Annotated in this window: 45 protein-coding genes and 3 pseudogenes (2 of these 48 running past the window's edge); 22 read left to right on the forward strand and 26 right to left on the reverse strand. The window is 65.7% G+C overall.

The genetic code is table 11. The features are described from left to right. The 3 genes from F464_RS0115125 to F464_RS0115135 all read left to right on the forward strand — a co-directional run. On the forward strand, positions 1-795 hold the 3' portion of the coding sequence (locus tag F464_RS0115125) for an efflux RND transporter permease subunit (RefSeq protein WP_018990676.1). The gene continues 1,752 nt to the left of window position 1, outside the view; 795 of the gene's 2,547 nt are visible here — the last part of the coding sequence; its start codon lies off the left edge, out of view; the stop codon is at positions 793-795. A 218-nt stretch (positions 796-1,013) separates the two neighbouring features. After that, positions 1,014-1,751: a molybdopterin-dependent oxidoreductase gene (locus F464_RS28700; protein ID WP_018990677.1), complete on the forward strand. Its 738-nt coding sequence runs from the start codon at positions 1,014-1,016 to the stop codon at positions 1,749-1,751. Positions 1,752-1,919: 168 nt separating this feature from the next. Continuing rightward, positions 1,920-2,690 (forward strand): SDR family NAD(P)-dependent oxidoreductase, encoded by a 771-nt coding sequence (locus tag F464_RS0115135; protein WP_018990678.1) that lies wholly within the window; start codon positions 1,920-1,922, stop codon positions 2,688-2,690. Between the two features lie 69 nt (positions 2,691-2,759). Here F464_RS0115135 and F464_RS0115140 read toward each other — a convergent pair whose 3' ends face one another. Next, positions 2,760-5,516, reverse strand: coding sequence for a LuxR C-terminal-related transcriptional regulator (locus F464_RS0115140; protein WP_018990679.1), 2,757 nt, complete (start codon positions 5,514-5,516; stop codon positions 2,760-2,762). Positions 5,517-5,852: 336 nt separating this feature from the next. On the opposite strand from F464_RS0115140, the gene F464_RS0115145 reads away from it, so the two are divergent. The 3 genes from F464_RS0115145 (at position 5,853) to F464_RS0115155 (ending at position 8,675) form a co-directional block, all read left to right on the forward strand. Next, positions 5,853-6,257, forward strand: coding sequence for a nuclear transport factor 2 family protein (locus F464_RS0115145; RefSeq protein WP_026296026.1), 405 nt, complete (start codon positions 5,853-5,855; stop codon positions 6,255-6,257). A gap of 63 nt (positions 6,258-6,320) precedes the next feature. Then, entirely contained in the window at positions 6,321-7,607 is a 1,287-nt protein-coding gene (locus tag F464_RS0115150; protein WP_026296027.1) for an NADH:flavin oxidoreductase/NADH oxidase family protein, read from the forward strand. Positions 7,608-7,667: 60 nt separating this feature from the next. Then, positions 7,668-8,675, forward strand: coding sequence for a zinc-dependent alcohol dehydrogenase family protein (locus tag F464_RS0115155; RefSeq protein ID WP_018990682.1), 1,008 nt, complete (start codon positions 7,668-7,670; stop codon positions 8,673-8,675). A 434-nt stretch (positions 8,676-9,109) separates the two neighbouring features. Here the strand turns inward: F464_RS0115155 and F464_RS0115165 are convergent, their stop codons facing one another. The 17 genes from F464_RS0115165 to F464_RS30990 form a co-directional block, all read right to left on the reverse strand. Continuing rightward, entirely contained in the window at positions 9,110-11,065 is a 1,956-nt protein-coding gene (locus tag F464_RS0115165; protein ID WP_018990684.1) for an NAD(P)/FAD-dependent oxidoreductase, read from the reverse strand. Between the two features lie 41 nt (positions 11,066-11,106). Continuing rightward, positions 11,107-12,342, reverse strand: a complete 1,236-nt coding sequence (locus F464_RS28705) for an oxidoreductase (RefSeq protein ID WP_018990685.1) — start codon at positions 12,340-12,342, stop codon at positions 11,107-11,109. 101 nt (positions 12,343-12,443) lie between these two features. Then, complete coding sequence (locus F464_RS0115175; RefSeq protein ID WP_018990686.1) at positions 12,444-13,238, reverse strand: enoyl-CoA hydratase-related protein; 795 nt, start codon at positions 13,236-13,238, stop codon at positions 12,444-12,446. 36 nt (positions 13,239-13,274) lie between these two features. Then, positions 13,275-14,078, reverse strand: coding sequence for a glucose 1-dehydrogenase (locus F464_RS0115180; protein ID WP_018990687.1), 804 nt, complete (start codon positions 14,076-14,078; stop codon positions 13,275-13,277). A 40-nt stretch (positions 14,079-14,118) separates the two neighbouring features. Beyond that, positions 14,119-14,979, reverse strand: coding sequence for a MaoC/PaaZ C-terminal domain-containing protein (locus F464_RS0115185; RefSeq protein WP_018990688.1), 861 nt, complete (start codon positions 14,977-14,979; stop codon positions 14,119-14,121). Between the two features lie 38 nt (positions 14,980-15,017). Then, entirely contained in the window at positions 15,018-15,926 is a 909-nt protein-coding gene (locus F464_RS0115190) for an SDR family NAD(P)-dependent oxidoreductase (protein WP_040395216.1), read from the reverse strand. Positions 15,927-15,968: 42 nt separating this feature from the next. After that, complete coding sequence (locus tag F464_RS0115195; RefSeq protein ID WP_018990690.1) at positions 15,969-17,660, reverse strand: AMP-binding protein; 1,692 nt, start codon at positions 17,658-17,660, stop codon at positions 15,969-15,971. Positions 17,661-17,717: 57 nt separating this feature from the next. Beyond that, positions 17,718-18,512, reverse strand: a complete 795-nt coding sequence (locus tag F464_RS0115200) for a glucose 1-dehydrogenase (protein WP_018990691.1) — start codon at positions 18,510-18,512, stop codon at positions 17,718-17,720. A gap of 65 nt (positions 18,513-18,577) precedes the next feature. Continuing rightward, positions 18,578-19,399, reverse strand: a complete 822-nt coding sequence (locus tag F464_RS0115205) for a hypothetical protein (RefSeq protein ID WP_026296029.1) — start codon at positions 19,397-19,399, stop codon at positions 18,578-18,580. Positions 19,400-19,401: 2 nt separating this feature from the next. Next, positions 19,402-21,681, reverse strand: a complete 2,280-nt coding sequence (locus F464_RS0115210) for a hydantoinase B/oxoprolinase family protein (RefSeq protein ID WP_018990693.1) — start codon at positions 21,679-21,681, stop codon at positions 19,402-19,404. Positions 21,682-21,703: 22 nt separating this feature from the next. Next, entirely contained in the window at positions 21,704-23,842 is a 2,139-nt protein-coding gene (locus tag F464_RS0115215) for a hydantoinase/oxoprolinase family protein (protein ID WP_018990694.1), read from the reverse strand. Between the two features lie 18 nt (positions 23,843-23,860). Then, complete coding sequence (locus F464_RS28710; protein ID WP_018990695.1) at positions 23,861-24,280, reverse strand: acetone carboxylase subunit gamma; 420 nt, start codon at positions 24,278-24,280, stop codon at positions 23,861-23,863. Between the two features lie 11 nt (positions 24,281-24,291). Then, positions 24,292-26,223, reverse strand: coding sequence for a hydantoinase/oxoprolinase family protein (locus F464_RS0115225; RefSeq protein WP_018990696.1), 1,932 nt, complete (start codon positions 26,221-26,223; stop codon positions 24,292-24,294). A gap of 211 nt (positions 26,224-26,434) precedes the next feature. Continuing rightward, a complete protein-coding gene (locus F464_RS0115230; protein WP_018990697.1) occupies positions 26,435-27,490 on the reverse strand; it encodes a zinc-dependent alcohol dehydrogenase in 1,056 nt (351 codons plus the stop codon). Between the two features lie 76 nt (positions 27,491-27,566). Continuing rightward, a complete protein-coding gene (locus F464_RS0115235) occupies positions 27,567-28,493 on the reverse strand; it encodes a DUF7064 domain-containing protein (protein WP_018990698.1) in 927 nt (308 codons plus the stop codon). Between the two features lie 48 nt (positions 28,494-28,541). Continuing rightward, entirely contained in the window at positions 28,542-29,015 is a 474-nt protein-coding gene (locus F464_RS30985) for a nuclear transport factor 2 family protein (RefSeq protein ID WP_018990699.1), read from the reverse strand. 53 nt (positions 29,016-29,068) lie between these two features. Then, the gene (locus F464_RS30990) at positions 29,069-30,133 is read right to left on the reverse strand and encodes a hypothetical protein (RefSeq protein WP_018990700.1); all 1,065 of its coding nucleotides are present in this window, start codon (positions 30,131-30,133) and stop codon (positions 29,069-29,071) included. Positions 30,134-30,483: 350 nt separating this feature from the next. On the opposite strand from F464_RS30990, the gene F464_RS28720 reads away from it, so the two are divergent. The 5 genes from F464_RS28720 to F464_RS0115270 all read left to right on the forward strand — a co-directional run bounded on the left by F464_RS28720 (position 30,484) and on the right by F464_RS0115270 (position 35,392). After that, positions 30,484-31,308 carry an SDR family NAD(P)-dependent oxidoreductase gene (locus F464_RS28720; protein WP_051092302.1) on the forward strand — a complete coding sequence of 275 codons (825 nt, stop codon included), beginning with the start codon at positions 30,484-30,486 and terminating at the stop codon, positions 31,306-31,308. A 225-nt stretch (positions 31,309-31,533) separates the two neighbouring features. Then, entirely contained in the window at positions 31,534-32,352 is an 819-nt protein-coding gene (locus F464_RS0115255; RefSeq protein WP_018990702.1) for an SDR family NAD(P)-dependent oxidoreductase, read from the forward strand. Positions 32,353-32,389: 37 nt separating this feature from the next. After that, positions 32,390-33,592 carry a phosphotransferase family protein gene (locus F464_RS0115260; protein WP_018990703.1) on the forward strand — a complete coding sequence of 401 codons (1,203 nt, stop codon included), beginning with the start codon at positions 32,390-32,392 and terminating at the stop codon, positions 33,590-33,592. 45 nt (positions 33,593-33,637) lie between these two features. Continuing rightward, on the forward strand, positions 33,638-34,579 hold the full coding sequence (locus F464_RS0115265) for a DUF7064 domain-containing protein (protein ID WP_018990704.1): 942 nt from the start codon (positions 33,638-33,640) through the stop codon (positions 34,577-34,579). Positions 34,580-34,600: 21 nt separating this feature from the next. Beyond that, positions 34,601-35,392: an SDR family NAD(P)-dependent oxidoreductase gene (locus F464_RS0115270; protein WP_040395220.1), complete on the forward strand. Its 792-nt coding sequence runs from the start codon at positions 34,601-34,603 to the stop codon at positions 35,390-35,392. Positions 35,393-35,609: 217 nt separating this feature from the next. Here F464_RS0115270 and F464_RS0115275 read toward each other — a convergent pair. Both F464_RS0115275 and F464_RS28725 read right to left on the reverse strand, forming a co-directional pair. After that, positions 35,610-35,843 (reverse strand): annotated as a pseudogene (locus tag F464_RS0115275) (electron transfer flavoprotein subunit alpha/FixB family protein); the annotation flags it as partial. Further along, positions 35,777-36,652 (reverse strand): thiolase family protein, encoded by an 876-nt coding sequence (locus F464_RS28725; RefSeq protein ID WP_332309974.1) that lies wholly within the window; start codon positions 36,650-36,652, stop codon positions 35,777-35,779. The pseudogene F464_RS0115275 and the gene F464_RS28725, both read right to left, overlap by 67 nt. A gap of 274 nt (positions 36,653-36,926) precedes the next feature. Here F464_RS28725 and F464_RS0115285 point away from each other — a divergent pair, with 274 nt between their 5' ends. Both F464_RS0115285 and F464_RS0115290 read left to right on the forward strand, forming a co-directional pair. Further along, a complete protein-coding gene (locus F464_RS0115285; RefSeq protein WP_018990708.1) occupies positions 36,927-38,159 on the forward strand; it encodes an acetyl-CoA hydrolase/transferase family protein in 1,233 nt (410 codons plus the stop codon). A gap of 257 nt (positions 38,160-38,416) precedes the next feature. Continuing rightward, on the forward strand, positions 38,417-39,985 hold the full coding sequence (locus tag F464_RS0115290) for a long-chain-fatty-acid--CoA ligase (RefSeq protein ID WP_026296032.1): 1,569 nt from the start codon (positions 38,417-38,419) through the stop codon (positions 39,983-39,985). Positions 39,986-40,048: 63 nt separating this feature from the next. Here F464_RS0115290 and F464_RS31630 read toward each other — a convergent pair. After that, positions 40,049-41,113: pseudogene (locus tag F464_RS31630) on the reverse strand (aldehyde dehydrogenase family protein). Positions 41,114-41,377: 264 nt separating this feature from the next. On the opposite strand from F464_RS31630, the gene F464_RS0115300 reads away from it, so the two are divergent. Beyond that, positions 41,378-42,457 (forward strand): 2Fe-2S iron-sulfur cluster-binding protein, encoded by a 1,080-nt coding sequence (locus tag F464_RS0115300; RefSeq protein WP_018990712.1) that lies wholly within the window; start codon positions 41,378-41,380, stop codon positions 42,455-42,457. A 30-nt stretch (positions 42,458-42,487) separates the two neighbouring features. After that, a complete protein-coding gene (locus F464_RS0115305) occupies positions 42,488-43,615 on the forward strand; it encodes an NAD(P)-dependent alcohol dehydrogenase (protein WP_018990713.1) in 1,128 nt (375 codons plus the stop codon). Between the two features lie 105 nt (positions 43,616-43,720). Here the strand turns inward: F464_RS0115305 and F464_RS0115310 are convergent, their stop codons facing one another. The 5 genes from F464_RS0115310 to F464_RS0115330 form a co-directional block, all read right to left on the reverse strand. Continuing rightward, entirely contained in the window at positions 43,721-43,906 is a 186-nt protein-coding gene (locus F464_RS0115310; RefSeq protein WP_157353797.1) for a cytochrome C oxidase subunit IV family protein, read from the reverse strand. A gap of 109 nt (positions 43,907-44,015) precedes the next feature. After that, positions 44,016-44,228 carry a cytochrome c oxidase subunit 3 family protein gene (locus tag F464_RS0115315; RefSeq protein ID WP_018990715.1) on the reverse strand — a complete coding sequence of 71 codons (213 nt, stop codon included), beginning with the start codon at positions 44,226-44,228 and terminating at the stop codon, positions 44,016-44,018. A 74-nt stretch (positions 44,229-44,302) separates the two neighbouring features. Further along, the gene (locus F464_RS0115320) at positions 44,303-44,509 is read right to left on the reverse strand and encodes a hypothetical protein (protein WP_018990716.1); all 207 of its coding nucleotides are present in this window, start codon (positions 44,507-44,509) and stop codon (positions 44,303-44,305) included. Positions 44,510-44,642: 133 nt separating this feature from the next. Then, on the reverse strand, positions 44,643-46,427 hold the full coding sequence (locus tag F464_RS0115325) for a putative bifunctional diguanylate cyclase/phosphodiesterase (RefSeq protein ID WP_232428943.1): 1,785 nt from the start codon (positions 46,425-46,427) through the stop codon (positions 44,643-44,645). A gap of 179 nt (positions 46,428-46,606) precedes the next feature. Continuing rightward, complete coding sequence (locus tag F464_RS0115330; protein ID WP_157353799.1) at positions 46,607-49,318, reverse strand: LuxR C-terminal-related transcriptional regulator; 2,712 nt, start codon at positions 49,316-49,318, stop codon at positions 46,607-46,609. A 315-nt stretch (positions 49,319-49,633) separates the two neighbouring features. Between F464_RS0115330 and F464_RS28735 the strand changes: the two genes are divergently transcribed. The 7 genes and pseudogenes from F464_RS28735 to F464_RS28760 form a co-directional block, all read left to right on the forward strand. Further along, the gene (locus tag F464_RS28735; protein ID WP_018990719.1) at positions 49,634-50,257 is read left to right on the forward strand and encodes a DOMON domain-containing protein; all 624 of its coding nucleotides are present in this window, start codon (positions 49,634-49,636) and stop codon (positions 50,255-50,257) included. Between the two features lie 11 nt (positions 50,258-50,268). Next, positions 50,269-51,375 (forward strand): 4Fe-4S dicluster domain-containing protein, encoded by a 1,107-nt coding sequence (locus F464_RS28740; RefSeq protein ID WP_157353801.1) that lies wholly within the window; start codon positions 50,269-50,271, stop codon positions 51,373-51,375. Beyond that, positions 51,372-54,275: a molybdopterin-dependent oxidoreductase gene (locus F464_RS29965; RefSeq protein WP_018990721.1), complete on the forward strand. Its 2,904-nt coding sequence runs from the start codon at positions 51,372-51,374 to the stop codon at positions 54,273-54,275. The genes F464_RS28740 and F464_RS29965 overlap by 4 nt, the downstream gene beginning before the upstream one ends. Beyond that, entirely contained in the window at positions 54,272-54,811 is a 540-nt protein-coding gene (locus F464_RS29970; RefSeq protein ID WP_018990722.1) for a molecular chaperone TorD family protein, read from the forward strand. The genes F464_RS29965 and F464_RS29970 overlap by 4 nt, the downstream gene beginning before the upstream one ends. Continuing rightward, positions 54,808-56,169 (forward strand): protoporphyrinogen/coproporphyrinogen oxidase, encoded by a 1,362-nt coding sequence (locus tag F464_RS0115350; protein ID WP_018990723.1) that lies wholly within the window; start codon positions 54,808-54,810, stop codon positions 56,167-56,169. The genes F464_RS29970 and F464_RS0115350 overlap by 4 nt, the downstream gene beginning before the upstream one ends. A 200-nt stretch (positions 56,170-56,369) precedes the next feature. Further along, positions 56,370-56,681: pseudogene (locus F464_RS28755) on the forward strand (AAA family ATPase); the annotation flags it as partial. Between the two features lie 209 nt (positions 56,682-56,890). Next, positions 56,891-57,671: the 5' portion of a nitric oxide reductase activation protein NorD gene (locus F464_RS28760; RefSeq protein ID WP_018990725.1), read on the forward strand. Its footprint extends 533 nt past the window's final position; 781 of the gene's 1,314 nt are visible here — the first part of the coding sequence; the start codon lies at positions 56,891-56,893; its stop codon lies beyond the right edge, outside the window.

The following is a 57,671-nucleotide window of genomic DNA, read 5'->3' on the forward strand; positions in this document are numbered from 1 at the left end:
AATTCTGCCTGCACCGCGATGCCGATCTCGATCTACACGACAGATCACCAGGCGACCACCATCTCCCACGTGGTGGACCAGATCAAGGCCTTCAAGGCGGAGAACGACAGCGACACGCTGCAGTTCCGCCTCGCATCCGGTAACGTCGGCGTCATGGCGGCGACCAATGAAGTCGTCGAGACTTCGGACAAGTGGGTTAATTTCACCCTGTTCGCGTCCGTGGCCTTGCTGTGCCTCGCGACGTTCCGCTCGATGCGGGTGACGCTGTGCATTATTCTGCCGCTCGCTCTGGTGACGCTGTTGTGCAACGCGATCATGGCGATGCTGGGGATCGGCGTGAAAGTGAATACGCTGCCCGTCATCGCGCTCGGCGTCGGCGTCGGCGTCGATTACGGCATCTACCTGTTCGAACGGATCAAGCACGAGATGCATGAACGCAATCTGACGCTGCAGGAGGCGTTTATCGAGGCGCTGAAGCAGCGAGGAACGGCTTCCCTCTTCACCGCAGTGACGATGACGGTGTCAGTGGCGACCTGGGCCTTCTCGACGCTCAAGTTCCAGGCGGACATGGGGATCCTGCTGGCGTTCATGTTCCTGGTGAATGTATTCGGCGCGCTGCTGCTGATGCCGGCGCTCGCCGCGTACATCGTCGGCGATCGGCTGCGGCCGGGCACCGAGCGGACCAGGGCACCCGAGGGCGAGCACGGTCATGCGACGCCGTTCGAACTGCGGCGCGAACATGAGGCGCAGGCTCGCACGATCGCCGAGGCGGCTACGGTCGCAACGGCGAAGTGACAGCCCGCCGGCCCCCTGTCATGGGGGCCGGCTGCGGTTTGCGGCGACACTCATGCGGCGTTGGGAAGAGACATCGAAGATCGCCGTCGCCGATCTGGATTCTCTCGCCGGCCTACATCGGCCACTTCGCCATCAGTGCGCGCTGCCATTGAGCCCGCATCGTGTCCAGGCCCGAAGGCGCATCCCGTTCGAATGCTCAACAATCCTGAGGTAGCCGAATGCACTCCAGCCAGTTGAAACCCCTGCCCCCTGGCCAATTCGAGGTCACGAGCTTCGACCGCTTCGGGCTCGGGCGCTTCGCGAACCGCTTCCCTGAAAGGGCCGACGTCGTCGAGTTGAGGCTCGCCGGGGACGTCGCACGGCCGGTGACAGTGGCACAGGAACTCGCCGCGTTGCCGCGCGTCGAGCAGGTCTCCGATTTCCACTGCGTCACGTCGTGGTCATGTCGCTCGGTGAGGTGGAGCGGGGTGCGCTTCGCCGACTTCTACGAGCAGGTCGTCGTGCCGATGGCGGCTCCGCTCGACGGCGCCGAATTCGTCGTGTTCCGTGGCCAGGACGGGTATTGCAGCAGCCTGCCGCTCACCGATCTGCTCGCGTCGGACGTGCTGCTCGCCGACAAGGTCGAGGGCCGCGGCCTCGGGATCGAGCACGGCGCGCCGCTGCGGCTCGTCGCGCCGGCGCACTACGGCTACAAGAACGTCAAGCACATCGGGGGGATCGAATTCTGGCGCGATCGCGGTGCCTACCGCTTCCCGCGCCCCTATCCGAGTCTTATGGATCATCCGCGGGCCAGGGTCGCCTTTGAGGAGCGCGCGGTCGGCATCCCGGGATGGCTAATACGCTTCATCTATCGCGCCATGATCGCGTCGGCCAAGCGGAAGAGCCGCAAGGGCCTGCAGGCCTACCGCGCGAAAAATAGGGCCCGTTGCGAAGTCGGTAGTTTGGACGGCACGTAGTGACATTCCTCCGGTACAGCCAACTAAAAGTACGGGCTTTCCCTGCTGCATCTGTCGCCTAAGTTTCCGGGGAGGTACATGCGAAGCGTGCGGCCGCGAGCCGGGCGACGCACAGGAAATCCGACAACTTTCGCAAGAACCTCGATTGTTTGCATAGGAGAGTTCGTGATGGGCATTGAGGAAACTATGTGCAATTTGAAAGGCAAGGTTGCCATCGTTACCGGTGGCGCCAAGGGGATGGGCGCGGCCCATAGTCGGCTTATCGCCCAGCGCGGGGCTGCGGTCATCATCGCCGATGTGGATCCGGTGGGCGAAAAACTCGCCGACGAGTTGAACTCGGCTGGTGCCGATGCGCGCTATGTCCATCTCGACGTGACCAAGGAGGAGCAATGGCTTGCCGTCGTCGACGGCGCAGTGAGGTCCCACGGCAAGGTGGACATCCTGGTCAATAACGCCGGCGTCGTGGTGTTGAAGCCCATCCATGAGTGCACCGCCGAGGAATTCGACTTCGTGTTCAATGTGAATATCAAGGGCGTCTTCCTCGGCTGCAAAGCGATTCTGCCGGCCATGAAGGCTGCTGGCGGCGGGTCGATCATCAACATTTCCTCGGCCAGCGGCCTGAAAGCCGTGATGCAGGACTTGGCCCTCTACACGGCATCCAAGGGAGCGGTGCGCCTGTTCTCCAAAGCCCTGGCGCTGGAGTACACCGCCTACGGCATCCGCGTGAACTCGGTATTCCCCGGCCTCATCGAGACCTCCCTCAATGCCGAGTTTCTCGCCGATCCAGCCCTGCGCAAGACCATGCTGGGCAACACCATGATTGATCGCCCGGGGCGCTGCGACGAAGTGGCGGAAGTGGTGGCTTTCCTCGCCTCCCAAGGCGCTTCGTATATGACGGGAGCCGAAGTCGCCGTGGATGGCGGCTGGACGGCCAACTGAGTGAAGGCAGTGGGTCGTGTGCGGGCCAAGGTCCGTTGCTGAAGCGGCCCGCGGCGAAAAACGCGGGCTTCAGGTGGGCATCGACGCATCCGGAATCAGCGCCATTTGGCGCGCACGGTGCGCTGCGAGTGTTCGACCGGACACTCCGAGCTTGCCATACACGTTCTTCAGGTGCCATTTCACCGTCTCTGGCGTGATCACAAGCGTCGTCGCGATCTGCTTGTTCGACAATCCCCTGTTGACCAGTTCGAGGATATCCTGCTCGCGCCGGCTGAGGGCGTCCTCCGCGGCGAGCGTCGGCACCGAGGGGGCCGGCGCGGGGACCTCCTGGCGCAGTCCGAGTGCCTGCGAAAGTCGGCTGCGGTAGTCGGACTCCGGGACCGAATCCGGTAGCGACGTCAGGACCTCGTAGACCAGCGCGGTGGGCAGGTTCTCATCGGCAATGCAGCGGATCAGGCTTGCCGATTCGCACGCGGCCATCGCCGACGACAGCGCCGAGCGTGCGGCCTCACGATCGCCCCCGCCGTGTCGTGCCACGGCGAGCAGCACTTGCAGTCGTATGTCGCGCAGCGCCCGATCTACCGCATTCGGTGCGTCGATCATCTGCTGCAGCACCTCCGCCGCCTCGTCGAAGGACTTGTCCTGTAGTAGCAGGCGGACGCGCGACAGCAGCACGTGAGTCGATAGCTTCGGATCGTTTAGCGATTGCTCGAATCCCAGGGCGACAAGCTCGAAGCGTCGCATCGCACGTTCCGCGTCGACCGAGCGATTTTGCAGCAGCCACAGCCGCACCCGCTCGGCCGTGCAGGCGGCGAGCAGACGCAGCCATCCACGGTTGTCCGCGACGATCTCGGCCTGGTCGAGCAGGCGATGCGCGGCGTCGAACTGACCACGGGCGGCCGCCACCTTGACGAGCGATAGATACGCGGACTGCACCGAATCGAGATAACAGGCGTCGTCGATCACATCGAGCCGATGTGCGAGGAGCTCCTCGACGACTTCGAACTCGCCCCATTCGTAATGTATTCTGGCGAGCAGCGCGGCGAGCAGCGATGCGGCAGCGGAGCGGCGCCCCGCGTACTCCTCGCAGACCTGCATCGCTTCGCGGAGCCGTGCGGCGGCAGCGTCGAGATGCCCCTCGCTGATGTCGCACGCCGCGAGCACGCAGGCGCGGTAACCCATCGTGAAGAGGTTGCGGGTGGCGTCGCTACGCGGCCGATAGAGGTGGCTCATCGCACGGGCCGTCTCCAAATCGCCGGCCTTCTCGTGGCAATGCACTAGCGAGTTCAGTACGGACTCGTGCACCCAAGTGTTGTCTTCGGCCTCTCTTCGATTTCTCGACAAGTGCTCGTAGCACAGCGCGCCGACCTTCAGGGCTTGCCCAATATCGTCCTTGATGCTGTGGATCGAGAAGCGTATCGCCCGAAGCTCGAAGCGCCTCGCGTCGCTATCGGGCCACGCACCGTCGCCGAGCTGGCGCTCAAGCTCCTGGACGATCGCGAGCGATTCATCGACGCGGACCGTCAGAAGCAGCGCCCATGCGAGCGCAAGCCGCAGGCGCGGACGGCGTGCAACCGCGTCGGGCGGCAGACGATTGACCGACGCGAGGAAGCCGCGCACGCGGCTGTCGCGGACTTCCTGCATCGCGCAATGCTCGACCCACTCGGCCGCGAGCTCGATGTGGTTCGCAGCCAGCGCGTGCTTGACCGCTTCGGCCCAGCACTCGTTTTCCGCGAACCATTCTGCGGCGCGAAGATGCAGCGTGGGCAATTCGTCCGGATATTGACGTTCGAGCCGGGCGCGCAGGAAGTCGGCGAACAGACCGTGATAGCGATACCAAAGGCCGTCGTCGTCTAGGGCCTGCACGAACATGTTCTGTGCGGCCAGCCACTCGAGCGTCTGCTGACACTCCGTCTGGTCGGTGACGCGTTCGCACAGCGGCCCGGTGAGCCGCTCGAGAATCGACGTACGGAACAGAAAAGAGACTGTTTCCGGGTCGATGCGGCCTAGGATGCTCTCGGCGATATAGTCGCCGAGCACTCGCGACTGGCCCCCGATGCTAGCGAGAAAGCCTTGCGGGCTGCTGCGCCGCGGCAACGCGAGGGCAGCGATCTGCAGTCCCGCGACCCATCCTTCGGTCGCATCGTGGATCGCGCGCGTCTCGCTCGCCGACAGCTTCAGCGTCGACGCGCCGGCGAAGAAAGCACGTGTCTCCTCGATGCCGAACCGCATCAAGGATGCACCGACCTCGACGAGTTGGTCGCATGCGCGCAGGCGCGGCAGCGGCAGCGGCGGCTCCGTCCGCGTCGCGATGACGAGGTGGAAATTGTTCGGAAGATGCTGCAGCAGGAAGGCGACAATGTCGTGGACCGTCGGGTCGTGGATCTTGTCGTAATCGTCGAGAATAAGCGTGACCTCACGGCCGATCGCCTGCAGGTTGTTGATCAGCGACGTGATGACCACCTTCGCCGACACGATCTTGCCGACGTTTCCGAACTCGGCGCTGTCCGCGACGAGCTCACCCAAGGCGTCGGCGACCGTGGTTGTCACATACTCGGCGAAGCGGTTGACGTCGTTGTCATCGTCGTCGAGCGTGAGCCAGGCGACGATCTGGCTTTCGCCGAGCAGGCTTTCCCGCCACGCCGTGAGCAGCGTCGTTTTGCCGAAACCCGCGGGGGCGATGACCAGCGTGAGCGCGCGCGCGGCGCCGCGCGCGAGCGACTCGCGAGCCAAGTCGCGGCGCACGATTTTGCGGGAAATTCTCGGTGGACTGAGCTTGGTCCGGATGAAGAGCGGCGCATGCGCCGGCTGGAATCCTTGCGCCATGTAATTCGGGTCTCCTCCGAACGAGTCGCTATCGCGTGCGACTCTTGTAGTACGTCACCGATCTCGGTCGGGGCCTCTTCCGGCGGTGATCGCGGCTGTTGCACACGGGTCGTCATCGACCTCTATGGTCACAGTACGGCAAGTGCTCGCGGAAATCAAGTATTGAACCATACGTTTTGATCATCCTATGGCATCGCTCATGGAGCCCCCCCAATGGCTGCTCCCCGCCCCCCAAAACGAGGGTTTCGGCATCCGGAAGCCGTCCAGTAGTCTCCAACCCGGGTGTTCGATTCCCCGAATTTAGCCATGCTTCCCGAACAAATCAGGAGACGTATGATGAGCATCGAAGACAACAAGAAGTTGGTCGCGGCGTTCTGGGAGGCGGTCTCGAAGCTGGACTTCGACACCGCCCTACCGATGACGGCGGATGAGGGCTTCACGTGGTGGCTAGCCGGCGACCCCGAGAAGTTCCCGATGGCAGGGCTGATGAGCAAGGAGCAGTTTCTGGAACTCTTCAAGGAAATCCTGAAGATCGCGCCGGAAGGGATCCAGGTGAAACCGATCGCATGGACGGCCGAAGGTGATCGCGTCGCGCTGGAAGCTGAGTCGTCCGCGAAGACGCTCTCGGGCAAGGTGTATCACAACAAGTACCACTTCCTGCATGTCGTCCGGGATGGAAAGATCCAGTCCGTGCGCGAATATCTCGACACGATGCATACCAACGACGTGTTCTGCTCGTGATACCAATTGGAAGGGGCGCGAGATCGACGCAGCGTCCTTCCGGCTCATTTCCGAGGTTCGAAAATGACAAGTCATATCGCACAGCCCGTCGCGCTACCCTGCGGTGCCGTTCTTCCGAATCGGCTGGCAAAAGCGGCGATGACCGAGGGGTTGGCCGACGCGATGAATCGGGCCACCGAACGGCACGAGACGTTGTATCGCCGCTGGGCCGAGGGGGGTGCAGGGTTGCTGATCACCGGCAATGTCCAGGTCGACCGCTTGCATCTCGAACGACCCGGCAACATCGCGATCGATGGCAACGGCGGACTCGATGCGTTATGCCGGTTGGCGAAGGCGGGGACGTCCGCCGGCAACCACTTGTGGATGCAGATCAACCATCCGGGCCGGCAGACGCCGTCCTCGGTGAATCCGCGTCCGCTGGCACCCTCGGCGATCGCGCTGGCGGCGCAGGAAGCGGGGTGCGGGGAGCCGCAGGCGATGACCGAGGCGCAGGTCGAGGACGTCATCGCGCGTTTCGTTCATGCTGCCAGCGTCGCGCAGAACTGCGGCTTCACCGGCGTGCAGATCCACGCGGCGCACGGCTACCTGCTGTCGCAGTTCCTCAGTCCGCTCTCGAACGATCGACGGGACTCGTGGGGAGGTTCGCTCGAGAACCGCGCGCGGATATTGATGGAGATAGTCCGTGGCGTCCGCCAGGCGGTCGGTGCGGATTTCCCGATCTCGGTGAAGCTTAATTCCGCCGATTTCCAGAAGGGCGGATTCAGCGACGAGGAGTCGATGCAGGTCGTGCGCTGGCTCGGCGACGAGGGGATCGACTTGCTTGAGATTTCGGGCGGCAATTACGAGCAGATGTGCATGATCGGGCGTACAGACGACCAGATGGATCGCGCGAAACCGCTGGCCGAGAGCACGCGGCGTCGCGAGGCCTATTTTCTTGACTACGCGGCGCGCGTGCGTCCGCTGGCGTCGATGCCGCTGATGATCACCGGCGGGTTCCGATCGCGGGATGCGATGGAGGAAGGCCTGCGTGCGGGCGAACTCGACGTCGTCGGCCTCGCGCGGCCGCTGTGCGTCGACGCGGACATCTGCCGCAAGCTGCTGACCGGCGCCCGCGATCGCGCGCCGTCGCCCGAAGACGAGCTGTCGATCGACCGGGCCGCGCTCGGCCCCGAAGTCGATGACAAGACGCTGCGCACGACCGAATCGTGGGCGCAGGTCGCATGGTCTTGCATGCAGTTGCTGCGCATGGGCAACGGCGAGGATCCCGATCTGCGGATGTCGTTGCTCGAGGCGCTGGTCGGCTATGACGCCAATGAAAAGGCGGCACTGGCAGCGCTCTGCCGCTCGTGACCGGCTCGCAGGCGGATCTGACGAAAAACCGTCAGTCGGCTTCATAGACGAGGAGATAATATGAAGACGTACGTTCTTAAAGGAAATGGGCTCGAGGGCCTGACGCTGGGCGAGACCGGGCGGCCGGCATCGCCCGGCTACGGCCAAGTGCTCGTGAGAATGCGCGCCGCTTCGCTGAATTTCCGTGATCTGCTCGTGCTCGACGGGGCCTACGGGGCGCGCAAGCCTGACCTCGTGCCGCTGTCGGACGGCGCGGGCGAAGTGGAGGCCGTGGGCGACGGCGTCTCCCGGGTGCGACCCGGTGACCGCGTTGCGCTGACCTTTCACCTCGACTGGGTCGCCGGCGCATTCGGCCCGGGGCTGAATCCGGTCGGGCGGGGCGGGGGCGCCGCGGACGGCGTGCTCGCCGAATACGTCTGCGTATCGCAGGACGAAGTCGTGCGGCTGCCCGACCACCTATCGTTCGAGCAGGGGGCGACGCTGCCGTGCGCGGCCCTGAGCGCGTGGACGTCGCTGTGGGCGGCTGCACCCCTGCTGCCCGGGGACACGGTGCTGGTGCAGGGCAGCGGCGGCGTGTCGGTGTTCGCGCTGCAGCTCGCCAAGCTCGCCGGGGCGCGAGTCATCGCGACCTCGTCGGGCCCCGATAAGCTCGCGCGGCTGCAAGCGCTCGGCGCCGACGAGCTGATCGACTATCGTCGTATGCCAGAATGGCACACGCAGGTACTGGAACTGACTGACGGTGTCGGTGTGGATGTCGTCGTCGAAGTCGGCGGGGCGGGTACGTTCGAGAAGTCGGTCGCGGCGACGCGCGTCGGCGGCCGGATCAGCGTGGTCGGCCTGCTCGACGGCATGCCGCAGCTCGGTCCGGATTTCTTCTTGCGCATGCAGTCGATCCATCCGATCCGCGTAGGCAGTCGCGAGCATTTCGAGAATATGAACCGCGCTATCGTCCGGCATCGCCTTGAGCCGGTCATCGACCGCGTGTTCGGCTTCGGTGAGGCGGCCGAGGCGTTCCGCCATTTCGAAGGCCGACGGCACTTCGGAAAAGTCGTCGTCCGCGTCGACTGACTCGCCCGCCCGTCACCTTCCGTCGGTCCTGGCGCGAGTGTCGCAGCTTGCGCCGATCGCTTTGTCAACTTCGAGTCGATGCAGGAGGCGATGGCGTCGGCCGAGGGGCAGAATGCGAGCCTGCGATTGCAGGCCGACGAGCTGGAGTTCTGCCATACGCCTCGGATGAGCACCTTCCTGACGGAAGAGCACGTCATTTTCGATTACACGGCCGAGGATGATCCGGTCGGGCCGCGGGCGTGTCCCACGCGCCCACTGCAGTCGCCTATCCCGCGAGAAATTCCTTGGTCGCCTTGGCGGCGTGACATCTCCTTGCAGCCCGGCGTAGCTCGCGGTCGAGACGACCGCACCCTCCTATGCGGCTCCTCCTCGTACTCGCTCCGAAGGACGCGGGTTTGCGGGGCGATCTCTCACGCCGATCGCCCCTGGCGGCTCTAGATCGCCGTCGCGACTTTCGACGCTTCGGCGATGGCCTGTACCGCGGAGCGGACTTTCACGGCGTCGCCGATGACATGAACCTCGGGGACCAGATCGCGGATCGCATCGACGAGGGCGTCGTTCGGTATCAACCCCCAGGCCGTCACGATGCTGTCGAAACCGGTCAGCTGTCCGGGAGTGCCGTCCCGCATATAGGTGATCCGGTCCTCGGCGAGCTCGGTCACTGCAGCGCCGGTGATCGTGACAACGCCCTTGTGCTTGAGCCGCTCGATCAGGAAATGGCGGTTGTTGTACGCGAGGTCCTTCGCGAGGACCGGATTGCGGCCGAGCACGGTGACCTGGTGGCCGTACTCGCTCAGAAAATCCGCTGTCTCGGCGCCGATCATGCCGCCGCCGATGACCACGACGCGCGGCCCCGGCTTCGCGCGCCCTTCGAGGACGTCCTGCGCGGCGATCGTCTTCAGCGTGTCGGCGCCGGGAACCTGCGATGCGCGCGGCGTGCTGCCGGTGGCGAAAATGACGACTTCCGGTTTCTCGCGGGCGATCAGGTCCGCGTTCACTTCGACGCCGAGGCGGAACTCGACGCCGTGCTTGCGGCACATCGTCACGTAGTATTTAAGCGCCTTGAGCAGATCCTGCTTGCCCGGGGGGATCGCGGCGACGCGGAACTGGCCGCCCAGAACCGACTCCTTGTCGTAGCAGCTCACGTGGTGACCGCGCTTCGCAGCGATCCAGGCCGCCGATAGCCCGCCGGGGCCCGCGCCGACGACCATCACCGATTTCGGCTCGTCGGTCTCGAGGATCCGGCGGTCGCCCTCGTAACCGCAAAACGGATTCACGAGGCACCCGACCTCCATGATCTCCGGGTCCAGCACCTGGCCCATGCAACCCTGGTTGCAGCCGAGGCAGGGCGAGACTTCGTCGAGTGCGTAGCGCGCGACCTTGTTCGGGAAATCCGGGTCGGCGATCGCGGCACGGCCGATCGCGACGAAGTCGGCGGCACCGCTCTGAAGGACGTCCTCGGCGATGAAGGGGTCGGCGATGCGGCCGACGGCGACGACGGGGATCTTGACCGACTTCTTTACCTCCTCGGCCGCCGAGGCGTTGTAGGCCGGCGGCATCGCCCCTCCGGGCCCGCTGATGTACGCGAGGCTCGCGTAGGTGCCGAGCGACACGACGATGCCGTCGATGCCGGCTTCCTCGAGCTGCCGCGCGACCGCGCGCGTCTCTTGGATGCAGCGCCCGCCGTGCACGTGCTCGTCACCGCTGACCTTGATCGTCACGGGGTAGTCGCGACCGTTGGCCTCCTTGATTCGCCTGACGATCTCGGTCGGGAAGCGCATGCGGCCAACGAAATCGCCGCCGAATTCGTCGAAGCGCTTGTTCGCGTCCGGCGACATGAATTGCGCGATGAGATAGCCGTGCGCGCCGTGCAGCTCGACGCCGTCGAAGCCGGCGGCCTTCGCGCGCACCGCCGCGTCGCGGTACTTGTCGATCAGCGCCCAGGTTTCGGCGGCGGTGAGCTCGCGCGGCAGCTCCTGCACCATTGGGCAGGGGACCGGTGACGGCGCAACCGGGCGCTCGCCGATGACAGCCTCGGACGTCTGCCGACCGGCGTGATGCAGTTGCAGGAAGACTTTTGCGCCGTGCGCATGGATCTCGTCGACGAAGGCCTTCCACGAGGGGATCTGGCCGTCGTGCCAGATGCCGGCTTCGTTGCCGACCGCCTTGCCGAGCGGGTCGACGGCAGCCACTTCGACGACGATCAGGCCGAACCCACCTTTCGCGCGAGCGACGTAGTAGTCGGTGAAACGTCGCGACACGGTCCCGTCGGCGTTCGCGTAGTTCGTGCCCATTGCCGGCAGGATCATCTTGTTCTTCAGCGTTAGGCTGGCAAGTCGGCCGGGCGACAGCAGGTTCGGAAAACGGCTTAGTGCTTGCTGGGCGTTCATGGTTCGGGTCCTCGAGAAGGCTCGGCGCCGCGGGGCGTCGGTCATTGACGGCGGCTCGCCGGCGCGGCGAGGTCCGGAAAGTCGGTGGAGCGGGCGAGCGAGTCGGCATCGTAGGGCTTCAGCAAGTCCATACGGCCGGCGCGCACGAGACGCGCCCAGTCGGGATTGGCTAGCATTGCCCGGCCAACGGCGATCAGATCGAAGTCGCCGCGCGTGAACATCTCCATGACTCGGTCGAGGTTCGTCACCGCGGCTTCGCGGGCCTTCTCGTCCTTTTCGAGCCGGCGGATCGTGTAGGGCACGAGCTCCTGGTTGAGGCTGATCGAGCCGACCGTGATCGTCGGCAGGCCAGTGAGTTTCTTCGTCCACCCGGCGAGGTTTAGATCGCTGACGGGGAACTCTGGCTCCCAGAAGCGGCGGGTCGAGCAGTGGAAGCAATCGACACCGGCGTCGGCGAGCGCCTCGAGCATGCCAGCGAGTTCGCGGGGCGTCTCGGCGAGGCGGGCGCCGTAGTCCTGGATTTTCCACTGGGAATAGCGGAAGAAGATCGGGAAGTCCCGGCCGGCACGGTGGCGGCACTCCTTCACAAGCTCGACTGCGAAGCGGGCGCGCGCCTTCAGCGTCGCGCCGCCGTAGCCGTCGGTCCGTCGGTTCGTCACGTGCCACAGGAACTGGTCGATCAGGTAGCCGTGCGCCGCGTGGATTTCCAGACCGTCGAAACCTAGCCGCCTGGCATCTTCCGCGGCTTGTCCGTAGATGCCGATGATCTCATCGATGGCGCGCTGGCTCATCGGCTCGGCGTACTGCTGCGGCGCTTTCATCGGTGTGCCGTCGCTCGGCTGGATGTACAGGCCGGACGGACCCTTCGACGGCAGGTGGTAGAACGGCCAGCTGCTCGGCTTGCGGATCATGCCGACATGCCAAAGCTGCGGGATCATCTTCGCGCCCGCCTCCTGCACTTGGCGGGCGATGTGCTGCCAGTCGGTCAGCGGCCACAGGCTGTGAAAATGCGCCTGGTCCGGCTCTGCCGGGGCGACCGGGTCGCCGACTGCGGCCGCTTCGCCGATCAGCAGTCCGGTGCCTCCCTCGGCGCGCAGCCGGTAATAGCGTGCGAAGCTCGGGCCGAGCACGCCCCCGCGCGCCTTGCCGTGTCCCATCGCGGGCATGACGATGCGGTTTTTCAGTTCGAGGGAGCGGACGCGCAGCGGTTCGAAGAGCGGAGCGAGGTCCGGGGCGATGCGCTCATCGATCCGGACCGAATCGAGAGCTTCGGTCATGGCGTTGCTTTGTCGCGGATGAGGGGAGGGTGGGGCGGGACTCGACGAGTGTGAGTCCCGCTGTGTTCGCGCGGGCCGGCGAGCCGGTGAAACGGCAGGTATCAGGTATCCGCGCGTCGGAACTTGCGGAAATCCGGCTTGCGCTTTTCCATGAAGGCGGTCGCGCCTTCGGTCATTTCATCGCAGCCGGCCATGCGGGTCATCGCGAGCTTCGCGAGCTCGAACGACGGCATCAGCATGTCGAACCAGACGTTCGCGCCGATCTTGCTCATCTCCAGGTAGGCCGGGCTGCGATCGAGCAGCGTCTCGCACCATTCCTGCACTTCGTCGTGAAGCCGTTCGTGCGGCACGACCTTGTTGACCATGCCGAGCGCGAGCGCCTCCTGCGCGGTGTATTGCTTGCACATGTAGACGATCTCGCGCGTCTTCTTCTCGCCGACGGTCAGCGCCAGCAGGTTCGTTCCACCGAAGAACGGCGAGCTGCCGATTTTCGGGCCGACCTGACCGAAGGTTGCGTGCTCAGAGGCGATCGCGAGGTCGGCGCAGATCACGACCTCGTTGCCGCCGCCGATCGCTGCGCCATTGACGGCCGCGATCACCGGTTGGCGGATGCGGCGCATCAGCGTGAGCCCGCGCACCGCGGCATCGAAGAGCTTCCGGCCTTTCTCGGGGCTGAAGTTCGTCAGGTCGGCGAGATAGCCGCCCGCGCAAAAACCCTTGTCGCCCGCACCGGTGACGACGACCACGCCGATTGTCGGGTCCTCGTGGCAGCGCTCGAGTGCGTCGGCGTACTCGGTGATCATCGCGTGATCGAAACTGTTACGACGCTCCGGGTGGTTGAATGTGATCCATGCGACGGCGCCGCGCTTTTCGAAGAGGATGTGCTCGAAGCTCATTGCAGTGTTTCCTATGGAAGTGGGATTGGAGGGGAGTCAGCGTGCGGTGTAGCCGCCGTCGGCGACGAGCTCGGCGCCGGTCATGTAGCTGGCGTCGTCGGAACAGAGGAAGAAGATCGCAGCGGCTAGCTCGTCGGGCCGCGCCATGCGACACATCGGTATTCGGTGGTTCAGGAGCTCGTCTTCGGCCGCCTTCGCGGCGTCTGGCGGCATCGTGTGGATGAACTCTTCGATCAGCGGCGTCGCGACGTAGCCGGGGTGCAGGGAATTGATCCGAATCGCATAGCCTTGGTCGGCGCAGTGGAGTGCGGCCGCCTTCGTGAAGTTGCGCACCGCTCCCTTGCTCGCGCAGTACGCGGCGAGATTCGATTCGGCGACGAGTCCCATGATCGACGAGACATTGACGATCGCGCCCCCGTTGGCTTTCAGCAGTTCGATCGCCGCCCGCGTGCCGAGGAAGACGCTGTCGGAATTGACCGCCATCGTCTTGCGCCAGTCGTCGAACGCGGCGTCTTCTGCCGAGCCGAGCGTGAAGCTGCCGGCGTTGTTGATGACGTGGTCTACACGGCCAAAGCGCGCGACGATCGCCGTGCACACCTCCTTCCATGAGTCCTCGTGCGTGACGTCGTGCCTCGCCGCCGCCGCCGTAAAGCCTTCGGCGACGAGCTTCGCCGCTTCCTGCTCGACGAGCGACGCGTTGATGTCGGTCATGAAGACGTTCGCGCCTTCGCGCACGAAGCGCTTCGCGGCCGCGAGACCGATGCCGCGACCGGCGCCGGTGATCAGCGCGACCTTGCCCAGCAGGCGCCGGGACTGGGTTTCTGGAAGGGTGTTCTGCATCGTTCCTCCGGAATTTCGATGGCGGGGGGCTGAGAGGCGGTCAGCACGCGAGCACGGCGCGCCCGTTGTCGATGACGACGACGTCGCGCTCGATTGCGGTGCTTCGGAAGGACGCGACATTGCCGTCGAGCCAGATATCGGTGCGCAGCGTCTCCCCGGGATACACGGGAGCGCTAAACCGCAGGTTGAAGCTCGTAAGTTGCTCAGCGCGGTAGTCGCAGGTGTGCTTGATGATTTCGAAGATGACCATGCCGAAGGTGCCAAGCCCATGGAAGATCGGCTTTGGGAAGCCCGCCTTCGCCGCGAGATCCGGGTCGGCATGGATCTCGTTGTAGTCGCCGCTCAGGCGGTAGATCAGACCGGCGCGCGGGTCGATCGCGGATTCTGCGCGCAGGTCGGGATTCCTGACCGGGATCGCATGCGGTTTGGGCACGTCCTCCTTCGCGCCACCGAAGCCGCCGTTCCCGCGCAGCACCAGCGTGTGCGTCATCACCGCAAGTGAGTCGCCGGTTGCCTTGTCGAAGAGCTCCCGGTCGATGTAGAGCAGCGCGCCCTTGCCCTCGCCCTTGTCGATGATCTTCGTCACGCGGTTCTGGCCGATCACGGTGCCCGCGGTCGGCATCGGCCGGCGCACCGTCAGCGCCTGCTCGCCGTGCAGCATCCGCACCCAGTCGATGCCGAACTCCGGTGCCTGGTACCAGAATCCGGGGCGGCACAGCACGACAGGCATCGTCGGCAGCGCCTTGAGGCCTTTTTCGTAGGTGAACTGGAGCTCATGCCGGTCCAGCGGGTCGTGGTTGAGGCCGAGCCCCAGCGCATACAGCATCGTGTCGCGCTCGGTGTAGCTCTGCTCAATCGGCTCAAACGGGTAGTTGAGGACTTTTTCGTAATCGAGTGCCATGGACGTTCTTCCCGGGGCGGTTTGAGAGGACGACGAAGTCAGGGGTTGGTGACGGTGCCGCGATCGATGCCGGCGTTCGGTCGTGCCGCGCCGATCATTTCGAGCACGCGCGGACCGAGGCCGACGGGCGTCTCGGCAGCCGGCATCGTCGGGCCGTGCTGCCAGCCTTCGATGACCGAATAGCCGTAGCCCCAGGCTTCGAACACACGACCGGTGACGTCGCGCGACTCGGGGCTCGCGAGCCACGTGACGAGCGGCGCGATCCAGCGCGGGTTGCGGTGGATCAGCTCGTCCTCGGTGTAGTCGCGCACGCCCTCGGTCAGCCGAGTCGTCGCGCGCGGCGCCACCGCGTTCGCGGTGACGCCGTAGCCGGCTCCGGCCATCTCCTTGGCGAGGATCACCGTGAACATCGCGATGCCGGCCTTGGCGGCGCCGTAGTTGCATTGCCCGACGTTGCCGAAGAGGCCCGAATGGGACGTTGTATTGATGACGCGCGCGTCGTTGGATTCGCCGGCCTTCTTGCGCGCGCGCCAGTAGGCGGTGGCGTGGCGCGTGGGCGCAGCCGTGCCCTTCAGGTGCACTTTGATGACGGAGTCCCACTCGTCCTCGTCCATTGCTGCGAGCATCCGGTCGCGCAGGATGCCGGCGTTGTTGATCAGCACGTCGAGCCGGCCGAAGGTGTCGACCGCCTGCTCGACGAGCGCCTTCGCGCCCGCCCAGCTCGACACGTCATTACCATTTGCAATCGCCTCGCCGCCGCGCCGGCGGATCTCCTCGACCACTTGTTGGGCGGGGCTCGCGTCGACGCCCGTGCCCGCAGGGGCGGTGCCAAGGTCGTTGACGACGACCCTCGCGCCTTGGTCAGCTAGCATTAATGCATATTCGCGGCCGACCCCGCGGCCTGCGCCGGTGACGATCGCGACGCGTCCTTCACAAAGTCTGCTCATATCGTTCACACCCAAAGGTCCAAGGAATCGGCGCCGCACACGTTAAGCATGGCTTCGGTTCTTGCGCGCGAGCTCGTCGCGCAGCTGGTAGCCCGCCTGCACGCGGTCCCAGGTGGCCGGTGTGACGCCAGCGACCCGCAGGAGGTTCTTCTGGATCTTCTCGTTCGGCGTGCGCGGGAAGTTGTCCATGAATTCGAGGTACCGCGGCACGGCGAACGCCGGCAGCCGCTGTTCGCACCATTCCAGCAGCGCCTCCGGGCGGACGGATTGTCCGGGGTGCAGCACGATGCAGGCTTTCACTTCGTCCTCGCCGCCCATGGCCTCCTTCACCGCGATGACGGCAACATCGGCGACGGCCGGGTGCTCGCGGATCGGCGCCTCGACCTCGTACGAGGAAATGTTCTCGCCGCGACGGCGCAGCGCGTCCTTGAGGCGATCGACGAAGTAGTACCAGCCGTCGGCATCGCGGCGCATGCCGTCGCCGGTGTGGAACCACAGGTTGCGCCAAGCCTCGGCCGACTTCTCGGGCATGCCGACGTAGCCGGCGTTGATCGTCCAGGGTTGCTTGTGCCGCAGTACGAGCTCGCCGATCTCGCCGACCGGCACTTCCTCGTCGGTCTCCGGATCGACGATGCGCACATCGAACCACTGGTCGAGCAGCAGTCCCGCCGCGCCGCGCGGCCGGTCCGGGGCGAGGGCCGTCGGCGTCATGATCGGGCAGCAGATCTCGGTCTGGCCGAAGCCTTCGACGAAGTGGCGCACGCCGAAGCGCTCGGTGAACTCGTCGAGGATGCCGTACGGCGTCGGCGCAGCGAGGATGCGGCGCAGCCGGTGCGTCTTGTCGCGCGGCGTCGGCGGCTGGGCGAAGACGAACGGCAGCACGACGCCAAGCGAGTTTGTCACCGTCGCGCCGCTCGAATGCAGCCGGTCAACCCATTGTGTTGCGCTGAACCGTTCATACAGGACGCAGCGCGCGCCGGCGATCATCGACGGATACACCGTCAGCAGCTGCGCGTTGGCGTGGAACAGCGGGAAAGCCGTCATGTAGACATCTTCCTGACCGATGTCCAACGCGCGCACGTCAATCTCGGAGAAGAGATAGAGTTGCGCATGTGGCATCGTCACGCCCTTGGATAAGCCGGTCGTCCCCGACGTGAACATGATCGCGCCGATGTCCTGCGGCCGGACGACGACGTCAAGGTTGCCGCTGTCGTCGTCGAAGAGGTCGGCGAAGGCGTGCACCTCGCAGCTACCGACCGCTGGCAGCTGCTCAGGCCGCTTGCCGTCGCGCGACCACACGACGACGCGGTTGACCGCCGGCATCGCGCCGATGCTTGCGCGCACCGCGTCAAGAAGCTCGGCGTCGGCGATGATCGTCTCGGCTTTGCAGAGGTTCACCTGGTGCTCGAGGAAGCTGCCCTTGTACGCGGTGTTGATGGGCGCCTCGATCGCGCCTAGCTTGTTCAGCGCGAACCAGCTGAAGAGGTAATCGAGGCTGTTCGGCATGAAAAGCACGGCGCAGTCGCCGCGGCTGATGCCGAGCCGTTGCAGCCCGCGGGCAAGGCGATTCGCGCGCGCGTTCGCCTCCCGGTACGTGTATTCCGGGCCGTCGTCCTCCCACTTGATGAAGGGGCGGTCGCCGAGCGCCTTCGCCTGGTGCTCGAGCACGCGCGGAAGCGTCCATTGCGACGGCGGAAAAGTGGGTGTGAATTCGGGAAAGGTCTGCGCGGTCATGATTGCTCGCTGCGTAAGATTCGATTCGTCGGTTCGAGGCCGTTCGCGCAAGCGCCGTCAGGCGGCGAAGTAGCCGCCGTCGATCGACAGTTCGATGCCGGTGATCCACCGCGCCGCGTCCGACGCGAGGTAGCGCACGCCGTTGGCGATGTCCTGCGGGCGACCGAAGCCGATCAGGTGGGCGCCGAGGAAAGCCTGCTCGGCCGTGGCTTCGTCGGGCATCAGGCCGAGCCTCACGTAGTCGTTGAGAGTCTTGACGCCCATCTCGGTCTTGATCAGCCCTGGGTGGATCGAATTGACACGGATGCCGTAACCGAGCCGGCCGCATTCGACGGCCGCGGCCTTCGACAGCAGGCGTACGGCGCCTTTCGACGAACAGTACGCGCCGAGCCCGAGCGAGCCCTTCAACCCGGCGCCAGAAGAGATGTTGACGATCGAGCCGCCGCGCCCCGAGGCCCCCCCCGGCTTCATCGCGCGAATCGCGTGCTTGACGCCGAGGAACACGCCGCTGACGTTGATCTTCAGTGTCCGGTCGAACTCCTCGAGCGTGCAGTTCTCGAGCAGCGACGTCGTTTCGATACCGGCGTTGTTGACGACGACATCGATGCCGCCGAAGCGCTCGACCGCGGCGGCGATGGCCGCTTCCCAATCCGCCTCGCGTGTCACGTCAAGATGGACGAACAGCGCGTTCGCGCCGATGCGGTCGGCCATCTGCGCTCCCTCACCGTCGAGCACGTCGGCGATGACAACCTTCGCGCCACCCGCATGTAGCGCTTCAGCGGTCGCCGCGCCGAGTCCGCGCGCGCTGCCGCTGATCAGGGCGACCTTGCCGTCGAGTTGGAATTCGTTCATGTCGTCTCCTCGAGTTTCGAATGGGTCCGTTGTTGGGGCAGGGGATAGGTGAGAGGGCGGCGCGATCAGCGCAATGTCGCGAGTCGCTCGAGCGTGGTCTCGGGGACGGCGTCCGCGGGGATCTCGACGAAGCGGAAGCCGCCCGGGGGAACTTCCGGTGCGGCCTCGCCGCTCCAGAACGCCAGCGAAACCGCAAGCCCGGTGGGCAGCGCGTCTGCGGACTTCGGCGCGATGCAGAAGGCGAGGCCATCCGCCGATACGTCGAGTGGGCCGGGGCTGCGCAGCCCGCATTCCCAGCGGTAGTGCGCGGCGAGGTTGAGCACCGAGCGGTAGGCTTCGAGCGCGCCGGTGGTGGTCGGTGCATCCGACTCCTCCAGCAGCAGCACGTCAAGTTCGGTGTCGCCGAAGCTGCGCACGAAATCCGCGACGTACATCGCCGCGTCGTCCGCCAGTTCGTCGCCGACGTCGACCGTTTCGCCGTGCGCCGCGAGGTACGCCTCCGCGACCCATCGCCGCGGCGAAGGCAGCACCAGCGCGAGCGGCGCGTTGCGGTAGCTCGCGCGCAGCCCCCGCAGAATCTCGCCAATGTGGTCGCGCAGCGCGTCGGTAGCGAGCAGCGTTTTCAGTGGGGCGACGGCGCGCTTCTTCGTCCCCATCGCCTCGACGAGGTCCTCGTCATGTGCGAGCCACGCTTCGGCGATAGGTTCAACCGGCAGTGCGACGACGTCCGACTTCAATAGCCCCTGGGCCTTGCGGTGCCACGCGACGACCTCGGCCGCGTCGAGCCAGGCCACCGTGCCGTCGGCGAGAAGCCGCTCGGCGTACGCGGTCGCCTCGACCCACAGCACGCGTTTGCCCGACGCCAGTAGTTCGGCAAGCCGGCCCATGATCATTTGACCTTAGCTTCGAGCTCGGCGATGCGCGCCTGCATCGCCGCGATCTTCTGTTCCCGCGGGTCGGGCAGGAAGACTGGCTTCATCGTCTCGCTCGTCATCGTGATCCGGGTCGGTCCCGCGCCGGCGTAGATTACGCCGTCGTCGCCCCACGAGCCGTAATACGGGATGTGCTCCGGCGGCGTCGGCTTGTTCCACGTCTTGACGAACTCCTTGTACGGCGTGCCGCGGGCGATGCGCGCGCGGCGCTCGGTGTCGCGCGCCATCTTCGTCGCGTCGACATCGACCCGACGGATAGCCTTGTCATAGACGACCTTGAAGAGATTCTCGGCGACTTCGTCCGAGATCAGGTCCTCGCGCAGGTCCTGCATGACGAGCTCTGGGTCGCGCTCGAGCACGTCGCCGTAGCCGCCGCCGCCGCCCTGGCAGATCATGTAGATCTCGCCCTCGGTCGTCAGCTCGAAGGTGATGCCGGCGTCGTCGGCGGTATAGGTGCCGCCCTCGATCGGCTGCTTGTTCATCAGTTCGACGATGTCGAACGGGAACTTGGCGGGATTGCCGGATTCCTTCAGCCAGTCGAATACGTTGATGTCCTTCACGCGGCAGATCGGATAGGCCGACGACGAGTAGCCGCCGAATAGACCCGGGCAGGACGAGAACGATGAACCGGTCTGGCCGGTCATGAAGCCCCACATCGCCGAACCTTTCGACGACATCATCTGCTCGTAGCCTGCGCCGCCGCGGTACTTGCCGAAGCCCATGCGGTCCTTTGCTAACGTCTGCGCGACCAGGCGCACCATCGGCAGCTCCTCTTCCAGCAACTCCTGCTCGCCGGTGTCGGACATGAAGCTGAAGCAGCCCGACAGCGAATGCAGGCCGTCCTGGTTCTCGCGCGCGCCCTGGCCGGCGCCGTTGATGTCGGCGCAGAAGTTGCCGGTGACCTCCATATGCTGCGTCAGCCCGCCGTAGATGAAGGTCGCGGGCTGGTTGTACTGCGCGGCGAGGACGGGGGTGACGCGGGTCTTCGCTTCGAGCGGGACGCTGTAGACCAGCTTGTTGAGCAGCTGCCCCGGCTTGATCAGGTAGTGGAACGCGCTCGAGATGCTCATCGACAGCGTCGCGTCGGTGTCGGAGTTCAGCAACGAGGGGTAGTCGGCGACGAAGTCGAAGCTCGAGAACACCGCCTGATTGCGGGGCAGGTCCGGCCAGATCTGCTGGATCAGGCCGGTCAGCAGGAAGGACTTCAGCGATGCGATGACGCCGTTGATCGCGCGGTTCGACAGCTGCGGCGAGCTGCCCTTGACGACCCAGGTGCCTTTGTCGCCCTTCTTGTGGAACTCGCAGTTGTGCTTGATCAGCGCCGGTTCGCGCAGCGTCGAGTCGGCCCACGAGGGGAAGCGCACGACGCCGTCGGGCATCTCCGACAACCGCCGCCGGACCTCGGCCTCGGTGTCCTCGAGGTTCTTGCGCAGGAAGGCGATCAGCGCGTCGACGCCGAACTCGTCGATCGCCGAGCGCAGCCGTTCCATCGTGCGCATCACGGCGAACAGCTTGACCTTGACGTCCTCGTACTGCAGCTTCGGGTCGCGCACCGAGTTCTGCAGGAAGGTCAGGATGTCGCGCTTGATCTCGTAGCCTTCGACGATCCGCAGCGGACTCATCTTCAGGCCTTCGTCGTACTTCGACTCGGCGCGCGCCGGCATGCCGCCGGGCTCGATCGCGCCGTTCTCGCCCTCGTGGATGGTCGAGGACACCCAGCAGATGAGCTCTCCGTCGTAAAACAACGGCATCATCATCGACTGGTCGGTGTTGTGCACGCCGCCGTAGCGCGAGTCGTTGTGGATGAAACCGTCGCCCTCGCGCACGCCCACCGACGGCTCGTTCGTCCAGTACTTGTTGATGAACTTGATCGGGTACTGGCACACGGCGGCAAATGTCGTCATGCCGATCGGCGAGGCTTCCGACAGGTCACCGGAGGCCGTGAACACCGCGGTCACGAGGTCGCCCCATTTCGCTCCCGGCGCCGAGCCCATCTGCTCGATCATGCGGAAGCTCTCCGCCATCCCCGACTGGACGCGGCCGCGGACCTGGTTCAGAAGATGCGGATCGCTGACCTTGCCGATCGCGACGTCCTCGCGCGCCGTGCGGGGTTCGAGCCGATGGTTCTGCATGATTTCCGGATCGGGCCCGAAGAAGAGCTGATGCTCCTCGAGGAACTCCTGCATCAGCTTCTTCTCGGCCGGGCTCAGTTCGGCGGTGCATTGTTCGTGAGTCATGAATGCTGTCCTCTTTGTGCGGTTACTTGGCGGTGTCGCGCATGAACCAGACGGCACCCTGCGCCGCGACTTCCATGTGCCAGCGGGGCTCGACGAGGTAGGTCGTGTGCGCGGTCGTAACGACGGCGGGGCCGGCGATCTTCGTGCCGTGGATCAGCGCATCCGCGTCGAAGATTGCGGTTTCCTGCGGTTCGTCGAATCCGACGAAGTGGCACGTGCGGTGGCCGACCGGGGTCGGTGCGGGCGCGGTCTTGAGGCTGGGGCGGATGTCCTTGAAGCGGATCGCGTCGAGCTCGACGTAGGCGCAAACACGGATCGTGTTGATGCGCACACCGGCCGCCGGCGATTGGCTGCCTTCGCCGAAGCGGTCGCCGTAGCTGCGGTGGAACTGTGCGATTAGCTTGGCGACGTCCGACAGGCCGTTCAGGCGGTTCAGCTCGGTCGTCACCGTCGTTTGCACGCGCTGGTTGCCGTAGCGCATGTCCAGCTCGAGCCGGTAGCGCACGTCCTCCGGGGCCATTCCCTGGCGCAGCAGGTCCTCGCGGCCGCGGCGCTCGAGTTCCTCGACCTTCGCGTTGAAGCTCGCATAGTCGGTGAACATCGTTTTTGTGCCGGAGTGGAACAGCACCATGTAGCAGGACATCTCGTGGATGTGCATCTGGTTCAGGTTACCGGCACCGGCTGCGGAGAACACCGATGCGAACGGCGGCGCGAGGATCTTGTCGATGCCGAGCTTGTTCGCGATGCCGCACGCGTGGAGCGGGCCGTTGCCGCCGTATGTCAGCAGCGTGAAGTCGGCGGGCTCGTAGCCGAACGCGCGCAACTCGGTCGCGACCCCGTTGGCCATGTCCGCATCGACGGTGCTCTTGATGAGCTTGCAGGCATCGACCAGATCGACGTCGAGCGGATCGCACAACTGGTCCTCGATCGTCTGTCGCGAGCGCTTCGGATTGAGCTTGATGTGGCCGTTCGCGTAGTTCTCGGCGTCGAGGTAGCCGAGCAGCAGGTCTGCGTCGGTGACTGTCGCCTTCATGCCCCCGCGGTCGTAGCAGGCCGGGCCGGGGTCCGAGCCGGCCGACTCGGGGCCGCATTTCACCGTCTTGTACATCTGGTCGTAGCTCGCGACCGAGCCGCCGCCCGAGCCGAGCGTGACGAGGTGCATCATCGGCACGGTGACCAGACGATGTTCGATGACCGGCAGGAAATCATAGAATTTCTCGCCGCCCTCGACGACGAGGCCGATGTCGTAGCTGGTGCCGCCCATGTCGGTAGCGACGACGTTGCCGAGGCCTGCCTGTTTGGCGAGGTGCTCGGCCGCCGACACCCCCGACACCGGCCCGGAATGCACCGTCTGCAGCGCGTCGGTGGAGTTCAGCTGCGCCATGCCGCCGGAGTTGTGCACCACGAGCATCGGCTTCGTGTAGCCGGAGTCGCGCAGGTTCCGCTCCAGCGCGGACATGCCGAAATACATGACCTTGTGCAGGAACGCGTCCATGATCGTCGACATCGCACGGACGTATTCGCCCTTGCGGCCGGCCACCTGGTGCGACAGCAGCATCGGCACCGCACCGAGCATGTGCTCGGGATAGTCCTCGAGGAAGATGCGCTGGATCGCGAGCTCGTGCTCGGGATTGACGACCGAATTCGTCAGCGCGACGACGATCGCTTCCGCGCCGTTGTCGAGCAGGTCGCGGATCTGGGTGCGCACGTCGTGCTCGTCGATCGGCAGCAGGATTTCGCCCGCATAGTCGAGGCGCTCGCGCACCGTGCGGATCATCTCGATCGGCACGAGCGGCTGCGGCCGGCTGGCGTTTGGCAGGTTGCGCTGATACTCGATCGAATGCCCCTCGCCATACGAGCGGCCGCGTCCGATCGGCACGACGCCGCGAAAACCGGCCGTCGCCAGCAGGCCGATCTTCGGGCCCTTCAGCTGGATCAGCGCGTTGGTGCCGAGCGTCGTCGCGTAGCGCACCGAGTCGACCGACGACAGCAGCTCGTTACGCTTGATACCGATCTCCCCGCATGCGCTGTCGAGCGCTTCGTTGAAGCCGAGCGCGAGGTTGTGCTTGGTCGTCAGCGCTTTCGTCTCGATGTAGTGGTCGTCCCACACGACGAAGCAGTCGGTGAAGGTGCCACCGATATCTACCGATACTCTCTTCATGTCCCTAGCCCCCGGAAATCAGTGCGAATGGCCGTGGCCGTGACCGTGGCGGTGGACCGGTCGCGGCGTATCGCCGGCGGCGACGTGGACCTTCTCCTCCTTGCGCTTGGCCCATTGCGCCTTCAGCGCGTCGATGTCGAGCTCGAGGTCGCGCACCGGGGGGTGGCCCGGAACGGTGTATTCGGCTTCGATCAGCGTGCCGCAGCCCGGGCAGTAGTACTCGAGGATCGCGCACCACTCGGGGTCGGGCGCGAAGGTCTTGGCGTATTTCGCGGGGTCGAGCAGCGGCCGGTGGATCTCACGCGGGTCGCGGTGATAGACCAGCAAGCCCTCCTTGTAGAGCTCGCGGGCCGGGCCGATCTCGTGGCCGCAGCAGCGGCACTCCCACCGCTCGCTGTCGAGATCGATACGCAAATACTCGGTGATCTGAACTTTCATGGGTCGTTCTCCTATGCCGACTTCGTCAGCAGGGTGTCTCGGTTGGCATTGATCTCGAATCGCCATCCCGCGCCGACGCGACCCGTGAAATACGCTTCTTCGAGAATGCAGGGGCCTTCACCGTACGCGCCGGAGGGCTGTTCCTCGATGCGGTATACCGGCAATGTCATCAGGCCGTGCGCGGCGACCTTCACTTCGCGCGTGCCTTGGGAAACCGCCGGAATGCGTGCGTCGCCGGCAAGCGGTGCGAATTCGGCGTGGTTGATCGGCTTGACGATGCGCAGCGCAACCGACGCGTGATCCGATTCGCGCAGATCGCCTGGCAGCGCCGTGCCGGGCGACCACGGCAGCGACGCCTCGTCGTCGTCGCGCACGCGGAAGATGCTCCATTCGAGGACGCAGTCGTCGAAGTCGAAGCCTTCGGCGAACATGTCACGCCGCGCGCGGTGAGCGAGCTCCTCGACCGCTTCGTCGGCCGCCTCCCGCGACAGCGAGGGCAGGCGGCTCTGGTAGCTTTGCGCAATGTCCGAAAAGCCGATGCCGAACGCCGAGAACACCGCGGCGAGGCCGGGGATGATCGCGCGCCCGATGCCGGCCGCCTCGGCGACGTCGGTGACGAGGAACGGGCCGGCACCGCCGAACGCCGCGAGCGTCGTGTCGGCGTCGATCGGCGTGTATTCGATCAGGCTGCCCGCGACCTTGTGACACCAAGCCTTCTGCGCAGCCTCGAGCGCCGCGTCGAGGTCGAGTCCGAGCGGGCCCGCGATGTTGTCCCGGATCGCAGCCTCGGCGCGATCGCGGTCGAGCTTCATCGCCCCGCCGAAATAGCTTACGGGGTCGATGAGCCCGGTGAGCAGGAATACGTCCGTGATCGTCGCATTCTGCCCACCGAGGCCGAAGCACGCCGGGCCGGGCGCGCCGCCGGTCGATTCGGGACCGACCTGCATCGACCGACCGGCGGCCTTGATGATCGACGAGCCGCCGACACCGACGCTGACCACATCGCATAGCGGCAGCGACACCGCTACGCCCTCGACGTCGCCGCGTGGGCGGGCCTTGACGCGGCCGTCCTCGACGAGGCCAATGTCGGTCGTCGTGCCGCCGATGTCCATCGTCAGCAGTCGCTTGAAGCAGTAGTGCGCGGCGAGCGCGCGCGCCCCTTCCATGCCGCCGCGCGGCCCCGAACTGTACGTCTTGATCGCCACCGTCCGGGCAACGCGTGCGGAATCGCCGTCGTTGCGGAAAATCAGCAGCGGGTGCTGGTGGTAATACTCGCGCAGGATACCTTCGGCGTTGTATAGGAAGGTTTCCATGGTCGGGTGCAGGAAGGCGTTCAGCAGCGTCGTCCAAGTCCGGCGCGTGCGGCTGACGTCGTCGGCGAGGTCGCTCGCGCACAGCACCGGAACGACGCCGAGGAGATGCCGGGGGAATTTCTGTAGCGCCGCCTGCTTGAAGCGCGCCTCGTCCTGCCGGTAATCCTCGCCTTCGAAGCTGATGACGATGCGGTTGGCGCCGGCGGCGGTGAGCCGGTTGATGGTCGCGACGACCTCGCCGTCAAACTGCTCCCACGACAGCGACAGGTCGAAGCTCGCGACCCGGTCGCCAACCAGCGCCTCGAAAAGCTGCGCCTCGGCGTGGCTCGCCTTGAGCAGCGCCACGTCGGTGCCGCGGCAGACGATCAGGCCGAGCCGCGGCCCCTTGCGCTCGACGATCGCGTTCGTGCCCTGCGTCGTCGAATAGCGGATGTGGTCAGTTGACAGCAGCAGGTCGACAATGCGCTCCTCACCGTAAATCAGGCGGGCCGCCTTTTTTAATCCTTCAAAGAAGCACTTCGACAGGTCATAGGGCGTCGTCAGCGTCTTGGTGTGTGTCACCTTCGAGCCGTCGATCACGCAGATGTCCGTCAGCGTGCCGCCGTTGTCGATGTTGATCAGCTTTCCCATATGGTTTTCCTCGTGGGGTCCTCGACCACCGTCCGGGAGGACGGGCGTCATTCGCATCGCGTCGCGCGACTAGGTCGCGCGGAACGCATTGGCATGGGAGGCAGATTAAAGGCCATCCGCACCTGCAAGAACCCTCGAATGAGGGGGAGGGGAAGCGCCGGCGGGGGGGCTCCCCGCCAAGGAACAGGAGCCAAGCGCGATGGGGGCACCCTCAGGGACGAACGACGACTTTCACCGAGCCGGAGTTCTTGTTCGCAGCGACATCGAACGCGTCGGCGATTCGCTCGAGCGGCAACTCGTGCGTGACTAGAGCCTCGAGCGGCAGACGGCCGGACGCCATCAGGTCGATCGTGAACCGGTAGTCCGTCTTCAGCCCGCACTGCCCGTAGGCGAGGCAGAATAAGTAGTTGATTTCCTTGAATGCGGACTTCCAGGAATCGACCGGCACCGGTTCGTCCCACAACCCGAGCGGGATGACGGTGCCGCGGTGGCGGACGACGTCGGCCGCGAGCGCGAGCGTTGGCGCGTTGCCACCGACCGTCTCGACGACGATGTCGGCGCCACCGCCGCCGACCTCCTCGAGCAGACGTTCGCCGACTGCGTCCTCGCCGCTGCGCACGACCGCGTCGATGCCGAACCGCGGCGCAAGCGCCGCCTGATGATCGTATTTCGCCGTGATGACGACCTTTTCGGCACCGAGCGCCTTCGCGGCCCCCGCGGCGGCGAGCCCCAGCACGCCGGCGCCGATGACGACGACACGCTCACCGCCGCGCATGCCCAGGCGGCGCAACGCGGCGACCGGCGTTGCAGCGGGTTCGATCAGCGAACCCAGGTGCGGTTCGATGCCGTCGGGAAGCACGTGCAAGCCCTTCTCCGGCAGCTTCAGGTACTCGGTAAAACCCGGCGTGACGAACTGACCGGCGGCCGCGCAGTGGCTGAAGGCTCCGGCCGCGCAGTATTCGCACTGCCCGCAGCTCGCGCTATGGAAGAGATCGATCGCCACACGGTCGCCGGGTTGCACGCGCCGGATGTTCTTGCCGGTCTCAACCACAACTCCGCCGTACTCGTGGCCGCCGCCGCCGCGGATCGGGAACGGCCAGTACGCGGTCGCCGTGCCGCTGCCCCGCCACCAGTGCAGGTTGCTGCCGCACACGCCGATCCCGGCGGTCTGGACGATCACGTGGTCGTCATCGACCTCGGGGCGCTCGACATCCTCCAACACGATCCGACCGGGCGCGAGCATCACTGCGGACTTCATCTTGGCCATTTTCCTTTTTCCAAATAGGTCGGGGCTGTCCGCAACGCAGTCCAGCCCCGTGACGATGACAATCGGCATAGGCCGATCAGCGCTGCTGCTGGCGCACGTGCTCCAGGTACGCGGTCGGCCAACTCATCTGGAACCATCCTGCGCCCGGCACGCCGTCGATCTCAACGGCGATGCCGGCTTCGTTCAGCGTGCGTAGCGGGCTGACCTGGAACGGGAAAAACGCGATGACATCACCCTTGAGTTTGACGAGCCGGCCGGCGGCGTCGCGGATTGAGGCATCAACCGAGCGATGACGCAACCCGTCATCGTGTTCGAAGTTGACAACGAGTCCTGTGATTTCGGCGGTTCGGCCGTGCTTATGGACGTAGCCGCGCAGCTCGGTGCGGCCGTACGCCTGGATCTGGAAGAAATGTACAGCGAGATCGGGTCCAGCTTGCGCCTGCAGGAACTTCCAATGCTGCGTCGCTTCCCAGTCGCGCACGCCCCACGAATGGTCGCGATGCCCGGTCGTGTCGAACGGGATCTTTCGGTCGTCGATGCGCAAGACCCCCAGCACTTTTCCGCTCTGCTCGAAGCGGTCGTCGGCGACCCACGGCGGGCAGCCGTTAGCGTGGGCGCTGTAGGCATACGCGGGGTGCATCGCTTCGAAATGGTATTCGATGCTCGCGCGCTTGCCCGCAAAGCTGACGTCGACGCTACGCAGTGGCTCGCGCTGACGCACATGCAGTCCGCCGACGTGCCAGTCGTCAAAGTCCATCTCGTCCGGCACCGCGATGCCGTCGACGACCTCGATGATCGGCTCGTCTCCGATCCCCGGCCCGAACGCGCAGATCGCCGCCCCGGCCTTGCCTTCGCCGGTGACCCACGTATAGACAAATATCGCGACCCGCTCGTCGGGCAGCGTCAGCATGTAGGGCATCGACTCCCGGGCGTGCGGACCAGGACGCAAGCGGTGGCGCCGGTCGTGGATCGGGTTCAGCAGTTTCGGCTCGGCTTCCTTCATCGTCGTCGATTCCTGTAGCTAGAGTTAGGGGCGTGCCGCGGTTCGCGCTCACACGGGAAAGACCGGCGGCGCGTCGTACTGCCGCACCCCCGCCGCGAGGAACGTTCCGTCCTCGTAACGTGCGTCGCAGCGCCGTTGCCGGATGCGCCAGCCGTCGACTTCGCGAACGAGCTCGTCGTCATAGGCCGCGGCAACGGTCCAGACGTTGCGCGTGCCGTCATCTCGGATCTGGATGTGCGTCGCATGAGCGCGGCTCGACGCGCGCGCCAGGTCGCGGTCGATTTCGATGACTGGGTTGCTCACGGTGTGGCAGGTCCACCAACACTTGCGGAGAAAGCCGCCGAAGACGTCCTGCGCCTCGCACATCGAAAACCGGATCAGCTGTTCGCCGAGCAGGTAGACGAGCTGGGCGTTGGGGGAGAACACGGTGTCGAGCCGGTCGAGTTGCTTCTTGTCGAGCACTTCGGCATAGCGCAGCACGACTTGGGCAATGTCAGAGCGCGCCTGGACGTCTTCGTTCACGATGGGTTCCTCCTCGGGGAGCAGAGCCGGGAATCGCGGGGGATACGGTCGGGTCAGGTTCCGTACGACAGCTCGAAGATGCCGCACCCAGTCTCGCCCTCGCAGCTGACCTCGACGACGTGGTCCTGAAGGCCCATCGAGGCCGGATTGAGCCGGGAGTCGGCAGGCTCCCACCGCTCGCCGGTGACCTTTAGCGGCCCCTGGCGCATGCCGTGAATGACGCCGTCCTTGCCGCCGTAATTGCCGCCGCGTAGGTGCACGCAGGTGGGTAGGCGGCGCATCTTCACCGGCAGCACGCGACCCGACGCGAGATGCACATCGACGGCGCAGCCCTCGAAGTGCTCGTTCGGCCCGAGTTCGAAGCGCCGCACGATGTGCGTCACCTTCTCCTGCGCACCGCCCTTCGCGTCGCTCCAGCGCACGAGGCCCTCGAAGAAGCGCGGCGTCCCGTCCTGCTCCTGCGTCTGGAAGTACCACAAGTAGAACGAATCGAGCTGCACGCACACCCAGTTGTGACGCGTGCCCCAGTTCGCCTGCCGGAACCACTCGGTCATGTCCTCGATGACGGCGATGCCTGGCCGCACCCCCCACGAGCGGTCGCGCACCGCGTAGTGCCGGTCCGGCGTCAGTGCGATGCGGCGGCTGTCAAGCTCCACCCAGCCTTCGACGCGGCCGACATGGCCGAAGTGCGTCCAATCCCAGACCTTGCGACCCTTCACCTCCGACACCAGCCGCATCGGCTCCATCGCCTCGAAGTTCGCGACGTAGTCGAACTCGTAGCGCGCGCCGTACGGGTTGTCGTCGAGCCAAAAGCGCCAGCGCTTCATCGGTTCGACGACTTCGGCATGCAGCGGGCCGACAGCCATGACGTCGCGGTCGCCGCCGACAAGCTCACGCGAGCTCCGGACGTTGACCTGCAACTCCGGTGTCGCGATGCACGCGAAGCCGTCCGACACCTTCATGTTCGGATAGACGCCAATGCCCTGAGCGATCGATAGGGACCCGTCGATCGCCTGAAGGTTGAAATAAAAGCGGTCGAACCAGCGCGGGTCGGACTCGACGATGTTGTCGAGCGTGCCGTAGTTCTGATGGATCAAAAGATCGTCGAGACGGGGCATCAGGCTTCTCCTAGAACGGACGGAAAGATCGGTGAGTCGTCGCGGGCCGGGAATTCGGCGAGTGACACGCGGCCCGGTGCAGACTCGGCGCAATGCAGGCTCGCGACCGGACACAAGCGGTTCTCGATCGGATGGCAACGTCGCGAAGACTACGGCTCAGCCGGGTTCGGCGCGCCCCCAAAAGGGGGGGGGGGGCGGCGGGAGTGGGGCAGGGGGTGGAACAACGGAATGGACCCCCGTGTTTGCATCGTCGTCACAACCCCACTCCAATGGGGGGTCCGTCGGCCGCAGTCTTGCGAGTAGCTTTCGCCGTGAGGTATTCGCGCAACGATCTTGTCGGGGACTGAACAATGAGGGCACATCGATTCGACGGAAAGGTGGCGGTGGTCACCGGCGGCACGTCCGGCGTCGGCGCTTCGACCGCGCAAATCCTGCTGGAGGAGGGGGCGAAAGTGCTGGTCTGCGCCCGGCGTGAACCGGCCGACGACGTGTGGCGGCGCCTCAACGCCGCAGGCACGGTGACGTTCCAGAAGTGTGACGTCGCCGTTCAGGACGAGGTCGAGGGCGCGATCGTGCGCGCAGTGAATAACTTCGGCGGCCTCGACATTCTCGTCAACAACGCTGGGTGCGGCTGCTTCGGCCAGACGCCGGATCTCGATCCGGCCACGTGGCACCAGACTGTCGGCGTGAACCTGCACTCCGTGTATTACGGATGCCGCGCCGCCATTCCGCATATGCGCAAGCGCGGAGGCGGGGCGATCGTCAACGTCGCGTCGATCTCGGGACTTTCCGGCGACTACGGTTTCACGGCCTACAACGCGGCGAAGGGGGCGGTCGTCAATTACACGCGCTCGCTCGCGATCGATCACGCGCCCGAGGGCATCCGCGTCAACGCGGTCTGCCCGGGGCTTATCGACACCCCGATGACGTCGATCATCGGCGAGTTGGGCCTCAGCGAGACCTGGGTCTCGTCGATCCCGCTAGGGCGGGCGGCGCAGCCCGACGAAATCGCCAAGGTGGTCGCCTTCCTCGCGTCCGACGAGGCGAGCTTCATGATCGGCAGCATCGTCGTAGCCGACGGCGGACTCAGCGCAGCGACAGGGCAGCCGAACTTGCCGAAAGTGATGGCGCAGATGCAGGCGAGCGAACAGCGGCCGGCGCCAGCGGCGGGCTGAGCGGTTCTCGCATGACGATAGTCGGCCGTCGGGGCGCCGGGGCGAAGGCGAAGGACTTGGCGCGAAGCGATCCGGAATCGGTACGGCACGCCCTACGACATGTCTGGATCATTGCCGTCCGATCGGCGTCACCCCCCATTTTCCCCCCTTTGTAGGGTTCTAGCGTGGGGGCAGCCCCCGCATATTGCATCGGGAACTCGGTTCAATCACCGGCAGGAGGATCAAGTGAAGGCACTCGAAGGAAAAGTCGCGCTCGTTACCGGCGCGGCACGCGGCATCGGTGCAGGCATCGCGCGTTGCCTGGCAGCGCAGGGCGCGCGCGTCGCAATCCTCGACCTCGCGCTTGCCGATGCCGAGGCGACCGCTGCGACGCTTGAGGCGCCCGCGATCGGGCTCGAGGCCGACGCCGCTGACGAGCGCGCGATGGCTGCGGCCGCCGATAGGGTGGCTTCCGCGTTCGGCGGCATCGACATCATGGTCAACAACGCGGGCGGCGCAGGCAGCGATGTCGAACTGCTCGCGATGGGCATGCCGTTCGCGAACGTGACGCAACGCGGTTGGGACGCGCAACTGCAGGGCAATCTGCGCACCGCCTACGCGGGCTGCAAGGCCGCGATTCCGCACCTGCAAGCGCGCGGGGGCGGGGCGATCGTCAATATCGCGTCGATCGCCGGACTGATGGCCATGCCCAGCGTGCCCGCCTATGCTGCCGCCAAGGCCGGCGTCATCAGCTTGACGCGCAGCCTCGCGCTCGAACTGGGGCCGAGTCTGATCCGAGTCAATGCGATTTGTCCCGGGTTCCTGTGGACGCGGGCGTGGGAGTTCCTCGCGACGCTGATGAAGCAGAGCGTCCCCGAGTATCGCGACATGGCGCCGCGCGAGATTTTCCTCGACGCCGTGACGCGGAACACGCCGATGGGGCGCGAGCAGACGCCCGAGGACATCGGCCATCTAGTCGCGTTCCTCGGCAGCAACGGCGCCGCGAACATCACCGGCCAGGAAATCAAGGTGGACGGCGGCATCACGCTGAACGTCATGCGCTGATGGCACACGAGAAATCGCTTCCGAAGAGGAGTGTGTGATGGACTTGATCGACAAGAACCGCCCTTCTCCCGCCTGGATCCGGCAGATGCGCGAGCGCTTTCCCTGCGAGCGCGCGGTGGACGCGATCCTCACGCGCAAACTGGAGCGGCGCGCGGGGCGCCCGTTCAAACAGCCGTCGCTGCACGAGCTGATGCAGGGGGTGAAGAACCTGCTCGATGCCAGGCTGGGCGGCGGCTTCGAGCTGAGCAGGCCGCGCTGGCTCGTGGGCGGCGCCTCGAAGATCCATGTCGCATTCGAGCTGACCTGGGACGAGCCGCTGGCGGGTCGTGTCACGCGCACGATGGTGCTGCGCATGGAGCCGGCAGAGTCGACCGCGGAATCGAGCCGCCTGCGCGAGTTCCAGCTCATCAAGGCGTGCGAGGGCCTCGTGCCGGTGCCCAAAATGTATTGGCTCGACGAGGACGGCAGCTTCCTGCCCTATCCGGCTGTCATTTGCGGGTTCAACGCCGGGGTGACCAAGCCGAGCCGGGCCGCGGGCGAGGTCGCTGGCGGCCCGGGTGCGGGCTTCGACCCCGCCATCCGCCCCATCCTCGGCGCCCAGTTCGTCGATTGTCTCGCCCGGATCCACACCTGCGACTGGCTCAAGGCCGACCTCGGCACGCTCGACGTGCCCGCGGCCGGCACCACCCAGGCCGTCGAGTGGCAGCTCAACTGGTGGGAGCGGGTGTGGGAAGAGGACGCTCATGAGGATGTCCCGCTGATGCGCCTGGCGATGAACTGGCTACGCGAGCATATGCCGGTGGTCGAGAAGGTGTCGCTGGTGCACGGGGACTACCGCACCGGCAACTTCCTCTATACCGAGCATGACAACAAGATCAGCGCGATCCTCGACTGGGAGCTCGGCCATCTGGGCGACCGGCACGAGGATATCGCCTACGCGGCGGTGCAGCCGTTCGGCAGTTTCGCCGAGGACGGCAAGACCTTCTTGGTCGGCGGCTTCATGCCGCGCGAGCAGTTCTACGCCGATTACGAGAAGGCGAGCGGGCTGCCGGTGCGCGAGGAGGTCGTCCGCTACTACGAGATCCTCATCACCTACAAGCTCGTCGCGATCGAGCTCGCGACGATGTACCGCATTGCAGCCTGCGGCAAGACGCATCACGACATCCTGATGACCTGGCTCATCGCCGTCTCGTACCCGACGCTCGCCCTGCTGCGCGACCGCCTCGAAGCGGCGGGCTGAGGCGGGCACAGGGCACCTATCCTGCTTTCGACAAGGAGCGAACCCATGAAACTGACAGAAATTCAGGTCGACCCGCGGCTCACGCTCGAACCGTCCGATGATCGGCGGCACGCGCTGCGCGCGGAATCGGTCGCGCGCGAGTCGATCCCCTACATGGTCGTCCTGCCCGACGAGAAGCTGGCGGCCTTTGTCTACACCTGGGTCGGCGGCGACAGCAAGGCGGGCTCGGCCTGCTGCATTTTCGGGCCGGGCGCCGGATCGAACGCCGTGTTCGAGATCCGCGACGGCATCGAGGTGCCGCGCGACGCGGACTTCGACGACTGGAAGGTCGGCGACGTCCACGTGCGCCAGGGCAAGCCGCTCGAAGTGGTCGACGTCGTCTACAACGGCGACCGGGTCGGCTTCGAGATGCATTTCGAGGGGACGCATCCGGCCTACAACTACGCGGGGCATCGCGACGGGTGCCCGAGCGCGGTCGCCGACAACCGCTTCGAGCAGAGCGGCCTCATCACCGGCGCGCTGCGGCTGGACGGCCGGCGCATGCCGTTCGAGACGACCGGGCACCGCGACCACTCGTGGGGAACCCGCGACTGGGCAGCGGTCCAGCACTGGAAGTGGTTCCAGGGCCAGGCCGGCGCCGACCTGTCGGTGCATTTCTTCGAGATCCATGTGGCCGGACGCACCTATCTGCGCGGCTATGTCTACAAAGAGGGCCATATGGCCGAGGTCACGTCGGTGCAGGTCGATTTCGAGCACGACGCCGACCTGAGCCACCGCTCGATGACTGCGATCGTCGCCGACGACGCGGGACGCACGACGAAGGTCAGCGGGCGCACATTCGCGCTGTACCCGTTCCATGTCAGTCCGACGACCGTGCTCAACGAGGCGGGCATGACCGTCGAGTTCGACGGCAAGCCCGGGGTCGGCTGGCTGGAGATGTGCTGGCCGCGCATCTACGTCGAACACATGGCGCAGCGCAACGGGTGAATATCGGGGGATATGAAAATCATGACCGAACAAATCGAGTGCGGTGCCGACCCGCGATACAGCGAAGGGACCGCGATCGTCATCGGCGGCAGCGGTGGCATCGGACAGGCGATCTGCGAGGCGCTCGCGCGCGATGGCTCGAACGTCGTGCTCACCTATCGGCGCAACGCGGCGCGGGCCGCCGAAGCCGTGGCGCGGGTGCAGGTCCATGGCCGGCAGGCCGAGGCCGAGTCGGTGTCGGTCGAGCGGCCCGATGAGCTGAAGGCCTTCGTCGACCGCGTCGCGGCGCGTTTTGGCCGCATCCATTCGGTGGTCTATGCCGCCGGACCCGAGATCCACATGAAGCGCATCCATGCGCTCACGCCGGCGGAATGGGCGGCGGCGATCAACGCCGACGTCAATGGCTGCTTCAACCTCGTGTGGGCCACGCTGCCGCATCTCAAGGCGCATCCCGGCGGCGCCCTCGTCGCCCTGATCACCGCGGCCGTCGAACGGGTGCCGTCGCAGGACATCCTGTCGGCCTCGCCAAAGGCGGCGATCGAGATGCTGATCCGCGGTGTCGCCAAGGAAGAGGGGCGCAACGGCGTCCGCGCCAACTGCGTCGGGCCGGGCTGGATCAACGCGGGGCTCGGCAAGGCCGTGCTCGACGGGGAGTTCCCTCCCGAGCACGTCGAGCGGATCCGCAAGTCGATCCCGCTGCGCGAGTTCGGTCAGCCCGCGGACGTGGCCGAGGCGGTCGCCTTCCTGCTGTCGTCGCGGGCGAGGTTCATCACCGGACAGTCAATCGCGGTGGACGGCGGCGGACAGCTCTAGTCGTTTCACATGGGCTGGCTGTCGCCGGCCGCGTCTTCATGCGCCCGACGGGGACGGAAACGTTCCGCCGGGCGTTTGTCCGTTCGGCAGCACGAGAAAGGCAAAAAAGGGGAAGGGGCGAATCGAGGTGAAAAAAAACCTCGGCAGGCAAGAGGAGGAGAGGAGGAATCCAAGCCTGCCGAGGGGCCGCGGGGACCGGTCGCCGTGTCGGCGACGGTCAGGCCAATCGAGAAGTGAGTTCCGGCACCAGCGAGAACAGGTCGCCGACCACGCCGTAATCGGCGACCTGGAAGATCGGTGCCTCAGGATCCTTGTTGATCGCGACGATCACCTTGGAGTCCTTCATGCCCGCCAGATGCTGGATGGCGCCTGAGATGCCGATGGCTAGATAGAGCTGGGGCGCGACGGTCTTGCCGGTCTGGCCCACGTGGTAGTCGTTCGGTGCCTGACCGCCTCCTCGACGGCGATCTCGTCGAAGGGAATCATCGACATCTTCGCGTTTGCGAGATCGACCTCCGGCCGCACATGTTCGTCGCGGTCGAAGCGTACGATACCTTTGCGGCCGGGGATCTTGATCGGCACGATCTGAGTGTCGAAGCGGCCTTCCTCGATCGCCCCGGCGCCCCGGCGCTGACTTTCTGCTGCGAGCGCGTCCTGCATGCTGCGCGAGATGCCGTAGCGTTCGGCGACATTCTCCGCGGTGATCCCCATGTGCACGCGGTTCCAGGAGTCGTGCAGACTGCCGTTCATGTAATCGATGCAGCTCGCGTCGCCCATGGCGCCCCAGCGCAGCGACGGTGCGAGATAGGGGCCGCGGCTCATCGATTCGGCTCCGCCGCCGATGGCGATGTCGGCACCGCCCATCGCGATCGTCTGAGCTGCGGAAAGGATCGACTGCAGCCCCGATCTGCACAGCCGATTAACGTTGAAGGCGGGCGTCTCGCGGGGGATGCCGGCGTCGATGGCGGAAATGCGGCTCAAATAGGCGTCGGCGGGCTCGGTCGGAATCACGTTGCCGAACACGACGTGGCCGACGTCCGGGGGCGCCACGCGGCTGCGCTCGAGCGCGGCCTGAACCACTGTGGTGGCGAGCGTGCGCATCGGCACGTCCTTAAGGGCACCCCCGTAACTTCCGATCGCGGTCCGGGCCGCGCCGACGACGACGATTTCACGCTGTGGCATGATGGCTCCGCAAAAGGTATGAACATCACCATATGCTAACGGACGAAAAGATAGGATGGCAAGCGTCGTGAAAGACATGCGACGTCATCCGCTCTTTTTCTCGGCAGAAAGCCTGAAAAAAGGCGCTCAAGATAACGAACGAATACGCCGGTCGCCTTCAATCCGACCCTTGACAGCCGCTGTACGCCAGCAGACGATATTAAAAAGAATGAACTGGCGGCGTTGAATGTGTCGGGCACGATCGACGCGGTAACGCCGACGGCAGGGGGAACGCTGAGCGTTCACCCGAGGTATCGCGAAAGGAGGAGGCATGACTCATTCAGGATTGGGGCGGAACCCGAGGCGAATCTCAATGGCCGACGTCGTCGCGGCCCTGCGACCGGGCATGACGGTGTTCCTCGGTGGCGTCTCCGGCGAATCGCTTGCGCTTCGCGACGCGCTGCGCGCGGCGCCCGAGCGCGCCGCGGGTGTGCGCTTCGTCGGGGTCTTCTTTCCCGGCATCAACGAAGGCGTCTATGCGGCGCTTCACCCCGCGGCGCGCCAACGGGCCTACTTCATGCTGCCGGAGTTTCGCCCGGTTTTTCTCGACGGCCGGATCGAGCTCGTTCCGACCGATTACCTCGGGGCGTGGTCCGACCTGTCGCAGCTGGAAATCGATCTTGCCGTGATGCAGACCAGCGAGCCCGACGATTGCGGGCGTCTCAGCCTGGGCGTCTGCCATGATTTCGCGCCGGCCGTGTGGGCGCGCGCGAAATGGCGGATCGCGCACATCAACCCGGCCATGCCGCGGACGCGCGGCCACACGTTCGCGCTCGACGAATACGACGCTGTCGTCGAAGCCGAGGCGGACTTGGTGACTTATCCCTCGGATGTGGCGAGCGCGCCGCTGACGAGGCTCGGACAGCACGTCGCCGGGGTCGTTCGTGACGGCGACACCGTGCAGGTCGGCATCGGCAGGATGGTAACCGCCGTCCTCGCGTCGCTTGCCGGGCATCGTCGGTTGAAGCTTCATGCCGGCATGACTACTCAAGCCGTCATGCCGCTGATCGAGCAGGGGGCAATCTCGGGAAGGGACGCGGTCACCGTCGGAGTCGCACTCGGCGACCCCGCCTTCTACCGGCGCGTGGCGGCGGACGAGACGTTCCGCTTCGCGCCGGTGTGCGAGACGCACGATATCCGGCGCCTGGCTGCGATCGACAATCTTGTCGCCATCAACGCGGCTCTCGAAGTGGATCTCTTCGGTCAGATCAATTGCGACACGCTCGGCGGCCAGCTCGTAGCGGGCGTCGGCGGCATGCCGGCCTTCGCTCAGGGCGCGAAGCTGTCCGCGGGCGGCCGCGCGGTGTTCACGTTGCTGTCGAGTGCGTCTCGCGGGGCGGTGTCGCGCATCGTGCCGCGGTTCGACCCCGCAGCGCTTGTCGGTGCGCCTCGGCACATCGCCGATCTCGTCGTGACCGAGCACGGTGTCGCCGACCTTCGCGGCGCAACGCTCAGCGAGCGCGCGGCCCGGCTCATCGCGGTCGCGGCCCCCGACCACCGCAACGCGTTGCAGGCGGCGTGGCACGCGCAGTGCGTCAGCTTGTGAGCAGGTGATGCCGCGATGCGGCGGCGCGCGGGCTTGGTCGGACCCCGGCCGCGGCGCGCCGTCGTCGGCGGTCCGCCTGCATCACATCAAGCGCCCGCATCACCATGCCCAACTTTCGACAGGTGCGACGCCGTGCGGTCCTAACCGATTATGAGCCTGGCTGCAAAGCACCCGGGCGGATGCCGCCACCGCTAGGACCAGGACCCCCTTGGCGCAGACCCCCATTTCTTTCCTTCCCATTTGCAGAGGTTTCGACCATGTGGCTTCACGCTGACATCGCCTCCCTGGCGGACATTCCCCGCTACCATGCTCGGACTGCCGGTGACCGCGTTGCGCTGATGAACGCGCGGCGCCGGGAAACGTTTAGGGAGCTTGATCGGGCGGCCAGCCGGATCGCGAACCTGCTCATCGAGGCCGGCGTGAAGCGGGGCGCGGTGGTTGGCTTCTACGGCAGGAACTCGATCGAGTATTTCGAAGCCATGTTCGGCGCGAGCAAAGCCGGTTGCCCGCTGCTGCCGTTGAACTGGCGGCTGTCCGCGATGGAGTTGAAGGGCGTGGTCGACGACGCCCAGCCGGCGCTGGTTTTCGTGGACCGCGAGTTCGTCCCGCTCGTCGAGCAGGTGCGTGAGACCGGCGCGCGACGCTTCGAGATCGTCGAGTTCGACTCTACGACCGACGGCGAAAGCGCGTTGAAGACGCGGATGGCCGCCTGCAGCGAGGCCGACCCGAATGTCGAAGTGCGCCCCGAGGACACGGCGCTGCTCCTCTATACTTCGGGCACGACCGGCGAGCCGAAGGGGGTTGAGCTCACGCATGGCGGCATGAACCACATGCGCCTGTGCGAGCACCTCGAACCGGCATTCAGTTGGCGGCCCGATGACGTCATGATGTTCGTGATGCCCAACTTCCATCTTGTCGGCACCGGCCTGTCACTGCAAGGGCTCTACAACGGGGTGCCGCTCACGATCCTGCCGGGACTCGATATCCCCGCGCTGCTGGCGACGATCGCGCGAGACCGTCCGACGATCTGCTGCCTGGTGCCGACCGCGATCCAGATGATCCTCGATCACCCGGCGGTCGCCGACACCGATCTCTCATCGCTGCGCCTCGTCATGTACGCCGGCTCTCCGATCACCGCGCCGCTGCTCAAGCGTGCCATGAGCACGCTGCGCTGCGACTTCATGCAGTTCTACGGCGCGACCGAGACCTGCGGGGCGGTGACGCTGCTGCGTCCCGATCAGCACGACCTGAACGACGAGCGCAAGCTCAAGTCCTGCGGCACGCCCGTGCCGCTCGTCGAAGTGCAGATCCTGAGCGCGGCGGGGGACGAACTGCCCGACGGCGAGATCGGCGAATTCGTCGTGCGCTCGCCGGCGATGTTCAAGGGCTACCTGAACAAGCCGGCGCAGACGGACTCGGTCCTATCGGACGGCTGGTATCGCACCGGGGACGCGGGTTATCGCGACGCCGACGGCCTGCTTTATCTCGTCGACCGCACCAAGGACATGATCATCTCCGGCGGCGAGAACGTCTATTCCACCGAGGTCGAACAGGCGCTCAGCAAGCATCCCGGCGTTTCTCAGGTGGCAGTGATCGGGCTGGCGGACGAGCGTTGGGGCGAGCGGGTCACGGCGATCGTCGTTCCGGTAGACGGCAGAGCACCCGGCGAGGACGAGCTGATCGCGCACTGCCGGGAGATGATCGCCGCCTACAAGGCCCCCAAGCAGATCATCTTCGCCCCCAGCCTGCCCATGACGCCGACCGGCAAGATCCTGAAAGCGGCACTGCGCAAGCAGTTCGCGCCCGTCGAGACGACCGACGCCTGAGTCTTACGACGCGGCGCGGAGAGCAGGCCCGGCATCTTGCGCGGGCCTGCTTTCGTTTGTTGATCAGCGGAGCTGGTAGATCGACTTGTAGCGCTGGTAAGCGACCACCGACTCCGGGCCGAGTTCTCGTCCCAGTCCGCTCGCCTTGATGCCACCGAAGGGCGCATTGAGGTCGGGCATATAGCCGTTGATGCCCAGCGTCCCCGTCTCGATGCGGCGGGCGAGTTCGACGGCGTGCGCCCGATCGGTCGACCAGATGGTTCCGCCTAGGCCGTATTCGGACTCGTTGGCAATGCGCACGGCTTCATCCTCGTCGTTGTATCGAATGACCGACAGCACCTGACCGAAGATCTCCTCGCAGGCGACTGTCGCGCCGTTGTCGACATCCGCGAAGACCGTCGGCTGCACGAACCAGCCGCGCTCGCGGTCCACCTTGCCGCCGCCGGCCACCAGCCGGGCCTCGCCCTTGCCCTTGGCGATGTATGCCTGGACGCGGTCGCGATGGATCGCGGACGCCATCGGGCCGATCTGTGTCTCGCGTTGCAGCGGGTCGCCAACGACGGGCGCCGACACCGCGTCCGCTATCGCGTCGACGACCTCATCGTAGCGGCTGGCCGGCGCCAGGATCCGGGTGCAGGAGAAGCAAGCCTACCCGTTGTTCAGGATCGACGCGGTCGGCAGGCCTTGGGCGAGGGCGCCGAGGTCGGCGTCGTCGAGCACGATGGCAGCCGATTTTCCGCCCAGTTCGTGCGTCACCGGGCGCAGGAGACGGCCGCATTCCTGCGCGATGATGCGTCCGGCTGCGGTGGAGCCCGTGAACGCGACTTTGTCGACGCCGGAGTGCGCGACGAGATAGGCCCCGAGCTCGCGGCCGCCGGGTACCCAGTTCACGACGCCGGCCGGCAAGCGGGCTTCTTCGGCCGCTTCGGCGAGGATGCAGCTGTCCAGCACGGTGCCGGGCGAAGGTTTCAGCACGATGGTGCAGCCGGCCGCGAGCGCGGGGCCGATCTTCATCATCGACAGCGCGACCGGGAAATTCCACGGCACGATGGCGCCGACGACGCCGACCGGCTCGCGGCGCACGAGCGACGTGAAGCCCATAGGGTAGGGGCGGCTTTCCTCGGCCACGATGTCCTTGGATCGATTTCGATGTTTCGGGTCCGGATCGCCTCGGACGCGGACGCTTCCGTAGTACCAAACTTTCGGCAGGTGGAGGCTGCGTCGCGCCCGTGGAGAATCCTGCTGTCGAAGTGTCGTCCCGCGCGTTCGACCTGCGGGTCGCCGCGATGAAACGGACGTATGACAGAAAAGCAATAGGGGGCATGACAGCCCCGCGAATGAACGGGCAGCCGCGGCGCCGGGTTGCTCGCCCCACCCAGAGAGAGGCCCGCGATGGTGAGTTTCCTGAAAAACCTGTTCAAGCCGAAAACGGTACCGACCGTCGAGGTCCAACCCTTCGGCGCGAGTTTCGAGGTGCCAGCGGGCCAGACCGTGCTGGAAAGCGCACTCGAACATTCCGTTCCCTTCCCCCACAACTGCACCGTCGGTACTTGCGGCGCGTGCAAGTGCCGGCTTGTCGAGGGACGGGTCAAGGCGATCACGGATTTCGGCTATGTGCTGTCCCGCCAGGAAATCGATGCCGGTTACATCCTCGCCTGCCAGGCCGTGCCGCAGGACGAACGCATCGTCGTGCAGGTGCAGGCGGGCATCGAGGACGCGCCGCCCGCGGAACGCTATCAGGGCGCGATCGTCGCCACCGAGAGCCTGACGCATGACATCCTGCGCGTGACGGTCGAAGTCGACCGGCCGCTGCGCTTCGTCGCTGGCCAGTATGCGAACCTGAAGACCCCCGCGCTCGCCCAGCCGCGTTGCTACTCGTTCGCGGACGCACCCGAACGCGAGGGCAATCGCAAGCTGTCCTTCATGATCCGCAAGGTGCCGGGCGGCGCATTCACCGAGGCCCTGTTCGCAGGCACGATGAACGGCTCTCCGATAGCGGTGGAGGCGCCGCAGGGTGACTTCCATCTGCGTACCGGCACCGGACCGATGATTTGCATCGCCGGCGGCAGCGGACTGGCGCCGCTGCTCAGCATTCTCGAGGACGCGCGCAAGAGGCGCGTTACCCGGCGCTGCGTGCTGCTCTTCGGCGCCCGCACCCAGGCCGATCTCTACGCACTCGACCAGATCCGCGCCATTGCCGGCGGCTGGCGCGGCGGCTTCGAGTTCGTGCCGGTGCTCTCCAACGAGCCTGCCGGCAGCGACTGGCAAGGTCGGCGCGGCATGGTCACCGAATACCTCGACGCCGCGCTCGCGGGCGAAGCTGAGCGCGGAGCCGAACTCTACATGTGTGGTCCCCCGGTAATGATCGACCGCGCAATCGAGCTTGCCTGCAGTCTCGGGGTCGGCCTAGATGCCATCCACTACGACAAGTTCACCGACATGAGCACCACCGCCCGCGCTGCGGCGGCTTGAATAACCAAACCAGGCAGGAGACGAAACACCATGGGAAGCATCCAGGATTCGCTGTTCATTCGGGCACGCGCTGCCGTGCTGCGTACGGTGGGCGGGCCGCTCGAGATCGAGAACGTGCGCATCAGCCCCCCCAAGGGCGATGAAGTGCTGGTGCGCATGGTCGGAGTCGGCGTATGCCATACCGACGTGGTGTGCCGCGACGGTTTTCCCGTGCCGCTGCCGATTGTGCTCGGGCACGAAGGCTCCGGCATCGTCGAGGCCGTCGGCGAGCGCGTGACGAAAGTGAAGCCGGGCCAGCGTGTCGTGCTGTCGTTCAACTCCTGCGGGCACTGCGCGAGCTGCTGCGAGGATCACCCGGCGACCTGCCACCAGATGCTGCCGCTCAACTTCGGCGCGGCGCAGCGCGTCGATGGGGGCACGGTGATCGATGCGTCCGGCGAAGCGGTGCAGAGCCTCTTCTTCGGTCAGTCCTCGTTTGGCACCTACGCGCTCGCGCGCGAAGTGAATACGGTCCCGGTTCCGGACGCCGTGCCGCTCGAAATCCTCGGCCCGCTCGGTTGCGGGATCCAGACCGGGGCGGGTGCGGCGATCAATTCGCTCGCGCTGAAACCGGGCCAATCGCTCGCGATCTTCGGCGGGGGCAGCGTCGGCCTGAGCGCGCTGCTCGGCGCGCTCGCGGTCGGTGCCGGCCCGGTGGTCGTGATTGAGCCCAACGAACGGCGTCGCGCGCTGGCGCTCGATCTGGGTGCAAGCCACGCCTTCGATCCCTTCAACACCGAGGATCTCGTCGCGAGCATCAAGGCTGCGACCGGCGGAGGCGTCACGCACTCGCTCGATTCGACGGGCCTCCCCCCCGTCATCGCCAACGCGATCAACTGCACCCTCCCGGGCGGCACCGTCGGCCTGCTGGGGGTGCCGTCACCCGAAGCCGCGGTGCCTGTGACCCTGCTGGACCTGCTCGTGAAAAGCGTCACCCTGCGCCCGATCACCGAAGGCGACGCGAACCCGCAGGAATTCATCCCGCGCATGGTCCAACTCTACCGCGACGGCAAGTTCCCCTTCGACAAGCTGATCACCACCTATCGCTTCGACGACATTAATCAAGCCTTCAAGGCGACCGAGACCGGAGAGGCGATCAAGCCGGTGCTGGTGTTCTGAGCAGAAGGAGCACGGGTATCGAAAACCCCCTTCCCGCGCGATCAGGCGGGAAGGGGGTTGCAGGAATGATCGCGATGAGTAGCGCGATGCGAAGGCGAGGCGCTGTCAGGAATTGCCTGCGCTCAGGGCCCAGAAAGCAACGATGACCACTGTGGCGATGGCCAGCCACGCCTTGAACACGAGCCGCCACGCAAGCTGCGCGTCCTTCAACTCCATGTAGTACAGCACGATCGCACGGCCTTTGAGCGCGGCGACGAGCATGACGACAGCGGCGGTCCAGCGGCCAGCCACGCTGTGCATAGCCTCGCAATCACCAGGAAGGACCACACGAAGACGGCGGATCGGGGAGAGAGGTGAGTCATCGCGGCCCCAGCAGGTAGAGCATCGGGAAGATGAAGATTCAGAGCAGATCGACCATGTGCCAGTACAAGGCGCCGGATTCGGTCAGGCTGCACAGCGGGCTGTCCACACCCTGCCGTGCGCGGAACCACAGGTAGGCCAGGACTACCATCCCGCCGAGGAAGTGCAGGTCGCGAGCCTTTCCCGTTTTGGCGGCATTCACGGCGAGCACCACGAAGAGGCCGCTTGTGACGAGGATCAGCGTGCTCAGCATGCCGAGCCCGACATCCTCGCGGCGGAGCAGTCGAAAAGCGCGACCTGCCCGCCGCGATCAGCAGCCCGCCCTGGTCATAGAGCATCTGCCATCCCGGCGCGCACCTCGTTGTAGTGGGTGCGGAAATGCTGCGCGAGCTGGTCGGCGGTGAAATCGGCGGGAATCGGCGGGATGTTGTAGCCCAGCAGCCCCCAGCACACGATGAAGGCGGCGAGGAGGATCGGCCCCCACGCGGCGCACGCGCGCCAGTACTTGAAATAAGCCGTATTGCTCTTGGACATGACTTCGATGTTCGGTGACCGCCTTGCTCCCCGGCACCGAACCTTGTGGGATTGATTCAACTTAGATGATGGTCCCTGATCGCAACCGGAGTCTGCAGCCGCGGATGCGTCGCTGGAGTCGACCCGACGTTCTTCAGTGTATCCGGTAGGTGACGATGCCAGCGTCGTACTGCATCTGCCAATCCCTCAACTGGTCCGCCGGCATGGGTTTGGCCATGTAATAGCCTTGACCGGTGTCGCAGCCGAGGGCTACCAGTTGATTCCACGCCGATTCGGTTTCAACGCCCTCCGCGACGACTTCGAGGTCCAGCCGATGGCCGAGTTCGATGGTCGATTCGACGATGGCGGCGGAGACGGCACTATCCGGCATCGCGATGACGAAAGATTGGTCGATCTTGATCGCATCGACGGGCAGTTTGTGCAGATAGCTGAGACTCGAGTACCCGATACCGAAATCGTCGATGAAGAGTTCGACGCCCAAGGCCTTTATCCGGTGGATGGCGTCGAGCGCGCCGACGGGATCTTCCATCAGTGCACTCTCGGTTAGCTCGAACTGGATCCATTCGGGCGCCGTGCCCCAAGTAGAAAACAGGTTCTTGAGCTTGTCGATCAATGCCGGATCGCGCAGATCACGGGCCGATAGATTGACCGAGAGCGGCTGGTCGAGGCCGCTGTCATGCCAGGCGTAGATCTGCTGGAAGGCCGCTTCGAGGACGTGGTAGGTCAGCGGTGTGATCAGCCCCGAGGTCTCGGCGATCCTGACGAATTCCTCGGTGGGGATCATGCCCTGCGAGGGGTGCTGCCAGCGGACCAGTCCTTCGGCGCCGCGGATGCGCTTGGTCGCGAGATCGATCTTGGGCTGGCAATAGAGCATCAGGGCCTTCTGTTCGATCGCGCGGCGCAGATCGATCATCAGGGCGAGCCGGTTCGTGCGCTGTTGTTCGAGTTCGGGCGTGAAGACCGCTGAATCGCTCCCGCGGCGCTTGGCTTCGAACATCGCCATGCGCGCCCGGCGGATCAGTGCGTCCGCGTCCGCGCCATGCCCGGGGAAGGCGGCAATGCCCGCGCAAAGGCCGACGCTGATGCTCAGCCCGCCGACTTCGACCGGGCTGCTGAACTCCCTGACGAGTTCGTGTGCCGTGCGGACCGCCAGGGAGACGTCCATGTCGGGATACAGTAACGCGAATTCGGCCTCGCCGACGCAGGCTGCGAACTGGCCTTCGCGCAGGCGGCTTTCCAGCTGATGGGCGAACGAGCAGGTCAGCAGGTCCGCCTGCTGATAGCCGAGCGTGTCGCTGATCTCATGGAAATGCATGGCGCCCAGGAGCAGGACGGCCAGCGGCCGATGCTTCTGCCGGCCGTCCGCGATCGCGGATTGAAGCCGGCTGCGGAACAGCGTCCGGTTCGGAAGCTCCGTGAGCGGATCGTAAAGTGCCATGTGCGCAATGCGCTCTTCGGCTTCATGGCGCTTGATGCGGCTGCGCAGATTGTTGATGCCGTAGGCGAGGTCGTCGGCCAGTTCGCCGAGCAGTTTGACCTCCGCTTCGTCGAAGGCATCGGGGTCCGAGTCGGCGATGAGCAGAACGCCCATGGTGTCGTCTTCGATGTGCAGGGGGAAGGCCGACAGCGAGCTGTATTCCAGACGAATCGCGACCTCACGCCACGGGGCAAGACCGGGATCGGTCAGCAGGCTGCGTCCGATGCAGGGTTCTCCGCTGCGGACGGCGATCGCGGGTGCGTGCTGCCCGAGCTCCACATCGGCCCAGGTGAGCTGGAGATGGTCGAAGAAATCCCTTTCCTCTGGTATGTCGCGCTGAATGGCGTAGGCCATGATCGGAAGGGATTTCTGCTCGTCGTGCTGCGCGTACGCCACGTAGGCGAGACGGTAACCGCCCTCATTCACGATGACGCGGCACATGCCATGGAGGAGGTCCCGCTCCTGCGCGGCACGCAGCAAAGTCCGGTTCCCGGCGCTCAGGGTTCGGAGGGCCTGGTTTACTCGCGACAATTCATTTTCGGTGCCGCTGCCCGGATTCACGTTCTCTTCCCCGCAGCCCAGATAAAATAATTATAGGTGCCGCGGGTTCTCGCAGACCACTATCGGTTTAGCAGCCCTGCACGCTTGGCCTTGAAGATCGCGGCCGAGCGATTGCGCACGCGCAGCTTCATGAACAGGTTGTGCAGGTGCCACTTCACGGTGCCCACCGTGAGGCCGAGGCGATCGGCGATCTCCTGGTTCGACAGGCCGCTGTCGAGGAAGCCCAGCAGCTCGATCTCGCGGCTTGTCGGCGCGTCAAGTTCGAAGCTGTCGGCGGCGGCTTCCTGCTGCGGGGATGAGCGGTCGGGGGCAAGGGCGGGACCGAGGCGCTGGCGCAGGTCGGCGAAGAAGACAAACTCCTTGTCGTTGACCAGGGGCCAGTTCTTCTTCGGGTCGGCCATGATGAGCGGCTGGATCACGTCGGCATGTTCGACGAAGGGCTGCAGAAGACGGCGCGGTGCCGCGATGCCGATCGCGCGCAGCAGCGTCTTGGAGGCCTGCGCGGCATGGCCGGTCGCGGCTTCGATCTCCAAGCGGGTGAGGAGCAGGTGCACCTGCCAGGTGGCGCAAGGCGATTTCAGGGCCGAATGCAGCTCGATGTCGGTGGCTGCAAGGGCAGCCTGGAAGTCGCGTTGGGCGATCAGCCAGGCGATGCGCGCGGCGAGCAGGGACCGCCGGGCGCTGGCCAGCTGGGTTGCCGAAAGGGAAGGGGGGCGGGCGCTCAGCAGCCCTTCCATGTCCTGCCGGCGCACCCAGTCGGTCGCGGCCTCGATGAGTCCGAGCCGCACCAGACGTACCAGCACGGCGCACTGCAGCAGCAGCTGCAAGCGTGGCGGGAAGCTCGTCGCCACGGGGTCGAGGTGGCGCGGGGCGAAGACCGAATCCTGGCTGCCGTCCCACAAGCGCACCGCGACTTCGAGCCCCACCTTGGTGGTTTCGATAAAGCCGTGTTCCTTGGCCTGGCTGAGGCCGTTCAGCAGCCGCTCTCGCGCTTCGTCCAGATCGCCGCGCTCCAGCGCGATGCGCGCGGCCATCATGTCCATGGTCGACACGATCGAGGCCGCGGGGCCGAGCAGCTTGCGGGCGCGCGTGACGGCTTCCTGCAGGGTGTCGTGGACGAAGGCGAGGTCGCCTTCCTCGATGTCGATCAGCGCGTCCAGGCAGGACATCCAGCCGAGGCCGTATTCGCTGCCGGTGCGGCTCATCGAGTTACGGGCGAGCATGATGGCGCGCCGGGCGGCCGGAAAGTCGAGATCGGCGACGGCGGAAGTGCCAACCACGCAGGCGACGCCGGAGCTCTCGAAGGGATCGAGGCCGTCATCGCTTTCGAGCCAGCGCTCGCCGCGTGCCCGTGCTTCGGGGATGCGATCGAGCGAGAACAGGATGATCGAGAGCAGGGCCTGCTTGCGTCCGGGCATGCGATCGGCAACGGGGTCGTCGCTCTTCGTGCCCAGGCGCATTGCCGCGAGCACACGGTAGGCCTTCTCGTACTGGCGTGCGAAGAGCATCGCCCAAACGTACCAGTACTGCGCTTCGTCGGCGGGGAAGGGCTCGATCTCGAGCAGGCGTTCGTAGGCGTTGATGTAAAAGAGGTGACGGCCCTCGTCGCGCACCACGCCTTGTGCGCGACCGGCAAGGATGTCGCTGGCCTGGGTGCCGTCGTGGATCGTCAGCGCCAGTTCGAAGGCGTCGCGGTATTCGCCGTGCTTGCGGCACCACTGCACGGCCCGCCCGAGCACGGCGTGGCGTTCGGCCTCGCTGCGGGTGGCGCGCGATTCGCGCCGCAGGTAGTCGCTGAACAGGCCGTGGAAGCGGAACCAGCCAGGGCGGTCGGCGGCCGGGAAGATCATCAGGTTGAGGCGGATCAGCTCGGCCAGCATGTCGGGCGCCTGCGGCTTGGCGGTCGCGAAACTGCACAGGTCGGCGTTGAAGGCCTCCAGGTCCGCGATGTCGAGCAGGAATTCGGCGATCGCCGGGTTGATGGCGCCGAGCACGCGGCGCGACAGGATGTTGGTGAGGTTGGTGTCGAGCGCTGTCGTGCCGAAGCAGATCGATGCGGGGTTCACCCGTGAGGACATCGCAACGTGCATCAACCGCACCGCCGCAGGCCAGCCTTCGGTCTGCGTGTGGATGATCTCGGCCTGCTCCGGCGACAGCGGGACGGGATTCGAGCTTGAATCGAACAGGCTGCGGATCTCTTCGCTGCCCAGGCTCAGATCCGCCGCGCCCAGTTCGCGCAATCCGTCTTCGAGGCGGATGCGATGGAAGCTGTCGATCGGCAGCTCGACCGAACTCACCACGATGCGCAGTCGCGTCTGGCGGCTGAGCACCAGGCGTTCGATGAGGTTGCCGAGTTCGCCATCGCGGTTCGCGTCGAAGCCGTCTATGAGCAGGACCGTATCTTCTTGGAGTTGCTCCGCCGCCTGCAGAATGGCGTCGATACGCGCGTCGATTTCGATCATCGGCACGCCGTAGAACATCATGCCGGCGCCTTCGGTACCGCAGCCAAGCAAGCGCTCGATATGCGTAAGCGCGGTAGCGAAATCGGAGCGGCCCTCGTCGAGCGTATGCACTTCGCTGTTGCAGCCTGCGGCGCGCAGCGCCCGGGCGATGGCGGAAAGGAACACGGATTTTCCGTAGCCCCGCGGGGCGACGACGAGCAGCAGCCGGGGCAGCGCCTGCAGATGCGAGAACCGCCGGATGGCAGGCGTGCACACCGGTTTGAAATGGGGCTCGCTGGTCGCCGGTTCCGGCTGCACGGCCTGGGTCAAAAAAGTCTCCTCGTTATTCGCGCGGTGGAATTTGATCGCCGCCGTCATCGCACGGATTGTCCCGCTGGTGCGCTCGCCGGCAAACGTGTCCTGGCAGGGGTCGCAGGGATCTAGCGGGCGATTCTACGCGCTCACGTCCGGGCGGCAAAAGGAGGGGCGTTTTGTTGACATAGGTCAACGTTTCGTCACTTTGCGGTGGGGGCGGGCCTGATCCCTAACTCACGGTAGGGGATGGGATTCCGTGCAAATTCAAAACTCCGTGTCACGAGGCGGCCGACACGTGCCGCCGGATGCGTACGACAACAGGAGACGAAATTGCGCACACGTCGCGTCAAGAATGTTGCGCCGATGCTCGATCCGGGCGATCCCGGCTGGGCGTCGGTGCCTGTCGAACAGGTGTCGATGATGTCGACGCCGCTGGCGATGCAGCCCACGCCCTATATCCGCAATTCCTGGGAAGGCCGCGAGTACGGGCGCGTCGAGGCGCTCGAGGTCGCGAGCGTCCATGACGGTCAGCAGTGGGCACTGCGGGCGAGTTGGCGTGGGGTGAGCCCGGCGGGCAAGGACTTCCCCGATGCGTTGGCGATCGCACTGCCGGTGCGCGGCAAGCCGCTGCTGGCGCTGATGGGGGCCGCGGATGCGCCGATCCATTTCCTGCGCTGGCAGGCCAACAAGAGCGGGGCGGTTTCGCAGATCGCGACCGGTATCGGCTCCTCGGCGCCCGGGCCGGCGCTGGCGTGCTCGGCGCAGGCACGCGCCAAAGGCGATCGCTGGCAGGTGGTGATCTCTCGTCCGCTCGGGGGCGGCAGCGACATCGCGCCGCTGGTCGCCGGGCGCAAGACCGGTATCGGTTTCGCCGTCTGGATGGGCGGCAACGACGAGCGTGGCGGCATCAAGGCGTTCTCCATCGACTGGGCCGAACTGGCCCTCGACGCGTAAGGGAGATTGCCATGAGCAAACGACAAGTGGCCATGGTCATGGACCTCAACAAGTGCATCGGTTGCCAGACCTGCACCGTGGCCTGCAAGACCTTATGGACGCGCCGCGAGGGCATGGAGCACATGCTGTGGAACACGGTGAACACCCAGCCCGGCACCGGCACGCCGCACGGATTCGAGAGCATGGGCGGCGGTTTTCGCGACGGCGTCGCGCAGCGCGGGCAGCGCCCGAGCGTCGAGGATTTCGGCAAGGCGTGGAACTTCAATCACGAGGAAGTCTTCTTCGGCGGCAAGGGCGACGTCTCGCTCGCGGCCGACGGCGGCAAGCACGGCAAGGGACCGAACTGGGACGAGGACCAGGGCGGCGGCGAATTCCCGAACAGCCACTATTTCTACCTGCCGCGCATCTGCAACCATTGCACGCACCCGGCCTGTCTCGAAGCCTGCCCGCGCAAGGCGATCAGCAAGCGCGAGGACAACGGCATCGTCCTGATCGACGAGGACCGCTGCAAGGGCTATCGGTTCTGCCAGGAAGCCTGCCCGTACAAGAAGATCTATTACAACGAGGTCGAGGAGGTGTCGCAGAAGTGCATCTTCTGCTTCCCGCGCATCGACGAGGGCGTGACGACTGCCTGTTCACGCCAGTGTCCGGGGCGCGTGCGCTTCGTCGGTTACCTCGACGACCCGGAAGGCCCGATCTGGAAGCTCGTGACGAAGCACAAGGTCGCGCTGCCGCTGCATGCCGAATACGGCACCCAGCCCAACGTGTTCTACGTGCCGCCGCTGTCGCCGCCGAAGATCGACGACGAGGGGAACCCGACCGACGAGGCGCGCATCCCCACCGAATACCTGGTGTCGCTGTTCGGGGATGGCGTGCATGAGTCGCTGAAGACGCTCGAACGCGAGCGGGAGCGCAACAAGCGCGGCGAGAAGTCCGAGTTGATGGACCTGCTGATCGCACGCAAGTGGCTGGACATGTTCGGTCCGTTCCAGAAGCACCCGCGCGAGGTCGCACGCAACCGGCCGATTCCGCAGAACCAGCAGAAACCGCGCGCCCAGCAGGTATCGGCGATCCGTTTCTACACGAAGGAAGAATTCAAGAAGGGAGGCCGCGAATGAGCGCCGGAATCGATCGTCGCGGCTTCCTCAAGAGCGCCGCGGCCCTGATGGGCAGCCTGTCGATGCCCAACTTCGTGGTGTCCTCGGCGGCAGCCGCGGGCGCAGGGAAGCTGCCGGCCGTGCCGCTCTATACCTCGTGGAAGGACGTTTATCGCAGCCAGTGGACGTGGGACAAGGTGGTGCGCAGCACCCATCACCTCAACTGCTGGTTCCAGGCGCACTGCTCGTGGGACGTCTATGTGAAGGACGGCATCGTTTATCGCGAGGAACAGGCCGGGGAATACGAGCAGGTCAATGCCGAACTGCCGGACTACAACCCGCGCGGCTGCCAGAAGGGCGGCTGCTTCTCGGAGCGCATGTACGACCCGTCCCGCATCACGCATCCGCTGCGCCGGGTGGGGCCGCGCGGCAGCGGCAAGTGGGAGCGCGTGAGTTGGGACGAGGCGCTGCGGGACATCGCCGACACCTATCTCGACGTGACGCTGGAGGAAGGCACCGACCGCACGATCTGGGACCTCGGCCCCGGCATTGATCTCGGCGTGTCGATGGCGGCGCAGGGCCGCTTCAGCATGCTGACGCAGTCGATCGGCCTCGACATGGACGGCGAGATCGGCGACTCGCGCCGCGGCACGCTGGAGACCTTCGGCAAGATCGTCTTCGAGCGTTCGGCTGATGACTATTTCTATTCCGATCTCATCCTTTTCTGGGGCGGCAACCCGGTCTACACGCAGATCCCGCAAGCGCACTTCTTCACCGAGGCGCGCTACCGCGGGGCGAAAATCATCTCGATTGCGCCGGACTACAACCCGTCCGCAACGAAATCCGACCTGTGGGTGCCGATCAAGCCGGGGACAGATGCCGCCTTGGCGTTGGCCATCTGCCACGAGATCGTCGCCGGCGGTCATGTGAAGGAAGCCTTCGTCAAGGAGCAGTCCGACCTGCCCCTGCTCGTGCGCAGCGACACCCTGCGATTCCTCAAGCAGGCGGACGTGCAGGAAGGGGGGCTGGAGAATCACCACATGCTGTGGGATGCGGCGAGCGACAGCCTGCAGACCGCGCCCTTCCGCTCGCTCGCGCTGGATAAGCTGGATCCCGCGCTCGACGCCAAAAAGCGGGTGACGCTGAAGGATGGCAGCGAGGTCGAAGTGCGCAGCGTCTTCTCCCTGCTGCGCGACCGCTTGGCGGACTACGCGCCCGAGGCGGCGTCGAAGATGTGCGGGGTCAATCCCAAGCTGATCCGCCGGCTTGCGCGCGAGATCGTCAGCGCCGACAAGGTCTCGAACATCGCGCAGACGAGCATGTGCAAGTACTTCCACGGCAACCTCGCGGAACGCTCGATGGCGCTGATCTTCGCGCTCACCGGCAACATCGGCCGGCGCGGCGCGGGCTTCTCCGGCTTCCCGCTGCTCACGCCCGACGGCGGCGACAAGTTCGCGATTCCGCCTTCGTTGCAGGAGGCGGCGCAAACTTTCGGCAAGCTCGAACCGCTGATCCACCAGCGTCTCGAGGCCGGCGACACGCACGAGATGATCGTCACCGACCTCGGGCGGATGATGTTCGCGCCCGGCAACAAGCTGCTGCGCCTGCCTGTGTGGACCTCCGGCACCCTGTTCTGGTCCGTGCATGGCGGTGTCGGCGAGCTGTCGAAGCGCGCCGACGAGTGGGGGCTGGGCAACAAGCGTCCGCTCGACGCCTATCTGGACGAGTCGCTCTCGAAGCAATGGCAGCCGCTCAACCCGCCGCCGGATCGGCCGCCGCGCATCATGATTTCGCTGTGCAGCAACACGCTGCGCCGTGCCCGCGGCAGCGAGAAGCTGCTGGAAGTGCTGTGGCCGAAGCTGAAGAAGATCGTCGTCATGGACTGGCGCATCAACTCCACCGCGCGCCACGCCGACTACGTGCTGCCGGTCGCGCCGTGGTACGAGCGCACGTCGCTGAAGTGGGTCACACCGCTGTCGCCCTACCTCACGATCACCGACCAGGCGACCAAGCCGCTGGGCGAGTCGAAGAGCGACTGGAGCATCATCGTCGCGCTGTCGGAGGCGATCCAGAAGCGTGCGCGCGAGCGCGGCATCAAGTCGGTGCAGAGCCCGCAGGGGCTGGAGGTGAAGCTCGACAGCCTTTACGACGACCTGACGATGAACGGGCAGTTCAAGGAAGGCGACGACGACAAGGTGGCGCGAACGATCTATGACCTCGGCGGCACACACAAGAAGCTGTCGTGGGACGAGATCAAGAAGAAGGGCTTCGCGCGCTTTGAGAAGCTGCCCGAGGAACCGAGCTCGATCGGCAACATGTGCGAATTCCCCGAGAACGACAGCATCGTGCCGCTGACCTTCCACGTACGCGACAAGGTGCCGTATCCGACATCGAGCCGTCGCATTCAGTTTTTCGTGGACCACCCGTTCTACGAGGAACTCGACGAGCTGCTGCCGCGCTTCAAGGCGCCCCCTATGATCGGCGGCGACTACCCGCTGATGATGACCGGCGGCAAGACGCGCTGGAGCATCCATTCCACGTGGCGCGACAGCCGCATCATGCTGCGCCTGGAAGCGCGGCCCGAGCCCTACATGCTGGTGTCGATGGCCGATGCGACCAGGCGGGGTATCGTCGACGGGGACTGGATCCGCGTCTGGAACGACGTCGGAAGCTTCAAGTGCAAGGCGAAAGTGTCGCCTAGCCTGCGCCCGGGACAGACGCTGATGTACCACGCCTGGGAGCAATACCAGTTCCTCGCTGGCGGGGACATGAACAGCGTCTCGCCGACCCCGCTCAATCCGGTTGAGCTGGCCGGCGGCCATCCGCACCTCACCGCAGGCGTACTGCAGGGGCAGAGCTCGGTCTTCGATCGCGACACGCGGATCGAGATCGAGCGCATCGTCGAAGGAGTCCCCGCATGAGCGCGCGCGACGAATTCACGGACTTCTCGCGCAGCGCCATTGGCCGCAGCGCAATGTATGCCGCGCTTTCGCGTGCCTTCACGTATGAGGGCGCCGGCAGCGGGCCGATGGCGATTGTCGGCAGCGACTTCAACACGGCCTTCGATCCATCCGTCAGCGAGCAGGCGTGTTCATTGAGGGAGGGGGCCTACGCCGGCGGGGACCAGAGCGCGCTGTTCGAGGAGCTCATGCGCTTTTATGGCTTCTTCGGGCTTGGGCGGGATGAACGCGCCGAGATGCCCGACCACCTCAGCGTCGAACTCGAATTCATGCATTTCCTGACACACCAGCAGGAGTGCTCGGCCGGGCAGCCCGAGGCCCGCGAGTCTTTGCTGCGTGCCCAGCGCGATTTCCTGTCGCGTCACCTGCTGCGGCTGGTGAGCGGCGTGCGCAGTGCATTGAAGAGCGGATCGTCCGCCTGCCGGGACTTGATCGAGCTCACCGCCGCCTTTGTCGACGAAGACCTACAAGAACTATCCAGGAGACAGACTTCATGAAAACCATCGTCATCGGCGGCGGACCCGCCGGCTGCGCGGCCGCCTACACCTTGAGCAAGCAGGGCCACGACGTGCTGCTGTTCGAGGCCTCGGACCAGGTCGGCGGCCGCACCAAGCAGCTTCGCCGCGACGGCTTCAATCTCGCCACCGGCGCACTGTTCCTGATGGGCGGCATCTATCCCCGCACGTCGGCGCTGCTCGCCGAAATGGGGCACGAGCGCGAAGTCGTGGCGTGGGGCGGCGCATCCGAACTGCAGGACAAGGACGACTCGCGCTATCCGGTGAGCTTCGTGTCGCTGCCGAGCTACCTGCGGATACCGGTGCTGACCCTGGGCGACAAGCTGAAGGTGGCCTTGGCGGGGCTGAAACTGTACGCCGGCTCCGGCGCAGGCAATGCGTTCAACGGGGCGGAACTCGCCGCCTTCGACAAGGGCGAGAATCTGGAGACATGGTCGCGGCAGAATCTCGGCGATCGAGCCTACGAATACATCGTGCGGCCGATCATGGATTTCCTCTATGCCGTGCCGGCGAGCTGGCTGTCGACCCCGTTCCCGCACGCCATCATCCGGCAGGCGCACAAGATGAAGTTGTCGGTGCCCCCAGGCGGAATCGGCCAGGTCAGCGAATGGTTCGTCAAGGCGGCGAAGCGGGCACAAGTCCGTCTCTCGTCGCCCGTAGAACGCATCGAGCGCAACGGAAACGGTTTCCGCGTCTTCGCTAACGGCGAGGCGTACGATGCCGACGGGCTGGTGGTTGCCACGGAAGCCTTCGTCGCGGCCAAGCTGCTCGAGTCCCACATCGACGCGGACGCGAAGCGCAGGCTTACCGAAGCGCCCTACACCGACTACGCGCACGTCGCGATCGGCTACGCGAAAAGTCCGTGGCCCGACTATCCGAACGACATCGTGCTGCCGGTCGGCGTCGGCGAGACGCGCAACATCGGCGCGATTGTGTTGCACAGCCGCCGCAATCCGGGCTCCGTACCGAAAGGTGCCGAGGCGGTCGGCGTCTACTTCAACACCCCGCCGCTCGCCCACATGAGCGACGATGACATCAAACGCGAAGCGGTGGAAGCGGCCGTAAGAGCCTTCGGTGCCGCCCCGGAACCCAGCTTCGTACACCTCTTCCGCTACGACCGCGGCCTGACGATCGCCGGTCCCGGTCACTACGCGAAGCTCGACGCCGTACACAAGGCCATGCCGCCCCGCGTGTGTCTGGCGGGCGACTACTTCTCGCAGGCGGGGGTCGAGGCAGCGGTGTTCAGCGGGGAGCGGGCGGCGCAGGTGCTGGATCGAGCACTGCGTGAGTCGGGCGGTGTTCCTTTACACGCGCCCGCTGCAGCTGAACTTACCGCTTAATCGACGAACCCGACTTGTCTGCCCGTGTAAGGACGCGGACGCTTCGGCAGGGCGAAAGCGACAGAAGATCGTCCTCGACCGGAACGATTGCCGCATGTCCGCGGACGCACCGTCGCCCTCCTAACTATCGGTAGGGGGGCGATTGCGAGACAAGGACTAAGTTCTCCATCACACCAAGAAGACAACGATGGAGACAGGCAATGCAGGTGGCCTTCAGTGCGGATGAGCGGCGGACGGTGGAGCAACCTTACTACCTTCCTGGCGGCAACGAGATCGAGGTGTTCGAGGCTGCGCATCGCCAGCGACTGCCGCTGATGCTGAAGGGGCCGACGGGTTGCGGCAAGACAAGGCTCATCGAGCATATGGCGACCCGGCTCGGGGTGCCGCTCATCACGATTGCCTGCCACGAAGATATCACCGCGGCGGATCTCGTCGGACGTTATCTGCTGCACGGTGGTGAAACTGTGTGGGCCGACGGGCCGCTGACGCGGGCCGTGCGTCGCGGCGCGCTGAAGGCGGGGGGCCTGCGCACCTTGGTCGGCAGCATCGAGCAGCGGCAGCGTTTTCTCGTGCTGGAAGTGGAGCGTTGCTGCGAGCGGATTGCCGACCGATTGCCGACCGATTGCCGCGGGCGTTCATGAAGGCCATCGAACCTTACCGTACGGGACACTGTTCGCGGAATGCGGAGGATTCGTTAAGGATTACCCGCAGTCGCGCACTGTTGCCCCCGCCCGAGTGGTACGGCACGATGCAACCGTGGGCCGTCCTGCTCCGGAATTTGCGGGGCGGAGGGCGCAAGACGGACGCGCGCAAGCTGGAACAGCTGGAGGCACGGCTGGACGGGCTCCAGCAGGAGCAGGCCGAGGGTGACGAAGACGCGCTGACGCGTAATCCCTTCTGGAAGCTGCTGTCCTCGCCGCTCGGCAAGGACGGATTCTTCGCTCGTTTCATGCGCGAAATCTTCGACATGCAGTCTTCCCCTGAACAGGCCGCCGACACGGGTATCGAGGGCTCGTCCGAAATGGTGAGTGGGCGGGCGTCACGACACGCGCTGGACATCACCAAGGCGTTGCGTTCGGGCATGTCGGTAGCGATTCCAAGCGCATTCGTGGGGCCCGAGGGGGGCGCCCACAGCTATCCGGAATGGGACGCCGGCAAGGCGCGCTACCGTTTCGACTGGACCAACGTCGAGGAAGTCGCCCCCGGGTCTGACGAGCCTGTCTTCGATGCAAGCCTGCTCGACCCAGCGCCTGACCAGCGGCTGCAGCGCTCGCTCGCGGGACTGTGCCTGGGATTCCGTCGGCATGCGGGGCAGACGAATGGCGACGAACTCGTACTGGATCGCCTGATCCGGCTCGCCGTTGACCTGCGAAGCGGCCATTCTGGCGAGGAACGCATCTATTCCGCGAGCTTGCGCACGCGCCGTGATCTTGGCGTGCTGATCCTCCTCGATGTCTCCAGTTCGACGCTCGAAGGCGACGCCGGTGATCGTGTCGTCGATC

The organism is Aromatoleum toluclasticum ATCC 700605, from assembly GCF_000378245.1.
Taxonomy (GTDB): Bacteria; Pseudomonadota; Gammaproteobacteria; order Burkholderiales; family Rhodocyclaceae; genus Aromatoleum; species Aromatoleum toluclasticum.

Bases quoted from the DNA above. Each gene is read 5' to 3' on its own strand.
- F464_RS28700 (WP_018990677.1), top strand. From the start codon at position 1,014: ATGCACTCCAGCCAGTTGAAACCCCTGCCCCCTGGCCAATTCGAGGTC.
- F464_RS0115135 (WP_018990678.1), top strand. From the start codon at position 1,920: ATGGGCATTGAGGAAACTATGTGCAATTTGAAAGGCAAGGTTGCCATC.
- F464_RS0115140 (WP_018990679.1), bottom strand. From the start codon at position 5,516: ATGGCGCAAGGATTCCAGCCGGCGCATGCGCCGCTCTTCATCCGGACC.
- F464_RS0115145 (WP_026296026.1), top strand. From the start codon at position 5,853: ATGAGCATCGAAGACAACAAGAAGTTGGTCGCGGCGTTCTGGGAGGCG.
- F464_RS0115150 (WP_026296027.1), top strand. From the start codon at position 6,321: ATGACAAGTCATATCGCACAGCCCGTCGCGCTACCCTGCGGTGCCGTT.
- F464_RS0115155 (WP_018990682.1), top strand. From the start codon at position 7,668: ATGAAGACGTACGTTCTTAAAGGAAATGGGCTCGAGGGCCTGACGCTG.
- F464_RS0115165 (WP_018990684.1), bottom strand. From the start codon at position 11,065: ATGAACGCCCAGCAAGCACTAAGCCGTTTTCCGAACCTGCTGTCGCCC.
- F464_RS28705 (WP_018990685.1), bottom strand. From the start codon at position 12,342: ATGACCGAAGCTCTCGATTCGGTCCGGATCGATGAGCGCATCGCCCCG.
- F464_RS0115175 (WP_018990686.1), bottom strand. From the start codon at position 13,238: ATGAGCTTCGAGCACATCCTCTTCGAAAAGCGCGGCGCCGTCGCATGG.
- F464_RS0115180 (WP_018990687.1), bottom strand. From the start codon at position 14,078: ATGCAGAACACCCTTCCAGAAACCCAGTCCCGGCGCCTGCTGGGCAAG.
- F464_RS0115185 (WP_018990688.1), bottom strand. From the start codon at position 14,979: ATGGCACTCGATTACGAAAAAGTCCTCAACTACCCGTTTGAGCCGATT.
- F464_RS0115190 (WP_040395216.1), bottom strand. From the start codon at position 15,926: ATGAGCAGACTTTGTGAAGGACGCGTCGCGATCGTCACCGGCGCAGGC.
- F464_RS0115195 (WP_018990690.1), bottom strand. From the start codon at position 17,660: ATGACCGCGCAGACCTTTCCCGAATTCACACCCACTTTTCCGCCGTCG.
- F464_RS0115200 (WP_018990691.1), bottom strand. From the start codon at position 18,512: ATGAACGAATTCCAACTCGACGGCAAGGTCGCCCTGATCAGCGGCAGC.
- F464_RS0115205 (WP_026296029.1), bottom strand. From the start codon at position 19,399: ATGGGCCGGCTTGCCGAACTACTGGCGTCGGGCAAACGCGTGCTGTGG.
- F464_RS0115210 (WP_018990693.1), bottom strand. From the start codon at position 21,681: ATGACTCACGAACAATGCACCGCCGAACTGAGCCCGGCCGAGAAGAAG.
- F464_RS0115215 (WP_018990694.1), bottom strand. From the start codon at position 23,842: ATGAAGAGAGTATCGGTAGATATCGGTGGCACCTTCACCGACTGCTTC.
- F464_RS28710 (WP_018990695.1), bottom strand. From the start codon at position 24,280: ATGAAAGTTCAGATCACCGAGTATTTGCGTATCGATCTCGACAGCGAG.
- F464_RS0115225 (WP_018990696.1), bottom strand. From the start codon at position 26,223: ATGGGAAAGCTGATCAACATCGACAACGGCGGCACGCTGACGGACATC.
- F464_RS0115230 (WP_018990697.1), bottom strand. From the start codon at position 27,490: ATGGCCAAGATGAAGTCCGCAGTGATGCTCGCGCCCGGTCGGATCGTG.
- F464_RS0115235 (WP_018990698.1), bottom strand. From the start codon at position 28,493: ATGAAGGAAGCCGAGCCGAAACTGCTGAACCCGATCCACGACCGGCGC.
- F464_RS30990 (WP_018990700.1), bottom strand. From the start codon at position 30,133: ATGCCCCGTCTCGACGATCTTTTGATCCATCAGAACTACGGCACGCTC.
- F464_RS28720 (WP_051092302.1), top strand. From the start codon at position 30,484: ATGAGGGCACATCGATTCGACGGAAAGGTGGCGGTGGTCACCGGCGGC.
- F464_RS0115260 (WP_018990703.1), top strand. From the start codon at position 32,390: ATGGACTTGATCGACAAGAACCGCCCTTCTCCCGCCTGGATCCGGCAG.
- F464_RS0115265 (WP_018990704.1), top strand. From the start codon at position 33,638: ATGAAACTGACAGAAATTCAGGTCGACCCGCGGCTCACGCTCGAACCG.
- F464_RS0115270 (WP_040395220.1), top strand. From the start codon at position 34,601: ATGACCGAACAAATCGAGTGCGGTGCCGACCCGCGATACAGCGAAGGG.
- F464_RS28725 (WP_332309974.1), bottom strand. From the start codon at position 36,652: ATGTCTTTCACGACGCTTGCCATCCTATCTTTTCGTCCGTTAGCATAT.
- F464_RS0115285 (WP_018990708.1), top strand. From the start codon at position 36,927: ATGGCCGACGTCGTCGCGGCCCTGCGACCGGGCATGACGGTGTTCCTC.
- F464_RS0115290 (WP_026296032.1), top strand. From the start codon at position 38,417: ATGTGGCTTCACGCTGACATCGCCTCCCTGGCGGACATTCCCCGCTAC.
- F464_RS0115300 (WP_018990712.1), top strand. From the start codon at position 41,378: ATGGTGAGTTTCCTGAAAAACCTGTTCAAGCCGAAAACGGTACCGACC.
- F464_RS0115305 (WP_018990713.1), top strand. From the start codon at position 42,488: ATGGGAAGCATCCAGGATTCGCTGTTCATTCGGGCACGCGCTGCCGTG.
- F464_RS0115315 (WP_018990715.1), bottom strand. From the start codon at position 44,228: ATGCTGAGCACGCTGATCCTCGTCACAAGCGGCCTCTTCGTGGTGCTC.
- F464_RS0115320 (WP_018990716.1), bottom strand. From the start codon at position 44,509: ATGTCCAAGAGCAATACGGCTTATTTCAAGTACTGGCGCGCGTGCGCC.
- F464_RS0115325 (WP_232428943.1), bottom strand. From the start codon at position 46,427: ATGTGCCGCGTCATCGTGAATGAGGGCGGTTACCGTCTCGCCTACGTG.
- F464_RS28740 (WP_157353801.1), top strand. From the start codon at position 50,269: ATGAGCAAACGACAAGTGGCCATGGTCATGGACCTCAACAAGTGCATC.
- F464_RS29965 (WP_018990721.1), top strand. From the start codon at position 51,372: ATGAGCGCCGGAATCGATCGTCGCGGCTTCCTCAAGAGCGCCGCGGCC.
- F464_RS29970 (WP_018990722.1), top strand. From the start codon at position 54,272: ATGAGCGCGCGCGACGAATTCACGGACTTCTCGCGCAGCGCCATTGGC.
- F464_RS0115350 (WP_018990723.1), top strand. From the start codon at position 54,808: ATGAAAACCATCGTCATCGGCGGCGGACCCGCCGGCTGCGCGGCCGCC.